This is a genomic window from Actinomadura miaoliensis (assembly GCF_039536785.1).
In the GTDB taxonomy this organism is placed as follows: Bacteria; Actinomycetota; Actinomycetes; order Streptosporangiales; family Streptosporangiaceae; genus Spirillospora; species Spirillospora miaoliensis.
Genome location: NZ_BAAAZG010000029.1, coordinates 75,027 through 127,699, shown reverse-complemented (window position 1 = coordinate 127,699; position 52,673 = coordinate 75,027). Strand labels below are relative to the sequence as shown.

The 52,673-nt window shown below is 68.2% G+C and carries 27 protein-coding genes and 1 pseudogene; 10 read left to right on the top strand and 18 right to left on the bottom strand.

Going from position 1 to position 52,673, the window contains the following annotated elements; translation table 11 throughout:
• Positions 1 to 707: 707 nt before the first annotated feature.
• The 4 genes from ABD811_RS22125 to ABD811_RS22110 all read right to left on the bottom strand — a co-directional run bounded on the left by ABD811_RS22125 (position 708) and on the right by ABD811_RS22110 (position 8,620).
• Positions 708 to 1,529 (bottom strand): hypothetical protein, encoded by an 822-nt coding sequence (locus ABD811_RS22125; RefSeq protein ID WP_344950820.1) that lies wholly within the window; start codon positions 1,527 to 1,529, stop codon positions 708 to 710.
• A gap of 1,993 nt (positions 1,530 to 3,522) precedes the next feature.
• The gene (locus ABD811_RS22120) at positions 3,523 to 3,633 is read right to left on the bottom strand and encodes a methionine/alanine import family NSS transporter small subunit (RefSeq protein ID WP_344950817.1); all 111 of its coding nucleotides are present in this window, start codon (positions 3,631 to 3,633) and stop codon (positions 3,523 to 3,525) included.
• Positions 3,633 to 5,171, bottom strand: coding sequence for a sodium-dependent transporter (locus ABD811_RS22115; protein ID WP_344950814.1), 1,539 nt, complete (start codon positions 5,169 to 5,171; stop codon positions 3,633 to 3,635). Before ABD811_RS22115 ends, ABD811_RS22120 begins: the two co-directional genes overlap by 1 nt.
• Before the next feature lie 425 nt (positions 5,172 to 5,596).
• Positions 5,597 to 8,620 carry an AAA domain-containing protein gene (locus tag ABD811_RS22110; protein WP_344950812.1) on the bottom strand — a complete coding sequence of 1,008 codons (3,024 nt, stop codon included), beginning with the start codon at positions 8,618 to 8,620 and terminating at the stop codon, positions 5,597 to 5,599.
• 240 nt (positions 8,621 to 8,860) lie between these two features.
• Between ABD811_RS22110 and ABD811_RS44145 the strand changes: the two are divergent.
• From ABD811_RS44145 to ABD811_RS22100, 3 genes and pseudogenes are all read left to right on the top strand, one after another.
• A pseudogene (locus ABD811_RS44145) lies at positions 8,861 to 9,043 on the top strand (hypothetical protein); the annotation flags it as partial.
• Complete coding sequence (locus ABD811_RS22105; protein WP_344950809.1) at positions 8,986 to 9,891, top strand: BREX system ATP-binding domain-containing protein; 906 nt, start codon at positions 8,986 to 8,988, stop codon at positions 9,889 to 9,891. The pseudogene ABD811_RS44145 and the gene ABD811_RS22105, both read left to right, overlap by 58 nt.
• Entirely contained in the window at positions 9,888 to 11,990 is a 2,103-nt protein-coding gene (locus ABD811_RS22100; protein ID WP_344950806.1) for a DEAD/DEAH box helicase, read from the top strand. The genes ABD811_RS22105 and ABD811_RS22100 overlap by 4 nt, the downstream gene beginning before the upstream one ends.
• Here ABD811_RS22100 and ABD811_RS22095 read toward each other — a convergent pair.
• From ABD811_RS22095 to ABD811_RS22070, 6 genes are all read right to left on the bottom strand, one after another.
• Positions 11,968 to 13,905, bottom strand: coding sequence for a DUF2075 domain-containing protein (locus ABD811_RS22095; RefSeq protein ID WP_344950803.1), 1,938 nt, complete (start codon positions 13,903 to 13,905; stop codon positions 11,968 to 11,970). The two genes, ABD811_RS22100 and ABD811_RS22095, sit on opposite strands and share 23 nt — an antisense overlap.
• 190 nt (positions 13,906 to 14,095) lie before the next feature.
• The gene (locus ABD811_RS22090) at positions 14,096 to 15,922 is read right to left on the bottom strand and encodes a DNA/RNA helicase domain-containing protein (protein WP_344950800.1); all 1,827 of its coding nucleotides are present in this window, start codon (positions 15,920 to 15,922) and stop codon (positions 14,096 to 14,098) included.
• 161 nt (positions 15,923 to 16,083) lie between these two features.
• Positions 16,084 to 16,446: a nucleotide pyrophosphohydrolase gene (locus ABD811_RS22085; RefSeq protein WP_344950797.1), complete on the bottom strand. Its 363-nt coding sequence runs from the start codon at positions 16,444 to 16,446 to the stop codon at positions 16,084 to 16,086.
• A gap of 155 nt (positions 16,447 to 16,601) precedes the next feature.
• Positions 16,602 to 19,922 carry a hypothetical protein gene (locus ABD811_RS22080; RefSeq protein WP_344950794.1) on the bottom strand — a complete coding sequence of 1,107 codons (3,321 nt, stop codon included), beginning with the start codon at positions 19,920 to 19,922 and terminating at the stop codon, positions 16,602 to 16,604.
• Positions 19,919 to 20,899 carry a CBS domain-containing protein gene (locus ABD811_RS22075; protein ID WP_344950791.1) on the bottom strand — a complete coding sequence of 327 codons (981 nt, stop codon included), beginning with the start codon at positions 20,897 to 20,899 and terminating at the stop codon, positions 19,919 to 19,921. Before ABD811_RS22075 ends, ABD811_RS22080 begins: the two co-directional genes overlap by 4 nt.
• Positions 20,896 to 22,764, bottom strand: a complete 1,869-nt coding sequence (locus tag ABD811_RS22070) for a GmrSD restriction endonuclease domain-containing protein (RefSeq protein WP_344950789.1) — start codon at positions 22,762 to 22,764, stop codon at positions 20,896 to 20,898. Before ABD811_RS22070 ends, ABD811_RS22075 begins: the two co-directional genes overlap by 4 nt.
• Before the next feature lie 200 nt (positions 22,765 to 22,964).
• On the opposite strand from ABD811_RS22070, the gene pglW reads away from it, so the two are divergent.
• A complete protein-coding gene (gene pglW / locus ABD811_RS22065) occupies positions 22,965 to 27,272 on the top strand; it encodes a BREX system serine/threonine kinase PglW (RefSeq protein WP_344950786.1) in 4,308 nt (1,435 codons plus the stop codon).
• A complete protein-coding gene (pglX, locus tag ABD811_RS22060; protein ID WP_344950783.1) occupies positions 27,269 to 30,883 on the top strand; it encodes a BREX-2 system adenine-specific DNA-methyltransferase PglX in 3,615 nt (1,204 codons plus the stop codon). The genes pglW and pglX (ABD811_RS22060) overlap by 4 nt, the downstream gene beginning before the upstream one ends.
• A 744-nt stretch (positions 30,884 to 31,627) precedes the next feature.
• On the opposite strand, the gene ABD811_RS22055 is transcribed toward pglX (ABD811_RS22060), so the two are convergent.
• The 5 genes from ABD811_RS22055 to ABD811_RS22035 all read right to left on the bottom strand — a co-directional run bounded on the left by ABD811_RS22055 (position 31,628) and on the right by ABD811_RS22035 (position 37,844).
• Positions 31,628 to 31,816: a DUF397 domain-containing protein gene (locus ABD811_RS22055; RefSeq protein ID WP_344950780.1), complete on the bottom strand. Its 189-nt coding sequence runs from the start codon at positions 31,814 to 31,816 to the stop codon at positions 31,628 to 31,630.
• Between the two features lie 15 nt (positions 31,817 to 31,831).
• On the bottom strand, positions 31,832 to 32,695 hold the full coding sequence (locus ABD811_RS22050; protein WP_344950777.1) for a helix-turn-helix domain-containing protein: 864 nt from the start codon (positions 32,693 to 32,695) through the stop codon (positions 31,832 to 31,834).
• Between the two features lie 195 nt (positions 32,696 to 32,890).
• Positions 32,891 to 34,753 (bottom strand): AAA family ATPase, encoded by a 1,863-nt coding sequence (locus tag ABD811_RS22045; RefSeq protein ID WP_344950774.1) that lies wholly within the window; start codon positions 34,751 to 34,753, stop codon positions 32,891 to 32,893.
• Between the two features lie 332 nt (positions 34,754 to 35,085).
• The gene (locus ABD811_RS22040; RefSeq protein WP_344950771.1) at positions 35,086 to 37,308 is read right to left on the bottom strand and encodes a M48 family metalloprotease; all 2,223 of its coding nucleotides are present in this window, start codon (positions 37,306 to 37,308) and stop codon (positions 35,086 to 35,088) included.
• Complete coding sequence (locus ABD811_RS22035; protein WP_344950769.1) at positions 37,305 to 37,844, bottom strand: hypothetical protein; 540 nt, start codon at positions 37,842 to 37,844, stop codon at positions 37,305 to 37,307. The genes ABD811_RS22040 and ABD811_RS22035 overlap by 4 nt, the downstream gene beginning before the upstream one ends.
• Positions 37,845 to 38,226: 382 nt before the next feature.
• Between ABD811_RS22035 and ABD811_RS22030 the strand changes: the two genes are divergently transcribed.
• A complete protein-coding gene (locus ABD811_RS22030; protein ID WP_344950767.1) occupies positions 38,227 to 38,667 on the top strand; it encodes an ATP-binding protein in 441 nt (146 codons plus the stop codon).
• Complete coding sequence (locus ABD811_RS22025) at positions 38,664 to 39,224, top strand: hypothetical protein (protein ID WP_344950764.1); 561 nt, start codon at positions 38,664 to 38,666, stop codon at positions 39,222 to 39,224. The genes ABD811_RS22030 and ABD811_RS22025 overlap by 4 nt, the downstream gene beginning before the upstream one ends.
• 1,106 nt (positions 39,225 to 40,330) lie before the next feature.
• Here ABD811_RS22025 and ABD811_RS22020 read toward each other — a convergent pair.
• The 3 genes from ABD811_RS22020 to ABD811_RS22010 all read right to left on the bottom strand — a co-directional run bounded on the left by ABD811_RS22020 (position 40,331) and on the right by ABD811_RS22010 (position 42,744).
• On the bottom strand, positions 40,331 to 40,681 hold the full coding sequence (locus ABD811_RS22020) for a hypothetical protein (protein ID WP_344950762.1): 351 nt from the start codon (positions 40,679 to 40,681) through the stop codon (positions 40,331 to 40,333).
• Positions 40,645 to 41,505 (bottom strand): hypothetical protein, encoded by an 861-nt coding sequence (locus ABD811_RS22015; RefSeq protein WP_344950759.1) that lies wholly within the window; start codon positions 41,503 to 41,505, stop codon positions 40,645 to 40,647. Before ABD811_RS22015 ends, ABD811_RS22020 begins: the two co-directional genes overlap by 37 nt.
• Before the next feature lie 426 nt (positions 41,506 to 41,931).
• Entirely contained in the window at positions 41,932 to 42,744 is an 813-nt protein-coding gene (locus tag ABD811_RS22010; RefSeq protein ID WP_344950756.1) for a hypothetical protein, read from the bottom strand.
• A 320-nt stretch (positions 42,745 to 43,064) separates the two neighbouring features.
• On the opposite strand from ABD811_RS22010, the gene pglX (ABD811_RS22005) reads away from it, so the two are divergent.
• The 3 genes from pglX (ABD811_RS22005) to pglZ all read left to right on the top strand — a co-directional run.
• Positions 43,065 to 46,676 carry a BREX-2 system adenine-specific DNA-methyltransferase PglX gene (pglX, locus tag ABD811_RS22005; RefSeq protein WP_344950753.1) on the top strand — a complete coding sequence of 1,204 codons (3,612 nt, stop codon included), beginning with the start codon at positions 43,065 to 43,067 and terminating at the stop codon, positions 46,674 to 46,676.
• A gap of 129 nt (positions 46,677 to 46,805) precedes the next feature.
• Positions 46,806 to 50,426, top strand: coding sequence for a BREX-2 system ATPase PglY family protein (locus tag ABD811_RS22000; protein ID WP_344950751.1), 3,621 nt, complete (start codon positions 46,806 to 46,808; stop codon positions 50,424 to 50,426).
• Positions 50,423 to 52,673: BREX-2 system phosphatase PglZ (gene pglZ / locus ABD811_RS21995; protein ID WP_344950748.1), on the top strand; the 2,251-nt coding region annotated here is incomplete at its 3' end. The genes ABD811_RS22000 and pglZ, both read left to right, overlap by 4 nt.

Sequence of the window (52,673 nt, the reverse complement as noted above, 5' to 3'; positions counted from 1 at the left end):
GTGGCTGGGGCATGGTCGCCTGGTGTGGCCTTGTGGGGGCGGCGGTGTGCCGCGCGTCGGTCCTGGCTGCGGCCGGGGCACCGTCGCCCAGCGGCTGGTGGCGGCCGGTACATGGCCTCCTGATCCGGCCTTGTGAAGATGCCCGTGTGCCGCCCGTCGACCCTGCCGTGGGGAAGCCAGGCACTGTCGTGCGGTGGCTTTGGGGGGCTTAAGGCATGGCCGCCTGGTCTGGCCTTGTGAGGGACGGCGGCGTGCCGTGCGTTGGTCCTAGCTGCGGCCGCGCACTGTCGTGCGGTGGCTTGGGCGGCTGGACAGGGCCGCCGGGCACCGCCTTGTGGGGGCGGCGGTGTGCCGCGCGTCGGCCCTGGCTCCCGGGGGCGGGTACCGTCGTGCGGCGGTTGGGGCGGCCGGCGCGGCCGCCGGGCCCTGCCTCGTGAAAATGGCGGCGTGCCCTGTCGACGCTCGCTGCGAGGAAGCCGGGCACCGTCGTGCGACGACTCGTGGCGGCTAGGAGATGGCCGCCTGATCCGGCTTTGTGAGGGCGGCGGCGTGTGGCCCGTCGGTCCTGGCTGCGGGGGGTGCGCACTGTCGTGCGCGGTGCAGCAGTCAATGACCAGGTGGCCTCGGGGCGGGCCGCCGACGGACTGGCCGCGATTCTGGACGACCAGGCGTAGTGCCCAAGGCGGGCTGAGTGTGCAGTCGTGTACTCAGGCGCGCTTCGGGGTTCGTGAGCCGCGTCGCCGCTTCTTGGGGGTGTCGTTCCGGACGACTGCGTACAGACGGTCGCGGGCCTCGGTACGGGACATGGCGGGAAGGCGTTCGGGGAGTGCGCCGACCACGCTGGACGGCGCGTCGATTCGCCCGTCGTCGTCCACCGTGACCCGCTCGCCGGGCCAGTCGCCCAGCAACACGGCGGACACGTCGCCGGGATGGCGCGCGAGGAGCTGGGAGATCCGGTCGGCCTCCTTCTCGCAGTCGGCCACCAGCAGGAGACGGCGCGCGTGCGGGGCGGTCGCCTCCCTGCGCATGGCCAGTTCCGTCTCCATGTAGGCGAGGGCGGCGTCGAGGTTTCCCGGGATGAACAGCCCGTCCGTGGAATCGTCGAGCAGGTCGTCCTCGGCCAGGCCGAACAACATCGTGGCGTCGGGGCGGGGGATCACCACCAGGGCGCTGTCCCGGTACTCCTCCAAGGCGGCCAGCGCCATGACCCGTGCGCTCGCGGCGGCGCCCTCGCCCGTCAGGCAGAGCAGCGGGAGCGTGAACGGATCGATGGCCGGCCGATAGGTGAAGGGCACGGCCGGCTCCTCCTCGGCAGGTGGGGAGCCCGCCAGCAGAGCCGAGGCGGCCGCCGCGAGAATGCGATGGCGCAGCGGGTACCCGATGGCCGCCACGGTGGGCAGGAGGAGGCCGATCAGCAGCAGCGGTTGCAGGGATCGAGCCCCGCCTTGCTCCTCGTCAACCTGGGCCCGAGGAGACGGCCGCACGGAGGCCGGCGCCGAGGTGGAGCTCGGCGCCGTGGTCTTGGACACCGAAGGTGAAGGACTGACGCGGGAAGGAGCCGGCTTGGGCGGACGAGGGGCCGCGGCCGTAGGACGAGGTTGCGTTTTAGGCGCCCGCTCCCGGCGCTCCTGGTTGGATCGCCGAGGGGGAGTCCGGCCTGGACGAGGCCTGTCCGTCCATGATCTTCGCTGCATCGCCTCCCACATGTCCTTGCAGAGCCGGGCGGTGTACCAGTCGGCGAAGTACGGGGCCTGGCGGCAGGGCACGGGCCGGACATGGCGCCGATCGGGGTCGGGTCTGGCTGTGGCGTGCGCCGCCCCGGGTGTGGCGAGGGAGAGGGCGCCCGCCATGGCCGCGCTGCCCAACAGCCCGCAGGCGCACCGCACGACCGCTTTCCGAACCCGGCCGACGCGTCTGGGATCTGGCAGAAGGTGCTTCATTCTCCGCCCCGGGGGGATCGCCGCGGACATCTCAGACTCACGATCGTAGTCAATTTGACTACACAGCGTTGACGATTGCTCACACTCGAGGTTTCGCCCACGATGAACGCCCGCCGCAAACGTCACCTACCAGGAGAAACTCGCCTCGCCACGCGTCAAAGTCCATGGCGTAGGACCCCGACACGCCACGACCACGAACAGCCCTGCCCGATGCCATCAACCCCCTACGCCGCCCCCACCAAGCGCCTGCTGAACCTCCCCGAGCGGCCGTGCCCTCGCCCGACGCACGGCGCCAACCCCCACGCTTCCCCGAGCCGCCACTTTCACCGACCCCCCGCCACGTGCGCCGCCCCCCGCCACGTGCGCCGCCCCCCGCCACGTGCGCCGACCCCGCCACGTGCGCTGAGGCTGTCACCTTGCCGACCTCGCCACGTGCGCCGACGCGGCACCCGCTCCGACGCCGCCATCTGTGCCGAGGCCGCCCACCTGCTCTGAGGCCGCCCACCTGCTCTGAGGCCGCTCACTTGCCCCGAGGCTGTTACTACCTTGCCGACCTCGCCACGTGCGCCGACGCGTCACTCGTGCCGACGCCGCCACCTGTGCCGAGCGCGCGCGGCGGCGGGAGCGCCGACGGCCGGAGCGAATACGTGCGCGGCATCGGCTGGACTACGTCTACACCGACATCGACGACCGTCTCGGCTGTCTACGCCCGAGTTCCACTCAGCGAAAGGCGCCACAGTCGTGGAAATCGTCAGATCGGTCTGCGGCATCGCGCCGTGGCCGAGCACTTCGGCGAGTCGATGATCGTGCTGCGCCCATCGCCTAAGGAGTGCGCGGGCCGCGGCTCGCGGCGCCGGCCCCCGGGACGGAGAACGCATGCCAGCGACCGCGGGCGCCGCGACGCGCAAGGCCTGGACTCCGAGATCTCCCGCTGGTCGCCGAGATGGTGTTGTCATGGCTCAGATGGACCGTGGATGTGCGCTGGGAGCACGGACGGCCCAACGCCCCATAACGCCAATACCTCCGACATCCCCTCCCGCCTGGTCATCGCCACCGAAAGGGCGGCGTCCCTCGGCGCGGCCGTCGTGCGCATGCTGCGCGAGCAGGACACCGGCCCGGTGCTGGAGCGGCTGGGGGTCGCCGGGATTGGGCGGATGAGCGTCTGTAAGCGACGGGGGCGAGCACAGGTGCGGCGGGCTGACCTGGATCTGCTGTGGGCGGAGGGCTGCCGGAGGTCCCGAAGAGAGCACGGTTCTTGGAGCCGCAGTGGTTGCGCAGGCGCCGAAGCTCCAGTCGGGTTGGGGCCTGTGGCGTGCTGCTACCTCGGCGACACGGCCGCCGAATCGGGGACTGGGGCAGCTGCAGGGTGACTGGGCCGCCGCGAGTCTTTCGCATTGGCGCGTGCCGACCGGGAGATGGTCACGGTCGACTTCCGGAGAGAGGCGTTCGCGGGGGCTCACTGGCCCGGCCGCTCTCCGGCGCCCGGCCGCCGGAGAGTGGCGGCCGGGCGGGACCGCGCCCGCCGTTCGGCCGCGGTGGCCAGGGTGACCACCGCGGCGGTCGGCGAGCCGGACCGTGAGGCTCAGGTGTCCGGGTGGTCGGTGTGGGCGCGCAGGCGAAAGAGGGCCGCGACGAGGCCGCCCCAGACGATGAGAATGGCGACGATCATCATGATGATGGCGTCGGCGGACATCAGCTCGCTCCCTTCTGGACGGCCTCGGGCGCGGACGCCGGCTCGGCCTCGGCAGTGGTGGCGCGGCGCCGGAGCAGCAGCGCCAGGACGACGCCGACGACGATCACGCCGCCCGCCACCCCCCAGCCGGCCGCGTTCAGGAACCAGGTCGGGTAGCCCTCGTAGTTCTCGGCGAACTCCCCGCGCAGGCTGTCCCACATCATCCAGCCCAGCATCAGCGGGGTGATCACGCCCAGGCAGACCCGCCACCACGTCCCGACTCGGACCGCCGAGGCCGTGTTGGCGTGCTCCTGCATGGCGGGCAGGCGGCGCAGGACCCAGCCGACCACGATCAGCACCACCAGGGCGGCCAGCACGATGCCGTACTGGTTGATGAAGTGGTCCACCACGTCCAGCAGGTACAGGCCCTGGTCGGTGGGGAACAGCGCGATCGACACGGCCGCCACCGCTCCGCCGACGCCAAGCACCGAGGTGCGGCGGCCCAGGCCGAAGCGGTCCTGCACGGCCGACACCACGACCTGCACGATGCTGATCAGGGAGGTCATCCCGGCGATCACCAGGGAGCCGAAGAACAGCACCCCGAACACGTCGCCGCCCGGCATGGAGGAAATGATCTTCGGGAAGGCGATGAAGGCGAGCCCGATCCCGGACGCGGCGACCTCGCCGACCGGCACGCCGCTCGCGGACGCCATGAAACCCAGCGCGGCGAACACGCCGATGCCCGCCAGCAGCTCGAACGAGCTGTTGGCGAATCCCGCCACCAGCGCCGACCCGCTCAGGTCGGACCGCCGGGGCAGATACGAGGCGTAAGTGATCATGATGCCGAAGCCGATGGACAGCGAGAAGAAGATCTGCCCGTAGGCCGCGACCCACACGCTCCCCTCGGTGATCTTCGACCAGTCGGGTGAGAACAGCGCGTCCAGGCCGGTGGCGGCGCCGTCCAGGAACAGGGCCCGCACCACCAGGATGCCGAACAGCACCACCAACAGCGGAATGAAGATCTTGTTGACCCGTTCGATGCCGCCCGCGATGCCGAGCGCCAGCACCCCCAGGGTCACCACCCACACCGCGACCAAGGGCCAGGCCACGCCCGCGACGTACGTGGAGATGCCGCCGGGCGCGTCCGCCGCCTGCAGGAACTTGGCGCTCAGGAACTTCTCGGGATCGTTCCCCCACTGCTCCCCGAAGGAGAAGCCGATGTAGCGCACGGCCCACGCCATGATGACGGCGTAGTACACCGCCACCACGAAGCAGATCGCGACCTGCCACCACCCGATCGCCTCGGTGGGCCGCGACAACCGCCGGAACGCCGCGGGCGGCGCCCCCCGGAACCGGTGCCCGATCGTGTACTCCAGGATGAGCAGCGGAATCCCCGCGGTGAGCAACGCCACCAGGTAGGGGATGAGGAACGCCCCGCCTCCGTTGTCGTACGCGACGTAGGGGAACCGCCAGATGTTCCCGAGCCCGATCGCCGATCCGATCGCCGCGAACAGGAAGCCTCCACGGCTGGTCCACTGCTCGCGTCGCTGGTCAGGCACTACCCGACCCTCCCATCTCTCGCTCGTCCCCGCTCCCGGCAGCACACCCGCCGAAGCAGCCCCCCATTATCGACCGTCCGATTAGGTGCTTTTGGGCCGCCGCCCAGAGTAACCCCTTCGTGACACAGCCAATACATCCGCCGGTCTTCGCCCCACCACGACCGGCGAAAACGCACGTTCCCTCTGCCCGCGCCACCCGTCGGCATGCCACCTGCCCTCCTCCTCCACGCCCCGCACCCCCCGCATGATCCGGATAGGTGTATGGCCTCTGAGGCGCGCTTCATACATGCCGCCTGCCCATGCGCTCCATGAGTGCGCCGCGGGTCCGGGCGTCTGTTTGTGGGCCTGCTAGACCTTTGCCGGTACGTGCCGTCCGGCGAGGGCCTCTGCGGGCAGGCACGTCACGGCCACAGCAGCCGGTGGTCTCACGCGCCGTCGGGCAGCCAGTGGCGGACGGCTTCCCTCGGCACGTTCGCGTCAACGTGCCAGAGCCTCAAGTCGCCGTCCCAGCGTGCCTTCACGAGACGTTTGGCCTCGTCCTTCTCCGCATAGGGCACCGCCAGATACAGGCGGCCGTTCACCACGTCCCCGGGGGAGACACCGTGCGAGGAGGCTGCGGCGGGGGGTCTACGGGCCGGGCGTTCCATGCGGGCCCGGTCCACGATCAACCGGACCCGTTCGCAGGCGGTGGGGTCGGTGACGCGCATCATCAGGTCGGTCGATCCGGTATGGGAGAGAAGGTTCAGCGACCCGTGCCAGAGGACGCTGTCATCGATGATCAGCACCTTCTCGTGCATGCGCTCGCGTGTCAGCACCTGGCAGCCGGCCTCCCTCAGCCGTTCCACCAGCGGGGCCTGGGGGGAATCGGCCGGATGGGGCCGGGTGTGGACGGTGACGCGGACCCCTGCGGCGATCCGCGGGGACAGCCGCCGCAGCCAGTGCCGCACCGGACCCGACGACAGGAAGGCGCAGAAGATGTCGATGCCGCTGCGGGCACGGGCGATGTCCCACTCGACGGCGCGCGCGACCTCGTCGGCGGGGAAGAAGGCGGGGCGGGCCAGTTCCTCCTCGTCCAGTTCGCCGAGGTCGGCGGCGGAGCGAACGGGGACCAGATCCTCCACGGGCAGCCGCTGCGCGTGCCGTTCCAGGTGGTCGAGCATCCGGGCTGCCTCGCTGCCCGCGCGCAGTTCCCGGCGCAGGAACGCCACGTTGGCGACGACGACGAGGTGGTCCTGCGCCCGGCTCAGGGCCACGTTGAGCAGGCGGCAGGTCCGTGACGACAGCCCGACCTCCTGGTAGAAGTAGCCGAGCTGGCGGCCCGCGCCGGCCACGGTGTCGATCACGACGAGGGGACGCTGGCTGCCCTGGAAGCGGTGGACGGTGTCCACCAGGCCCTCGTACGCCTCACCGAACCGGTGCTTCAGGCTGGCGTCGAGGATCCTCTTCTGGTTCTTGTACGGGGCGATGACCGCGAGCAGATCCGTCGGCCGTTTCCCCTCCGGCAGGTCGCGCCATCCGCGAGGCGGCAGGACCGCGTCGTACTGCAGCCCCCGGATCAGCTCGTGGATCACCGCCTCGTGCACGGGGTTGGACAGGTGCGCCTGGCTTCCCGTGCCCTCCAGAACACGGCTGGAGGTGTCGACGAGCACAAGCGGACTCTCGATCAGCGGCGAGGCGGGCAGCCTGCCGGCGTCCGGGCGGCCGGTGCGCAGCGGAGCGTCGGGGTAGGCGACCTCGTTGACCACGGCGCAGATCGCGGGGCGCATCCGATACTGCTCGTTCAGCGCCACCATCCGGGGATCGGACTGGACGGCACCGCCGCGCGCGTCGACCAGACCGGCGGCGTGGAAGGCGTCGCGGTCCATCCACAGCCGCGAATGCCCCCGGTCGGCTTCGGCGGCCCGGCGATCGGCGGAGCCCCGGGTCACCGCGGGTAGTTGCCGGAAGTCGCCCGCGACGACGACGCGCCGCGCCGCGAGGCCCGCGGCGCACCACACCGACGGCAGGTCCACCATGCCCGCCTCGTCGATGACGACGACGTCGACGGCGCTCATCAGCGCCCGGGACTGGACCGCCTTGGAGACCGTCGTGCCCATCACCCGGCAGCGATTCCGTACCGCCTCCTCGATCCGGCGGCGTTCCTTGTCCAGTTCGTTCAGCTGCTTGTCCAGCCTTTCGGCCTCCCGCCGCAGCCGTTCGACGGGAGCCAGGCCGCGCGCACGGGTGAGCAGCGGCGCGAGCGCGGCTTCGAGCGAGGTGAGGTCGCTGGCACACCGCCCGCGATCCGCCTGCGCGTCGTCGTGCCGACGCCGCGCGTTCTCGTACGCCTGCCGGTGGCGGGCCAGTTCATGGTGCAGCGCGTCGAGCTTGGCCTGCTTACGCTGGGCGAACAGGCCGGAGGGCATGCCGATCTCCACGATCCGGCGTTCGACGTCCCGTGCCCGTCCGGAGGTGGTCTGCATCCAGCGCCCGGCGTCTGCGATCACATCGTCGAGAGTCCGCAGCCGTCCCCGCAGCTCGTTCAGCTCCGCCGACAGCCGGGCCGCCTCCTCGTGGACGGCGATGGCGGCGCGGGTCTCCTCCAGCCGAGCCGTCACCTGCGTGATCTGTGTCTCCAGGGCCGTCGCCAGCCGGTCGGCGATGCGCTTCGGGTTGATCTGCTCCCCGTACCTGTCGGCCAGCGAGGGGACCGCGATGTCACCGGCCCGCTGGACCAGCCCCGAATCGAAGCCCTGCTCCCCGGACAGCAGGTCGCACATGCGTTCCAGCGCCTGGTCCACCGCGACATGCGTGGGCGCCAGGAACAGGGTGTGCAGTCCCTGCCGGTAGCAGCCCTCCACGATGCTTGCGACGACGTCGGTCTTGCCGGTGCCCGGCGGCCCCCACACGAACGTGACCTCACTGCCGAGCGCCTGTTCGACGGCGCGCCGCTGGCGTTCGTTGAGCCGCCGGTCCCGGTAGCGGCGGACGTACCGGTCCGGGTCGGTGCAGTACCCGACGCGAGGTGTGCCCTGCCCGAGCATCCATCCCGCCGTGGTCAGATTGACCGGACCCTTTCCATCCTCTACCTGCCGCAACCGTTCGGCCAGCGCCCGCAGCCCCGCCGTCTCGTCCTCCACCAGCTGCGCGCCCTCACAGCGGTCACCGAGATCGGCCTCGGTGACGACGCGGACCTTGCCGCCGGGCAGTCGCGACACCTCGGCGTGCGCCCACGGACGGCGCGGACGGGTCGGCCTCACCAGCAGATCCTTGACCCCGAACGCCTCGTTCCACCTGGTGCAGGAGAACAGGTACTCACGCTCGTCCCCCGAACGCCCGACCAGCCGCCCGTCCCGCAGCGACACCTTCTCCGACCCGCTCAGATCGTTGTGCAGGACGGCGGCGATCTCGGCGTCGACCGCCCGCAGGAACTCCTCGACCGGACCGGGCCCCGTGTGTCCGTCCGCCACCCCCGGATCCCTCCGCCCTCTCACCCCGCCGCAACGCCGAAGGAATTTACCTCCCGACTGACAACTCGTCAGGCGAATTCCCTGAAGGCAGCCGCTTTCGGTCACGCTTCCCGACAAAACGACTTCGGACGCCACGCCTTCCGGCGATAAGATCGGCGTCGCGCGAAGAGCCGCCCCGGTGAGTGCGGCGACCGCCACTGCGGGCGGCCACGCCCCGCGAGGCGGAGATGTTCGTCACCGCACCGCCTGCTCAACGTCGAGGACCATCCGGTTCTTGAACTGAGCGACTCAGGCCGTACGGTCGGACTCGACACGAAGTTGCCGGCCGAGCAGTTCGAGTTGACCAGTGCAGAGGTGACGCAGACATGTCCGGGGCAGCGGGGGGCACCGCCACTATCAGCGCCGCCCGCCGCAGAGAGGTGATCGACGCGCTGCGGCGCGGCACCGTGTCACAGGCTGGGCCGGGCCGGTTCACCACCGGGCCCGACCGCTTCATGGGGGAGTTGGACGACGAGCTCGCCGTGGTAGCCAGGGGCGGCGTCGCCGTCCGCGGCGAGAACGGCGCGGGCCGGACCTTCTCCGCGCGCTGGCTGGGGGAGCGCGCCAAACGGGCGGGCTCTGCGGTCGCCGAGATCCAGATCTCCGAGACCGATACTCCGCTGCACAGCCTGGAGACCCTCCACCGGCGGCCCACCGAACGCCACACCACCACCCACCCCGCCAGCGCGCTGCGGCCTGTCGTCGACCTGTGGTCCCACACACTGGCGGAGGAGGTCCTCGATGCTGGAAAGGCGGCCGAGGACGACCACGACGCCGTCGAAGGTGCCGTCGACGAGCTGATGGAGCAACGGCTGGCGGCCGTCGCCCGTACCACTCCTGCGTTTGCCGCCGCCTTGCGCATCTACCAGCAGGCCCCCGCCGCCGGGGACACCGCCACGACGGAGGCACTGATTGCCTGGCCCGACGGGCAGAAGCCGGCGCTGGCGCGCCGGGCCGCGGGCGTGGGGCTGAACGCGCTGCGGCAGCTTCTCGACGAGGTCGACGGCGGCCGGTTCCCCGGGCTTTTCCTGCTGATCATGGACACCCCGGCGTTCTCCGACGGGCAGGAGAGCGTCCAGCAACTGCTCCCGCTCGCCCAGCGGCCGGCCATCGACTTCACCACCGACCCGCGCCGCGACCGCGCCCTCACCATCGCCGCAGGCGAACTCAACGAGACCGAGCGCAACGCGGCCGCTGCGTCCGCCAGTGACGTCACCCTGGACATCCCGTGACGGGGTTGGAGCGGCTGTCGCCCATCCTGGTGCACCACATCGTCAACGCCCTGGGCTGGCGGTCGCTGCGTCCGCTGCAACGGGCGGCGGTCGGTCCCGTCATGGACGGTGCCGACGCGATACTGCTCGCCCCGACCGCGGGCGGCAAGACCGAAGCGGCCGCCTTCCCCCTGCTGTCGGCGATGGAGGCACACGGGTGGACGGGCCTGTCGGTGCTGTACGTGTGCCCGCTGAAGGCGCTGCTGAACAACCTTCTGCCGCGCCTGGAGACCTACGCCGCATGGGTGGGGCGCCGCGTCGCCCTCTGGCACGGTGATGTGAACCACTCTGCCCGGCAGCGCATCCTCCACGACCAGCCCGACCTGCTGCTCACCACACCCGAGTCGCTGGAGTCGATGCTGGTCAGCATCAAAGTCGACCACGCCCGTTTCTTCGCCGGGCTCCGGGCGATCGTCGTCGACGAGGTGCACGCCTTCGCAGGGGACGACCGCGGATGGCACCTGCTGGCCGTCCTGGAACGCCTGACCCGGCTGGCCGGGCGTCCGATCCAGCGGATCGGTCTGTCCGCCACCGTCGGCAATCCCGCCGAACTCCTGCACTGGCTGCAGGGCTCCAGCCGGGGACGGCGACCCGCGCAGGTGGTGGCACCGGACGTCGCGACAGCAACGGGACCTCCCGAAGGCGACATCGAACTGGACTACGTGGGGTCGGTCGCGAACGCCGCCACGGTGATAGCCGCGCTACACCGGGGAGAAAAACGCCTGGTGTTCTGCGACTCCAGGCAGCTCGTCGAGGAGTTGGGCACTGTACTGCGCGCCCGCGGCGTCACCACCTTCCTGTCCCATGCGTCCCTCTCCCTGGACGAACGGCGACGAGCCGAGGAGGCGTTCGCCCAAGCCCGCGACTGCGTCATCGTCTCCACCAGCACGCTGGAACTCGGCATCGACGTGGGCGACCTGGACCGGGTTATCCAGATCAACGCGCCGTCCACGGTGGCCGCGTTCCTGCAGCGGCTCGGCCGTACCGGCAGACGCGTCGGCACGACCCGCAACTGCCTCTTCCTGACCCTCGACCGCACCTCGCTGGTCACCGCCGCCGGGCTCCTGCTGCTGTGGGGACGCGGCTACGTGGAACCGGTGTCGCCGCCGCCCGAACCGCGCCACATCGTCGCGCAGCAGCTTCTCGCCCTCTGCCTCCAGCAGCACAAGATCGGCAGCCGGTTGTGGCCCGGTCAGTGGAACGGGCTTGCCCCATTCGACCGCGGCGCCGAACCCATCATGCGGCACCTGGTCGAACAGGGCTTCGTGGAACGGGACGGGGAGCTGCTGTTCATCGGGCCCGCCGCGGAGGCCAGATTCGGCCGCCGCCACTTCATGGACCTGACGGCGGTGTTCACGGCGCCGCCGGAGTTCACCGTGCTGTCGGGACGGCAGGAGATCGGCAAGACCGATCCCATGCTGCTGACCGAAGAGGTCCAGGGGCCCCGCCTGCTGCTGCTCGCCGGCCGCAGTTGGCGGGTGACCTGGATCGACTGGAAACGCCGCCGCTGCTTCGTCGAACCCGCCGACGGGGGCGGCAAGGCCCGCTGGACCGGCACCGCGCTCGCGGGCACGAGTTTCGCGCTGGCCCGCGCCTGCCGAGAGGTGCTCTTGGGCGCCGACCCCGACGTCAAGCTCACCGACCGCGCCGTGCGGTACCTGGCGGAGACCCGTGACCAGAACGTCGACACGGTGCACCCAGGCGGCACCGTCATCATGCGAACCGGCGACGACGTCCGCTGGTGGACCTGGGCGGGCCACCGCGCCAACGCCGTCCTGACCGCCACCCTCTCCAGCCTCACCGACGAGAAACAACGCTTCGATGACGCCCGGATACGCCTCCGCAGCGACCTCACCCGCGACATGTGGCGAGCGGGCACCGCCGACGCCGCCGACCGCCTCTGCCTCCCGGACGTCGACGAACGGGCACTGCGCGGCCTGAAGTTCAACGAGGCCCTTCCTGAACGCCTCGCCACCGCCACCCTCGCCGCCCGCCTCGCCGACCTCGACGGCGCCCTCACCACCCTCAACGACCCCGTCAGGTTTGTTTCGTCGAGTTGATGAGCTTGCCCAGGAACGCCTGGGTCTCGGCGTCGACGGCGTAGATGACCATGCCGCGAAGACCACGGGTCAACAGCACTTTGTAGACGTTGCGGACCAGCCGGTCGAATTCCACCTGAGGGACGCTCCGCGGCGAGCGCCTGCCCAGTTTGGGATCCTGGTTCGCTTCGCGGCAGGTGACGAGCCGGTCGTCCCGGGCTATGAGGTCCTCGCCGATGATGACGCCCGCCCAGTCGTACTCCAGACCCTGTGCGGTGTAGATGCAACCGACCTGGTCAAAACCGCCGTCCCTGGTCGCCCAGAGGTCGCTGGGCGGTGCCTCTCCCACGCGGGATTTACTTTTGGCGTTCCACGGTCGCTCCCATTCGCCGATGCGCACGTCCGGGACCAAGGACTTGTCGGGGAGCGGATCACTCCACGGCCAGCAGTATCCGGCGGTGATCCGCGCTGACCAGCTGTCTTCCAGCTTGCTTCGGAGAATGTCCTCCATCTCCTGAGGCGACTCGGCCAGGATGATGTCGAAACCGGGATCGCCCTCCCAAGGGATCGGGGGCTCATCGTGGTTCCATGCACCTTCCTCTTCGCCGAGGCCGAGCAGCATCCGTACCCAGTGGTCGTAGACGGCGCTGCCGCCGCAACGCCACTGCCCGGCCAGCGGCACGTGGTGGAACACTGCCGAGTGCTTCTGCGCATAGCTTTTGATCGTGGCGATGGTGCCGGTCTCTCCGGGCTTGACCGCCTGGTTCTCGTCGAGGAGGAAGACGGGCACGCGGGCCGCGTTGATCATGGTGTCGATCTGGTGCCGGTCACTTTGCTTGTCCGGGTGGAACCGAACGAACGACTTGGTCCGAGCGCGGTGGGCTTCGTCGGCGATGAGGACGTCGATTTCGTTCTTCGGAGTCTGGGCATAGTCGGCGAAGTAGTGGAACAGCTTCTTGGTGTCACCGTCACGGGCGACATGGCGGCGAAGAGTCTCGGTGAAGGCCCTCGATCCGGTCGCGTGCTGGACCTTCCGCCCCTGCCTGGCCAGGTCCGCCAGCAGTGACAAGGCGATGGCGCTCTTGCCGCTGCCCGGGCCGCCGGAGATGATGACGACCTGTTTGGAGTCGGAACGGTACGCCTCGTCCACGGCGTGCAGGACGGTGCGATATGCCTCGATCTGGCGGTCCAGAAGGACGAACCGATCGCGTCCTTTGAGCGTCTCCCATGCCTGTTCGAGCAGGTCACGCCGCAGCCGGACACCGCCGGAAAGTAGCCGGTCAGCTGCCGCTGCCCCTGGTTCGGCGGCGAACTGGCCCTGCAGAAAGCGAATCAGGTCCCCACGTTCGGACTGACCGAACAAGGAAACGTTCTTCTCCAAGGCGAGACCGGTCAGTTTGCTGATCTGATGTCTCGGCATGTTGTGCAGGTAGACCAGCCCGCGGACCGATTCGGGGTGGTTCTCCACGGCGCCGCAGAACTTGGCGATCTGATCGCGATAGCCTTCGACCTGAAGGGCGGGATGCGGCTTCGGGCCATGGCGAGGATCCCAGATCACCTGGGTGTCGTCGCTCTCGTAATACTCCACCCGCTCGTGTTGCTTGAGCTCCACCACGACGAAGACGTCTCCGCCCGTGTAGGCGTCGACACCGGCCAGAACGACGTCTGCCTGGCTGCTCTTCAGATGCGGCATCGGAAACTCGACGAGCGCCTCAACCTGCCCCAGGCCGGCGTCCACGAGCGTTCCGGCCAGCGCGGTCAGACTGTTGCGCCATGCCCGCTTCTGCGCGGCGGTGGCTGTTCGGCCGCTCACTTTCTTCAAGTTGCGGGCAAGCCTTTCGACGATCGCCTTCTCCGCGGCGGACTCCTGAGACATCAGGGCCTCGTAGAGTACCGCGGCAGAAGAACGATGAGCGGGCTCGAGCACTTCCGACACAGGTGTACTCCCACATGCACGACAACTCGTGCGGGTGGGGGCATTTCCGCGATGGCGGAAGCCCGTCGGGCCGCAGCTCACAACAAAAGTGAATTTTATCGACTATGGCCGCTGAGTTAGACGCCTTAGTCGTTGATCTGGGCGCTGGACAGAGGACCTTCCAGCGGGCCGAGTTATGGGTTCAACCGACTCACCCCATGAGGCGGGCAAGGAAGTCCTGGGTCTCCTTGTCGACCGAGTAGAGGACGGTGCCGACCATTCCTCTGGTGAGCAGCACCTTGTAGGTGTTGCGGATCAGCTTGTCGGCCTGCTCGTCGGTCACGTCACGCTTCTTCAGGGCGGGGTCCCGGCTCGCCGCTCGCACGGTGACCAGCCGGCCGTCGCGGTAGAGCAGATCCGGGCCGAAGATGACGCCGTTCCAGTCGTACTCGAATCCCTGGGCGGTGTACACGCAACCCACCTGCTCGAATCCGCCGTCCTGCGTCGCCCACAGCGCGCTCGGCGGAGCCGAGCCGACCGCGCGGTCGCCTCTGACGTTCCACGGCCGGGCCCAGTCGCCGATGACCACGTCCGGCACGAGCCTTCCGTTGCGAGGGTCGCTCCAGGGCCAGCAGAAGCCGGCGGTCATCCGAGCCGACCGGCCGCTCTCCAGGTGGCCGCGCAGCATGGCCTCCATCTCATGCGGTGAGTCGGCCATGGTAACGGTGAAGTTGTCGTCTCCGTCCCAGCGTTCCGGCGTGCCGCCGTCGAGGCCGAGCAGCTTCAGCACCCACTCCTCGTACTTGCGGCTGCCGCCGCAGCGGAACTGCTCGTCGAGGGAGATGTGCTGAACGGCGAGCCCCTTGCGCTCGGCGTGCTCACGGATCTGCCGGAGGGTGCCCATCTCGCCCGGGCGCACATTCTGGTGCTCGTCGAGCAGGAACACCGGCACCCGGGCGGCGTCGATCAGCTCGTCCACCTGCGGACGGCCGGTACGTTGGCTGGCCGGCGTGAACCGGGTGGCGGAGACCTCCCGGATCCGATGGGCCTCATCGCAGATGAGGACGTCCAGAGCGTTCTTCTCCGCCGTGATGAAGTTGTTGAAGTACTTGAACATTCCCTGCATGCGCGACGAGCCCTTGGCGACATGGCGACGCATCGTCTGCGTGAACGAGCGCGATCCCGTGGCATGCAGGACCTCGTGACCACGATGCGCGAGTTCCCCCAGAAGCGCTACCGCGATGACGCTCTTGCCGCTGCCCGGGCCGCCGGTGATGACCACGACGGTCTTGGAGTCACCCTTGCGGGCCTTGTCGACCTTGTGCAGCACCATCTCGTACGCCAGGCGCTGCTCGGCGAGCAGGACGTACGCCTTCTGATGCTTGATCTCCGCGGCGGCGTGTTCGAGCAGCTGCTTGGACGGAGCCACCCGCTTGGACAGCAGCCGGTCGGCCGCTGCCGCACCCGGCTTCGGCGCGAAACGATCGCGCAGGTAGTCGACGAACGCGCCGCGCGTCGTCTGCGTGAACAGCCGCGTGCGGTTGTCGTGCACCATGTCGTACAGGTCGAGGACGTCGTCGCGCGCCGCGTTGTGAAGGTAGGCGACCGCATGAACGGCGTCGGACCGGTCGGCCAAGGCAGGCAGGAAGTCGAGAAGGTAGTCGGAGTAGCCCCTCGCCTGCAGTGAAGGATGCAATTGGGGGTCGCCCGGCTTGTACTCCACCAGCACCTTGCTCTCGTCGTTGCCCCACACCCGCGCGTGGCTCCACTGCTTGAGCTCGACGATGACGTACGCGTCGTCGCCGGTCCGCCGGTCGACCCCGGCGAGCACCACGTCGGCCCGCTTGCTGGTCAGGGGAAGCTGGTACTCGATGAGCATCTCGACCTCGTCCAGACCGGCTTCCACCAGGTCGTGGGCGAGGACGGGGAGACTGCGGTCCCAGGAGCGCCTTTCCGAAGCGGAGGCGGAGATGGCAGCGCTCATCCGCAGGTGCTCGTCGAGAATCTCGCTCAGCTTGCCCTCGACCGGAGACAGCAACGCTTTGGCGGTACGACGGAAAGCCGTCAACGGACTTACCCCCAGGCAGCACGAAGACCTCGTGCGGTATGGGGGCATGTCCGGGACCGGCGGAGCCGGTCGGCGGAAGCCCGTCGGGCCGCAACTTCTTAGGGCAGAAGGCTAGCGGCGATCACCGACACTCAAGACCCGTCGAGCGGCGGAGCCTTACGGGCCGATCCCCGATAGGTTGCCGGGTCATAGCGGCGCTCGCTCTCGTCCAGCTTGGCGTGCGCCGCCGCCACCAGGTCGACGCCGAGCACGTCGGCCAGCCGCGTCAGATAGATGAACACGTCGCCCAACTCGGCCCGCACCCGAGCCGCCGCCTCGGCGTCGCCCATGATCGCCCGGGACTCCTCCGGCGTCAGCCACTGGAACTCGGCGACCAGTTCACCGACCTCCCCCGACAGCGCCATCGCCAGGTTCTTCGGCGTGTGGAACTGCTCCCACTCACGCTCGGCCGCGAACCCACGCAACCGTCCAGCCAGGTCGGCGATCTCTCTCACATCCCCAGGCTAGTGGGCAGGCGGTGCCGGAACGCCCTCCGCAGGACAGTGCCACTTCGATTCATCCTCGCGGCCGCCGGGCCAACCGGCAGTCGCTCCCCGCCGGGGCTCCGCGGTCACCGCTGAGGGCATGGAGTACCAGGTCGGCGATGCGCTCAGGGCAGGCCGCTAGGGGGCTCCTCGAGTTGAGTGGCGTAGGGGCGCCAGTCGTGTTCGGTCGACAACAGCAGCAGTTCGGCGACGACGAGGTCCGAAGCGACCAGGTCGGGGGAGAGCGTGGCCAAGGTGTGCCAGTCGCCGCGCAGGGCGGTCTCGCAGGTGGTGGCGTCGGGCTCGCCGCGGGCGGCCAGACGGGCCGTCAGGGCGAGGGCGACCGAGACGGCCGGAAGGGACTGCCAGCCGGCGCCCGCCTCGCCGGACGTCCGTGCTCGCAGTTGCGCGAGCAACTCGGGACGGCCGGATGCCTCCACGGCCCTGCGGGTGCGCGCCAGCACGTCATGCGCGTACCGGGAGAGGGACCTTGCAACGGGCGTTGTGCGGGCATCGAACAACCTGCGTGCGGCAGTCAGACGGGTGTCCGCGTCCAGAAGTGCGCGCGGCACGATGTCGGCGGAGCGCCACACACTCTCCAGCTGTTCGGATGTCATATGGGCGAGCCGCGCGGCCTCCGGGCCGAACCGTCCGACGGAGGCGTGCGGGTCGCGGCCCTCGGCCAGGATCGTGGTCAGCGCGGGGCCGCACTCGGTGGTCGCCGCCTCCCACCACTCCGTGTCGCCGGGATGGGCGAACAACACGGCCGCCGCCGGTGCCACCGACCACAGCTGCCGGACGTCGTCCCCCAGCGTCCCCCGCATCGGCGCCGCCGCGATACCCAGCGCGATCAACAACGGAAGGATCTTCGCGGGAGGCAAGCCGGCGGCGAGCAACGCTCGTACGGCTTCTTGGGGCTCGGCGCCAAGACGTCCCGCGCACGGGCCGCTGACGTAAGGCGCCGCTCCGGCGCGTTCGAGTTGCGGGGCCCACTCCAGGACCGTCCACAGTCGTTCCAGCCGTTCCACGCGACGCGGGAAGGCCGCCTCTCCGACCAGGAAGCCGGCCAGCGCGGTCTCCTCCTCGTCACCGGCGGCGAACCATCCGGGACGATCGCAGTCCAAGCCTTTGGGATGCGGCCACCGCGGCCACTCGGTGAAGGTCCACGGGTCCTCGATCTGCAGCAGCACGCGCACCGGCCCGCTGCCGCGCAGCTCAACGGGCAGCTCGACGCGGCCGTGCTCCACCGGCAGCACCCACGGCGGCCGCCAAGGTGCCGTTACGAGGTACACCCCGGCCGTCAGCCCCTCGACGTCGGCCGCGTCCTCCAGCAGAAGATGATCGCCGCGGTCGTACACGGCGCGGGCCAGGCGGCGCGGTCGCACGAACGCCAGCGGCGTCTCGTCCAGAACCAGGTCGGCGCTGCGGAACTCGCCGATGGTGTCGCGGATCCGGGCCAGCTCGTACCGCGCCATGCCGCCGCGTGTCCGGCCGCCGGGCGGCAGCGAGTGCACCGTGCCCCGGCTCGTCACGACGTGCAACGGCGGCAGCTCGGCGGCACCGGGAAGCCGGACGAGCAGCGCACCCGGGTCGTCGAAGTCCTCGGTGGCCAGCCGCAATGGCCGGGCGCTCCAGGCCGACCCCTCGCTGGTCCGCTCGTGCAGCACCTCCAGATGCGGGGGAGTGACGATCAACGGATCGCTCGCCCCGGGCGCCTCGTAGGTGACGACGTGCGCCAACTCGTCCGAGCCGAAGGGCACCAGCTCGGGCACGACCCGGCAGCCCGGCGCGGCCGTGCAGCGCGCCTCGGCTTCGGCGAGCCCCCTGGTGGCGAAGAGCCGCGCCGCGGGACGGAAGGCGACGCGGAGCCCTTCGGCGACGACCACCGACCGCCGCGTCCCGCGACCGAGAGGACCGCGGACCATTACGTCGAAGCCGCCCACCAGGGGACGAGCCAGCCCGTCCCACAGATCGTTCACGGTCGTGGGCTCGGACGTGGTGAGCCTCCGGGACAGGACCGTCTCCCCGCTCCCGCTGCGCCGAATCTCCACAAGCCAGGTGGTCTCGGTACCGTCGGTGCCGGGCAGCCACACGTCCGGCGGCGCGGCGAACACCGGGGAGCCGTAAGGTGTCGTGACCCCAGGGACCGGCTCCCCGACGACCACCCGCGGCCGGGCGAAACCCCGGACGGTCCGCGTCCGGCCGAGGCCGATTGAGGTGACCTGGTCCAGGGCCAGCATCCGCAGCCGCCAGCCCGCCCAGCCGAGCGGCAGCGCCCCCTCGGCCCGTTCGTCCAGTGGCCCGTCCACGCGCAACTCGGCGTCTTCGGGATGCAGCACCCACACCGGCTCCGACGGCAGCGGCACCCCGGCGGGCACCATACGGCCGTCCTCCGTGAACACCAGCAGAGGATCGTCGGGGTCGACGACCTGCAGCTCGGATTCCAGCGCCGACCCGCCGAGCGCCACCAGGACGGTGCGCACCGGACCCGGCAGCGCGAAGGAGGTGGCCGGGGCATCCTCGGCGGCACCGACCCACAACGGTCGGCTGCGCACCGTGGTCCGCACTCCGTCGGCGGTGATCTGCCAGGTCGCCACCCCGTCCGGTGTGTCGCCGATGGCGGGCAGCCGGATCTCCACGCCGCGTCCGAACGGATCGAGGACGACCTGCGGACGTTCCCGCACCGTCTCGCCGCGAGCCGTCCCGAGCGGCGCGTCGAGCCGCAGTTCTCCCCGCTCGGCCAGCTCGCGGGCGTGCCGGACGAACCGTTCGGGCAGCCCCACCCCGCCCAGACCGTCGAGTTCGCGAGCCTGGAGCCGGTCGAGCAGGTCGAGGGAGCGTTCGACGACGTCCAGCGCGAAGTCGCCGCCGTAACGCAGGAAGTGCCGGGCGGGAACGTCGATCTCGTCCAGCCTCAGCTCACGCCCTGGCGCGGTCGCCCAGGCCATGAACGCCTCGCCGGTGAGGCCGGGTGTGGTGCGCCGCCGCTGCGCCAGCAGCTGGAAGAAGTCGCCGAGGCAGTAGGTGGGGATGCCGGAGTGCATGAGGATGGGGCCGACGAACGGCAACGGCAACTTCTCGAACACCGGCAGGCCCAGGTCGGCGAGCGCGTACAGGAAGCCGCGCCCCCATACCCGCTGGGCGTCGTCGTTGCCGTGGTAGCCGATGGCCTCCCACAGATAGGGCCAGAACGTCCCCTTCCGGTACCGCTCGGCGGCCACCCATGTCGTCGCCACCGCCACGCACGCGGGCCATCGCTGGAACAGCGCTTCGGGCGGCCGTCCGGCGTCGATCCGCTTCTGGTAGATCGCGCCGAGCACCCGGGCCACCTGCTCCGCCTGCCCGGGCTTGACCTCCGCCTCGGCGACCAGCGACACGCCCCGCAGCCGCGGCCCCCAGGCGCGTTCGCGTATGTCGAGCAGCTCGCGGGGCGTGACCTGCCTCATGGCTGGAAATCTCGCAGCATTCCCGCGAACTTCTCCAGCCTTTCGAGCTGTTCCCGGGTCAGCGGGCTGGGCCGGAAATGCGCGACCTCATTGCGGATCTTCCGGACGGCGTCGAGTTCCTCGTAGAAATAATCGTGGTGGATGCTCCACCCGAGTTTCGCCCAGCGGTCCGGTTTCTTGAAAACCTGCTGGATCTGGCCGAGCATCAGGTGTTCAGGACCGTCCGCCTTGTTGTTGCCGGAGGCTGTGCGCAACTGCTCGACGGTCGGGCACATCCGCTCGACGCAGCGGCGCAGGCGTCGCTCGATCTCGCCGAGCCGCAGGTACGGTCCGGTGAGCGCGCCGAACGCCAGGCTCATGTCGGCGGCGGTCACGAGGCCGCAGATCTTCTCGTCCTCGTCCCGGACGAACACGCACCCGTAATCCTGCAAGGCGGGCAGCACTGTCAGCAGGTCGTCGCCTACCCGGACCACCTCGGCCGTTTCGGTGGCGTCGGCCAGCGTTGTGCATTTGCCCCGCGCGTGCGCCAGCGCGATGCTCTTCCAGCTCACCACACCCTTCAGCACAGTCGCACCCGACAGTACCGGCAGCTGCGAGAAACGGTTGTGCGACATCAACCAGCGCGCGTAGTCCAGGTCGTGGCCTGGTTTCAGGCTGACCAGCTGGTCGCCCAGCCGCGCCGACGGCACGTCCGCGACGCGAATCGCGGCGGGCGTGGGCATGTCCTCGCCGCCAGTCTCTTCCTCGGCGGCCTCCGGCTCCGGCACGCCGCCGGTGGGCCCGACGGTCACCGGCGAGTCGAGTTGTCCCTGACGCAGCGGAGGTTCGCAGGCCAGGCCCGCCCCTGTCAGGATGCTCTCGATTCGCCCGACCACCTCGAAGTCGCGGCTGCGTTCGCCGAACAACCCCAGAAGCTTTCGCACAGTCAGGGCGACCGGCCGCGAGGCCGCGTTCTGCAACTCCGGGGGAAGGCTCATGATGCCTTCTCAACGTCGGGCTCGTAGTCCTCGGCCGACTCGGGAGCCTCGACCGCCGGGATGGCGCGCTTGCCCATGGCCTCCTCGATGAGTTCCCGCAGCCGGACGGCCCGGTCGGCGTAGAACCGTTCGAAGTCCTCCTGGCGCAGCAGCGCCGGGTCGATGACGTGGGTGGCGATGATGTCGTCGAGCCAGTTGCCGGGCAGGCCGGTGTCGGTTTCGAGCTTCTTCAGGTACGACGCCGGGCCTGCCGTGCCCATGAGTTGCCCGGTGCGATGGGTGAGCGGCGTCTTGTTGATGATGCTGTCGTAGCGCTCCGCAGGGATCCCCTGCTTGACGCACCATGCCCTCGGGAAGACGCGGCAGATGTCGACCTTCTGGTTCACATAGACGGACTCGTCGATCGGGCCGCGGTTGAACGTCCAGTCTTTGCAGCCCTGGCGCATGAGCAGCGCGTAAAGCCCTGTGTAGGCGGCGCTGTTGCGGCTGCGCATCGTGCCCAGGCGAGCCTCCTGGAAGATGGCCTCGCCGACCGACGCCGGTTCCTGCCCACCCCGTACCCAGGCCGCCACCTGCTCCAGATCCCGGGGCAGCCGGGTTTCGGGGGAACCGCCATACTGCTCGCCGAACACCCCGCACCAGAACCAGCGGGCGATCTTCTCGTACGCCTCGTCGGTGTCGGCCTCTTCACCGAGGACGGTGCGGATCGCCGCCAGGGCGACGAGTTGCGTGGTGTACGGGACGTCGGCCACCCGGTAGACGCACTGGCGCCGCAAGAACTCGGCGGTCCAGTGCCACGCCTCCACCACGCGCGGAGACCAGTCCAGGTACTCGGTGAGCGGGAGTTCGAGAATGTCCTTGCGCTTACAGGCGGCGGCGGGCTGAGTGAAGGGATCAGCGCCTGTGCGCCCCCGCCGACGGAAGTGAGTCGACACCAGGGTCACCGCCTGCAGCAGATCGGTGTTCTGCAGGCCGTTGTAGGCCGAACGTTTCGCGTCCCACTCGACGAGCATGCCGTGCTTGGACAGCTCGTCGGCGATCCGCTCCCAGTCCTCGTGCAACTGGAAGTCTGTGCTGTGCTCCTCGTAGTAGTCAGGATCACCGGCGTACGACGCGGTCACCAGTTCGAAGATCGTCAAGGTCACGCCACCGGTGTTGACCTTTTCAAAGACCGTGCACACCGCCTCCTTGGGGGTGTCCTTGGTCAGCTTGATGACGGGCACTTGGAAGGCGGTCACGTTATCCAGGACACCCTTGCGGAACTCCCTCCAGGTGTCCTTGCGTGCCGTGTCCTTGCAGTACTCGAACATCCAGTCCTGGGTGGCGTCCCCGTCGAAGATCAGGCTCAGTGGGTACAGGCCCGCCTCGGCTTCCTTCTCCATCGAGGTCAGGTCGTAGGAGACACCGCGGCCGAAGGTCTGTCGGAGAATCCGGTCCTCTGGGACCGACAGGATCGCGTCTTCGCGGTCCGCGTTCTCGTCGGCCGCCTTGGCGATGTCGATGTAGTACCAGCGGCGCAGCTTCTTCTTGCGGGCGTCCATAGTGCTGACTGGGGCGCCGGACTTGAGCGCCTGGTACAGGGACGTGAGCCGCTGCTGCCCGTCCATGAGCAGCATCCCCGGCTTGGTATCAGGCTTGACCTTGGCGCCATCGAGTGGCCGGGGCTTGAACCTTGTCTTCTCGCCGCCGTGTTCCAGTGCCATCATGACCCCGATCGGGTACCCCTGCGTCACCGTGGCGAGCAGTGACATGATCCGCTCGTCGTCCCACTTCCAGGGGCGCTGGAAGTCGGGGAGCTGGATCCGCCCGTCGTGTACTTGGTCGAGCAGATCGCGCAGCATGAGGGGTGGGGTTTCGAAATGCACACGGGCTCCTCGGAGGCCGGGGCGAGCGATGATCAGGTTTGGGACGCAGAATAGTCCTGTAAGAGTCTTCCTGACTGGGCAACCGAGCGTTACGTGTCGTCTGCAGTCATGGGGGCCGGCGTGGCGCGATGCGGGTGCGGACTGTCGGTGGCGTCTCCTATCCTGGCCAGGCGCGAGGTGACGGGGAGACGAACGGGTCGATGACGACGGGTGGAAACCGCTGGTGGGGGGCGAGGTCCGACTTCCCCTGGGAGCGGGACGCGCTGGAGTTCGTCCGGCGCCGGATGCGCGACGAGGAGCCGTTCCGGGCCTGGTCGGCGTTCACCTTCACGGCCCAAACCGGCCATGTCCGCGAGGTTGACCTCTTCATCGTCACCCCGGCCGGGCTGTTCCTGGTGGAGATCAAGAGCCATCCGGGGCGGCTGGTCAACAGCGGCGGCAGCTGGATGTTCGAGGACCAGGGCCGGGTCCGCACCATCGACAACCCGCTGCACCTGGCCGACCGCAAGGCCAAGGAGCTCAAGGGACGCCTGGAGTGGGCCGTGCGCAAGCTCGGCATCCGCGGCCTGCGCATCCCCTACATCCAGGCCGTGGTGTTCCTGTCGGCGCCCGGCCTGCGGTCGGAGCTGGACGAGGTGCAGCGCCTCGGCGTCTACGCACGCGAGCAGTCCAGCGGCCTGCCGCGGATCTGGGAGGACCTGCTCGACGCCTCCCCTCGACGCCTGCCCACACCCGGCGAGCAGAACTTCTCCCGGCAGCTGCCCAGGCTGATGGACCAGATCGGCGTTCAGCTCGGCCGCCGGCACCGCACGGTCGGCACCTGGAAGCTCCAGGCCAAGGCGCTGGACGCCGGGCCGACCTGGGAGGACTACCTCGCCGAGAACGCCGCCCTCGAGGGTGACCACCGCCGCGTCCGGATCTACCTGTCCGAGCTGGGCGCGGGCCGGGAGGCCCGCGAGTCCACCCGGCGGGCCGCGCGCCGCGAGTACCTGGTGCTGCAGGGCATCGACCACCCCGGGATCATCAAGGCCGAGCAGTTCAGCGACGACCACGAGGCCGGCCCGGCGATCGTGTTCCCTCACCAGCCCGAGTGGCTGCGGCTCGACCACTACATGGCCCAGTACGGCGACGGCCTGGACGTCGAGACCCGCCTCGACATGATCCGCCAGCTCGCCGAGGCACTGGCGCACGCGCACCGGCGGCACCTATACCACCGGGCCCTGGCGGCGCGCAGCGTGTACGTGGCGTTCCACGGCGCCGGCTACGACCCCAAGCTGAAGATCATCGACTGGCAGGCCGCAGCCCGGCCCGGGGGCGGCTCGTCCGGCGACGCGCAGCCGCAGGGCCGCACGTCGACCCTGGCCGCGGGCGTCCCGTCGCTGGTCGGGCACATCGAACGTTCCGCCGAGGCGTATCTGGCGCCGGAGTTCAACCGGCCCGACGCCGAGAGCGTGCCGCTGGACGTGTTCGGCCTCGGCGCCCTCGCCTACCTGGTCGTGACGGGGCGGCCGCCCGCCGACAGCCGCAGCGAGCTTGGCCGGCGGCTGGCCGAGGAGCAGGCGCTGAGCCCGTCGGCGGTCGAACCGACCGTCACCCCGCGGATGGACGAGCTGGTTCGCCGGGCGACGCGGCGCGAGGTGTACGACCGCACGCCCTCCGTGCGGGAGTTCCTGGAGGGCCTGGACGAGATCGAGGCGGCCCTGACCGCGCCCGCACCGCAGGCCGACGCCGATCCCCTGGAGGCGGTGCGCGGCACGGTCGTCGCGGGCTGGACGGTGCAGCGCAACCTCGGCAAGGGCTCCACGTCCCGCGCGTTCCTCGTCGAACGCCAGACCGACCAGGGCCGCCAACGCGGGGTACTCAAGGTCGCGCTCACCGAGGCCGCCGCGACGCGCCTGCAGGTCGAGGCCGACCTGCTGGGTCGCCTGCACGACTCGCACATCGTCCAGCTCATCGACCCGCCGTGCGAGGTCGGCGACCGGACCGTCCTGGTGCTGGAGGAGGCCGGCCAGGTCACCCTTGCCGAGTACATCCGGCGCGACGGCCGGATGTCCATCGACGAGCTGGAGCTGTTCGGCGACCAGCTGTTCGCCGCCGCCCGCTACCTGGAGGAGGAGGGGGTCCGGCACCGCGACATCAAGCCGGACAACCTGGCGATCCGCCGCCTGGCCAACAACTCTCGGCGGCTGGTGTTGTTCGACTTCTCCCACGCGCAGGTCCCCGACACCGTGCTGAAGGCGGGCACGCCCGACTACCTCGACCCGTTCCTGGGCACCGGGCAGCGGTCCCGCTACGACGACCACGCCGAGCGGTACGCCATCGCCGTCACCCTCCACGAGATGGCCAGCGCCGAGCTGCCGTCGTGGGGCGACGGAATGTACGAGCCGGAGTTCATCGACCGCGCCGAGGACACGCCCCAGCTCGCCGAGGACAGGTTCGACGCCGGCCTGCGCGACGGCCTGGTGGCGTTCTTCGACCGGGCCCTGCACCGCGACGTCGCCCGGCGGTTCGGGTCGCTCAAGCAGATGCGGGACGCCTGGCGCGACATGTTCCGCGAGCTCGACCAGGCGCCGCCGCCCACCAGCCCCAGCAGCACCGAGGACGACTCCGACGACGTCGTCATGGCCCGCGAGAACGCCGCGAAGGCCGCGACGCCGGAGACGATGCTGGCCGAGGCGGGGCTGTCGCAGCGGGCGCTGTCGGCAGCCGTGGACGAGCTCGGCGTGGCCACGGTCGGGGAGCTGATGGTGCTGCCCGCCACCCGCATCCACCGGCTGCGCACCGTCGGCGTCGGGTCCGGGCCGCGTAACGAGCTGGCCCGGCTGGCCCGCGACTGGCGGGAACGCTTCAAGACCGAGGAGTCCGCGGCCAAGGCCGCCGACGAGGCCCGCGAGGCCGCACGCGACGTGCCGGTCGCCGGGTCCGCCGACGCCAAGGAGCGGCTGAAGCGGCTCAGCCTCGACGAGATCGCCGGGCGCTTGGTGCCCAAGGAGACCGGCGTCGCCGCCGACATCGTGTCGCTGGCCCTCGCCCTGCCCGGCCGGGACAACAAGAAGGCGCCGCTGGACCCGTGGGCGCCCCAGCGCGACATCGCCGACCACCTGCAGGTCGGCCCGGCCGAGGTCGCCGAGGCGCTCAAGGACGCGCGCAGGCGCTGGACGTCCGACAGCGCGATCAAACCGCTGCGCGACGACGTCGTGGACATTCTTACCGAGCAGGGCCGCATCCTGGAGGCCGAGCAGCTCGCCGCCGAGCTGCTGGCCCGGCGGGGGAGCAGCCTGACCGATCCGGATGCCCGCGCCGCCGTCGCCGGTGCCGCCGTCCGCGTCGCGCTGGAGACCGAGGAGCGGCTGGACGAGCCTCGGCTGGCCAAGCGCCGCACCGGCCCGGGCGGACGCCGGGTGCTCGTCGCCCTGCGCGCATCCGACGACGCCGACGTCCCCAGCCACATCGACCTGTTCGACTACGCCGAGCAGCTCGGCGAGCGCGCCGACGAGCTGGCGACTCGCGACCCCCTGCCCAGCGCGGTGACGGTCAAGGGGGTGCTGCGCGAGGTCGTCACCCCGCCCGGGATGGCGCTGCTGCCGGACACCCGGCTGGTCGCCCTGGCCGCCGCCGCGTCCACCAAGGCCGCCGTCACGGCCCGCCTGGAGCTGTACCCGGTGGACCTCGCGCCCGCCCGCGCGGTCGAACTCGCCCAGATCACCGGCCATCTCGGCGGCACCGGGATCACGGCGGAGGGGCTGCGCCGCCGCGTGCTGGCCCGCTTCCCCCGGCTGACCACGCTGCCCACCGAGCCGGACGCCTGGCGCAAGATCCTCAACGAGGCGAACTACCAGGTCGAGTGGGCCGCGGACGGCAGGAACCTCATCGACCGCCGGTTCGCCGAAAGCTCCCGGACCTTCAGCATCAGCCGGACCTCGGGCTTGGCCGCCACCCCCGGACGGCGGACGGCCGACCGGGTCACCCGCCGCCTGGAGACCGGCATCGCCGAGGGCGGTTTTCTCGCCCTCAAGACGAGGATCAAGTACGCCGTCCCCTTGGGCGCGGCGGTCGCCGGCCTGCCGGGCGTGACCCCGATCGACGTGACGACGGAGTTCGTCACCGCCCTCCGCGAGATCGTCACCGACCGGGGCAGGCCCACCTGGGAGACGATGCTGGAGGCCGACCCCGACACCGCCCCGCCGGTCTTCCACCTCCTGATCGACCAGGCGCTGCGCCGCGTCGAGACGAAGGCCCGCCAGGCCGACGGCATCGCGTTGCTGCTCGACGCCACGCCCCTGGCGCGCTACAAAGGCGGAGCCGACATGCTCGCGCGGCTCATGGACGCGGCCCGCGACCCGGGCGAGAAGCCGCACGGGCTGTGGCTGCTGTGCCCGATGGAAGACCCTCACGAGCTGCCGCTGCTCGACCGGGAGACCGTCCCGGTCATCACCGACAACGAACACCTCACTCTGCCCCCCTCGTTCGGGCAGGCCGACGAACCGCCCACCAGGAGAGCCTCATGATCGACCGCAAGGCGCTGCTCGCCGACCTGAAGAAGCAGGTCACCGCCCTTGAGGGACATCTGCGCGAGCGCGCCGCGGAGGACGAGGCGATCCACGCGCGCCTGCACGGCGAGTGGCAGAAGGCGCGTGAGGCGAGCCGTACCGCCGCGACGTATGAGAGCTGGCGGGACGAGCGGGTGACGCAGGCGGCAGTGGCCTGGGTGCTGGGGACGGTGTTCCTACGGTTCTGCGAGGACAACGGTCTGATCGAGCAGCCGTTCCTGGCCGGCCCGGGGGACAGGCTCACCCTGGCCGTGGAGCGACAGGCGGACCACATTCGCCGGAACCCGCACGACACCGACCGGCACTGGATCCTTGAGGGCTTCAAGGAGATGTCGCGTTCCCCGGTCGCGGCGGGGCTGTTCGACCGGGCCCACAACCCGATGTGGCAGATCGAGATCCCGCACCACGCGGCCAAGGATCTGCTGGGCTTCTGGAGGCAGCGCGACGAGCAGGGCGAGCTCGTCCACGACTTCACCGACCCCGAGTGGGACACCCGCTTCCTCGGCGACCTGTACCAGGACCTGTCCGAGCACGCGAAGAAGACCTACGCCCTCCTGCAGACCCCCGAATTCGTCGAAGAATTCATCCTCGACTACACGCTCGAACCCGCCATCGAGGATTTCGGCCTCCACGGCCTGCGCCTGATCGACCCCACCTGCGGCTCCGGCCACTTCCTCCTGGGCGCCTTCCACCGCATCCTCAACAAGTGGCGCGACGCCGAACCCGGCACCGCCGCCACCGACATCTGGACCCTCATCCGCCGAACGATCCTGTCCGTTCACGGCGTCGACAAGAATCCCTTTGCCGTCAACATCGCCAAGTTCCGCCTGCTGGTGGCGTCCATGAAGCAAGGGCACATCAAATTCCTGGCTCATGTGCCTGATTTCCCGATTATTGTAGCTACAGGTGATTCTCTGCTGCACGGGCGTGGTGCTCTAGGTGTCCAATTGGCATTGGAGGACGAAGCTATTGGGCAACTCAAGGCGCACACGTATCAAACCGAAGATATTTATGAGTTTATTGCCCTAGAAGATGATCCAGAACCTGGTGCGATAGATCTCCTTGGCGCTGGAAGCTATCACGTTGTGGTAGGAAATCCGCCGTATATTACGGTAAAGGACAAGCTGGAAAGTATCACCTACCGGAGTGGTTATAAGAGTTGCGTAGGAGCGTACGCGCTTTCGGTTCCGTTTGTAGAGCGATTCTTTCAGCTGGCTCGACTGGGTGACCGTCAGACAAAACGTGGCGGTCTTGTAGGGCAAATAACTGCCAACTCGTTCATGAAGCGCGAATTCGGCAAGAAGCTCATTGAAGAGTATCTTCCGAAGGTTGATCTCACTCGTATCATCGACTCTTCTGGTGCCTATATCCCAGGCCACGGTACGCCCACCGTGATATTGATTGGACGCCGGCAATGGGCGAGAGAGGAGGTTCCTGTACGAGTAGTAATGAGTACTGCTGGCGAACCATCGCCCCCTAAAGATCCAGCTAAGGGGCATGTGTGGCGCGCGATTGTTGACCAGATCGAACGTCCTGGCAGTGACAGTCGGTGGGTCAGCGTCGTAGATATTCCTCGGGAGCGCCTCCGTGCCCATCCCTGGAGCCTTACTGGAGGGGGCGCTGCACAACTTAAGGAAACTATTGAGTCGCGGTCGGCAGAGAAGTTGGGTTCCATTGCCGAAATCGGTGCGAGTGCCGTAACGAGGGAAAACGAAGCCTTCATTGTAGGTGAAGGGCCGCTACGGCGTCATGGTGTAGAAGAAGTTTTCCGACGGCCACTGCTCGATGGCGAGTATCTCCGCGATTGGTCATTTAACGAAGATGTCGTCGCACTGTGGCCTTATAATAGTGGAACCCTTGAGCCAGTAAACCATAAAACGATTGACAAATTTCTTTGGCCGTGGCGCACGCAGCTCAAAATACGGGTGGCTTTTGGAAAAAGCCAACTTGAACGTGGATTGCCCTGGACTGCATACTCGATGTTCTTTGCGAATCGTTTCGGTGGCTTTAGCATCGCCTTCTCTTTCGTGCAGACCCATAACCAATTCGTCCTCGATCGTCAGGACAGGGTTTTCAATCGTACGGCGCCGGTGATCAAGCTGCCGAACGGTACGGAAGATGATTATTTGGGCTTGTTGGGTGTCCTAAATAGTTCCATTGGCTGCTTCTGGCTGAAGCAAGTTTGTCACGATAAAGGTTCCCAAGGAATTAATGAGGGATTTAAGTCTCAGTCATGGGAGCGATTTTATGAGTTCACGGCAACCAAACTGCAAGAGTTTCCGCTTCCCCGGCAACTTCCCCTAAGTCGCGGGCAGGATCTCGAGGTTATGGCCAGGCAGCTTAGCGACGTTGAGGTAACCAATGCATTGATGCTTGTTAAGCCCACGGCTGACTTCCTCCTGCAGTTGCAGAAGCGCTGGCTGTCGACCCGGGGGCGGATGATTGCGGAGCAGGAGGAGTTGGACTGGGAAGTCTACTCACTGTATGGGTTGCTCGATGAGGGGCTAACTGCACCTTCTGAGGCCGTGCCTGAGTTGAAGCTGGGGGAGCGGGCGTTCGAGATCGTGCTCGCGCGCAAGATGGAGCGCGGTGAGGTTCAGACCGAGTGGTTCAACCGGCATGGTTCGACGCCGATCACGGAGATCCCGGAGCACTGGCCTGAGGAGTACAAGCGGGTCGTTGAGAAGCGGATCGAGGTCATCGAGAATCGGCGGGATATCGCGCTGATCGAGCGGCCGGAATGCAAGCGGCGGTGGGCTACCGAGCCGTGGGAGAAGAAGGAAAAGGCTGCTCTTCGGAACTGGTTGCTGGATCGGTGTGAGGATCGGCGGCTGTGGTTCGAGGACGATGAGAACGGCGTCGAGCAGCCGCGTGTGATGACGGTCAACGAGTTGGCCGACAGGCTGCGGCGGGACGAGGACTTCGTGTCTGTCGCTCGGCTGTATGCCGATGACGATGATGTCGAGTTGGACAAGGTGATCGAGGAGATCACCAAGGACGAGCAGGTACCGCACCTGGCTGCGCTGCGATACAAGGAGTCTGGGCTCCGGAAGCGGGCCCAGTGGGAAGACGTATGGGAGCAGCAGCGCGAAGAAGACCGGACGGGGAAGCGGCTCGATATTCCGGTGCCGCCCAAGTACACGTCGGCTGACTTCCTGCGGCCGTCTTACTGGCGTAACCGGGGCAAGCTCGATGTGCCGAAGGAGCGTTTCGTCTCGTACCCGGAGAGCAGCACGGATGCTGACCCGTCCTTGCTTCTCGGGTGGGCCGGCTGGGATCACCGCGAGCAGGCTCAGGCTTTGGTGCGCCTGATTGAGGAGCGGGCGACCAAGGACGGGTGGGACGCGGCGCGGCTTACGCCGTTGCTGGCGGGCCTAGCCGAGGTGCTTCCGTGGGTGAAGCAGTGGCACGGGGACGTCGACCCGGCCTTCGGGCAGAGCCCGGCCGACGCCTTCACTGCGTACCTAGAGGCCAAGCAGATCGACTACGGAATATCGGACGACGATCTGAAGAAGTGGCGTCCGGCCAAGAAGGCCAGGCGTGGCGGTCGTCCCAAGAGGGAATCCTAGGGCTGTCGGGCTTTGGGTAACCCTGCCTGAGTTTCCCATGCAAAGTTCGTAGTATTTCTCTAGGGCGTTGGCGGCCTGCGTGTAGCGAGTGACTGTGCTCAGCCTTCCGGCTGCTCGTCCTCCTGTGGAAGCCTGCTGCGCCTTGGCTTACGTGCTGGGGCCGTTATCTGGCGTTCCCGGACCCGGAATCCAAGGAGGAGAAGCAGATGGTCCCGCTTGTAAACGTGATGAGAAGGCTCGTTGCAAGCCCTGATGCGTCCATAGGCTCGCTGCCTGCACGGGTGCTTTCTGCTCGTTTCCACACCGCAGAGCACCGGCGCGAAGAACAGTTCGTAGCAGAGCCAGATGAGAATCGGGAGCCCCCAAAGTTCTGCACGACCGACGTCCCACGCGGCGGCGCTAAACACGGCAGGCAGACCCCAACCGGCCAGGATTCGATACCGCTCCTTCTTACGCCGCGTGAGCTTGCTCGCCATGATCGAACTCCGCTCCCTTGGTTGCTGGAGGCAACCTAGGACGCTAGGGCAGCACTCGTAAATGTACTTCGACACATTCCTAGCGTGAGAGATAGGTGCAGGTTGCTCAAGCGATCGAGAAGCGAATCAAGTCCAGTGAAAGGCGTGCCTTTTGGGGCGCTTGTGATTGGTCTTCTCCAGGGGTGGCTCTCGAATAGCTGCGGTGGTTCGATTAAACAACCTCGTCGATCTCGCCTCTCGGCGGAGCGGCGAGATCGACGAGGGAAGGTCACTGGCTGCGGATCGCGGTGAGGAAGGTGGCCCACTCGGCTCGGGTGAACTCTAGGATCGGTCCACACCCTTTGGCCTTGGAGTCGCGGACGCCGATCATGCCCGTTTCGCCTCGGCCTACTTCAACGCAGGTTCCGTTGGGATCACTGTGGCGGGACTTGCGCCAGTGGCTGTACTGCCTGGTCATGTAGGGGAATCCTGTCTAGCTGGTCGTTCTCTTGGCCACTTCAGTTAAGAGGGCAACGGTGTCGTCCGGCGACAGAGCAGCCCGGCTGAGATGCTCATAGCTCCGTTCATACCGTTCAACCTCGCCTGGTTTGGTGTGAACGATATCGGTGTTGATCGTGTCCACTACAGCCATTGGTGGATCGTCGGGGTCGGGGAACATGTAGAGAGTGAACGTCGTCCTCGGCAACGTCCTGCCGCCGATACGGGCGTCGACTGGCAAGACACGCACGGTCAGCCGTGGTTGAGTAGACAGCACCTCCACGATATGCCGCAGTTGGGCGGCCATCACTTCGGCAGGGACGGTGAGACGGCGGATGACCGTCTCGTCCAGAATGACCTCGTAGGTGGGGCCGCTCGAGCGGAAGATCGCGCGCTGCCGATGCAGCCGAGCCTCTGTCATCTTCTCGGGCACGAAGTCCAGTGCGCCCTCCGCCTCGGTGAGATCGACCAAGGCCGTAATGAACTGAGTGGTCTGCAGGATGCCAGGCATCACGGTCTGGTTGTACTCGCGGATGGTCTTGGCGCCCGACTCGATGTCGGCGTAGAGGCGCTGGCGGCTGCCCATGGCGTCGCCGTAGTTGTCCCACCAGCCGCGTTCGGCGGCGTCGCAGGCGATGCGCACGATCTCCTTCCACTTGTCGTCGGTGACATCCAGCACGTCCAGGATCTTGATGACCTCGGCGACCTCTGGGCGGACCTTGGCGTTCTCCAGGCGGCTGATCTTCATCCGGGAGTGGTGGATGAGGTCGGCGAGGCGGCCGGCGGTCAGGCCGCGGGCTTCGCGGAGGGTTCTAAGTTCCGTCGCCAGTCGCCGGCGGCGGACGAAAGGGCTGGTCATCGATGACCTCCCGGGAACGTCGCATTCTCGTCACTACGCTGTGTACACGATCAGAACGCTCCGCGACGGGAAAACCGCTCAGCCGGGTGTCCGTATCCGGCCATCGAACGTACGAGCGAGAACGGGCAGCCCGCGTCCAGTGTGACGCCTCCGTCAGGACGAGCGCGTCACACCGGACGCAAGGGCCGGGATTCCTCAGGTCTCCAAGGCCAGCGCCATGGCCGTCTTCACCAGGTCGGCGAGGAAGGACGGCGGGTCGCTCTCCGCCTCGACGGCGGCCTGCCTGTAGGTGTCCTCGTGCTTCCTCTCGAAGCCCTGGCCGCTGGCGACGAGCCTGGCATGGGCCTTGCCCCAGTCGCGCCACTCCAGCCGGAGATAGGCCTCCAGGTCATCGTGGAACACCGCGAACCCGAACCCCACCTGGGTCTGCGGGAAGTCCTCGACCGGTGCGCCGAAGTAGCCGAGCAGCTTGCGGTTAAGTTCGATCGTGTCCGTGCGCCTCTTCTCCTTGGTGTTCTGGGTGAGATCGCCGTGGCGGGCGTCGCCGTCGAACACCGCGAGGGTCGGGATGCCGAGGCCGGTGAGGATCGCGTGCGCCAAGGGGATCCTGGATTTTGCGCCGACGTCCACCACGGCGATGCCGTGCTTGTTCAGGGGGTCGATGCGTTCCGCGCAGCCCTCGAGAGCGCCCTTGTCCGACTCGCCCTCCACCAGGACCACCGCCTGAGCGAACAACGCCTCGGGAAGGTCCCGCAGACAGACCCTCATGATTTGTAGCTGGACCTTCTCGCCTGTGAGGACCTTGCTGAGCCGCGCAGAGATCTGCTCCCGCGTGGTCGAGTGGATGCGGACCGCTGGCGCGTCGTTGTTCACGGTGCGGACGAGACGCCGGATCTGGTGGAAGCCCTCCGTTTCCAGGAAGTATGGGCTGTGCGTGGCGTACGCAACCTGTATTCCGCGCTCAGACTGTCCGGCCAGGGTGCGCAGCACCGAGGCGAACACACGGGCCTGCACTGGATGCTGGAATAGCTCTGGTTCCTCGATGGCCAAGCACGCAGTTCGATTTTTCGGAGATGGATGGTTCTCAACCAGCATCCGCAAAACGATGATCAGTAGCGCTCGCTGGAAACCGTGTCCCTGCTGATCTATCCGAGTGCTGGCGTTGCGATCCTGGATCGCGACCTTGACCTGTGGCAGCGGGAGCGGCATCGCGGGAAGATGCGAAGTGAACTGCACTCTCCGCCCTGTCGTGAGCTGTTCGATCTCCCGTGTCAACCTCTGCGACAGCATTGTGAGCTGGGGCTGGTAGTGCGTGTTGTGGATCCTCTCGCGATTTTTGTTGAGGAAATCATGTAGTTCGAGCAACTCCTGGTGCCACTGTGCACTGTCAAAAGCCTGGCGGACTATGCGGTCGAGGATTGAACCTTCAGCACTGGGGTCCTGCTCGATTGCCCGCATGTCCACGCTGACAAATATGTAGTCGAACAGGCCGGACATCTTCGCTTGGCCCGCAAATCCGAAGAAGTAGGTATCTGACGCCGCCTGTGTGGCGACCAGTCGCTCCGGGTGAGCCTTTTCCCAGGAGTCCATCTCCTTCTCGGCTTCTCGCCAGCTCCGCGCGGCTGGCAGGCCAAGGGCGGGGAGCTCCTTCCGCAGCGTCCTGTACCGTGCGACACGAGCGACAGCCTTGTCTAGGCTGCGGATCCCTTCAAACGGCGGGAAGCACATCGCGCGGCCAGAGAGTTTCTCGTTACCGTCCTCCCAGCGCTTGCACAGTCGGACAGACTCAGCGCCGCCAGCCGCATACTTGCCCAGGGCGGCGCGGTCGAGATCGGTGAGGTTGTCGAACTCCACCTCGACGATCACCTGCCGCTTCTCGGCCCCGGCCCACACGTCGTCGTCGGTGAGCTCGCCCCCGTTGAAGAACCAGTCCAGGGCGCGCAGCACCGCCGACTTGCCGACCCCGTTGGGACCGATGAGCGTCGTGACGTCATCGAAGTCGATCTCGACGTCGTGCAGGCAGCGGTAGCCCCGGATCCTGGCTTTTCTCATCCTCATGCCCAAATCACACCGGTCACAGAAGCACCATGGCAACCTATTTCCTCAGATACTCGCCGGTATTCTTGATCGTTAGAGGTCTGGAAAGTCAAATGTGCAGCAATGGCGTGATTTGTGACGTCTGCGCTTCGGGGACTCCCGGCGTCGGCGGGAGTGGTCGGCGTCCGCTCATCCCGTCCTCGAGATCGGCTGCTGACCGTGATGCTCGCCGGTGCGTCGCGGTGCGTCCACGAGTGCATGCGGACGCGGATCGCTCGGCGTTCATCCCCGTGGTCGGGGCGCCGGCGAACCGGCACGGGGACGGTCCGGCGGGTGGGCGCGCTGGTGGCTCGTCAACGGCGCACGTCGTCGGCGTGGTGACCCTGACCGGCAGGGCGCCGCTTCCCTTGTCTGGCGGCGCGGTGTCCGGCCCAGAACACGATGATCGGGACGGCGGCGAGCAGTCCCCAGTACTGCCCGTACAGGGCGATGTGCCAGGTGGTCGCCGACGGCACGAGCTCGCAGAACTCGGGGTTGTCGTATCCCCAGTGGATGCAGGCGAACTGGTCCCGGCTGAGCATCACCGCCATGGGTGCCACGGCACCGGCCGTCGCCGCGGCGAGCATTCCGTGCAGCGCCCGTAGCTCGCTCGCCCGGTGCAGCGCGACGACACCGGCGACCGTCTGCACCAGTCCGGCGAGCGCGAGCCCTACCGGAATCGTGGTCCATCCCACCAGTCCCGGCAGCAGAAGCGCGGACTGCACGTGAATGCGGAGGATCGCCAGGCCGGCGACGCCGGAGACGGCCAGGCCGCAGCGGATCGCGAAAGCCGGTCCGGAGCGCCCCCGCGGGCGTCCCGTCATCCGGCGGGACACCGTCAGGCCGCACAGCGGGACGAGCGCCGTGACCCACAGGAGCACCGGGTTGAAGAACTCGGTGCCGGCGACGGGAAAAACAATGGCTCTGTCGATCATTCCGACGAAGAATCGGATCTCGGGCGGCAAGCCGGGATGGAGCCGGCCGAGGACCTCCTCCCACATGGCCAAGTGCAGCAGATAGCTCAGCCAGACGCTCAGCAGCGGTATCCCGGTGGCGAGCGTCAGCGCGACCGGGAGCCAGGGGCGCCGGCCGTGCCGGACGACGGGTGCCCAGGCATGCGCGGTCCTGACCATCCACAGCATGGCGAGGCGACCGCCGAGCACCAGCGTGATCCACCACAGCACCAGCACGGCGAATGGAATCTGCAGCGCCGACCCCAGCGACACGCTGTACGACTGGGATCCGATGGTGCCCAGCGCCAGTCCGTACCCCAGTCCCCTCCCCGCTCGCCCGGCGTCCTCCCAGGAACGGCCGAGACCCCGGCCCGCCAGTTCGGCCCGCCACACGCCCAGGCACAGGCTTCCCCCGAGAACGGCCGCCACCGGCAGGAGCGCGACCGGGCCGTACCGGCTGACCCCGGCCACCTCGCCGACCAGGTCGGTGATCGGCTCGTAGGCCAGCGTGCAGGCCACCCCCAGTCCGAACGCCACCCCGGGACCGAAGGCCGACAGCTCCGCCGGATCGGACAACGCCCGCAGACGACGGCCGGCCGACGGATGCGACGACAGGATGTCCGGCGGCGGATCCCGCCTTTTGGGCGCCGCCCTGCGCGCCTCCTCCTCCGCCTCGTGCTGCCGTTCCAGGATGGCGGTGAGCCCCCGCGCCGCCCCGGCCTGCACCGCGCGGGCGTCGGCGTGCAGTTCACGGCTGTGCAGAACGGCGTTGCGCGCCAGCGGCACCAGCACACCCATGATGACGAGCTGCAACGCCGACAGCAGATGGAACGGCACCGGCCCCGACAGCGACGGGGTGACGAAGGGCGCGAGCGGGAATCCGATGACACCAGGCAGAAGCACCCCGCGCAGGAACAGGCGCCATGCCGTGTCAGTGATGAACGTGATGTCGATGTCGCGATTGCGGACGTGCGCGAGCTCGTGAAGGACCACCGCCCGGTACGTCTGTCGGTCGGTGTCGTACAGCTGCAGCAGGCCGCGGCTGAGCATCACGTGACGGCGCCCGCGCCGCCCGAAGGCCAGCCCCGTCACCCTCGGGTTCAGCAGGTCGACGAGGAACGTAACCCGGTCACCGACACCCATCGCCTTCGCCAGTGCCGTCAGTTCGCGGGCCTGTTCGGGCCGGCGGTCGGCGGGGAACGGACGCAGGTGCCGTCGCCTGACCCGCAGCGCCGGTCGCAGCCAGTACAGCACCAGGACGACCGCCCAGAAGACCGCTAGCACGCCTACCTGCGCCATGAGTATCTGGGCAGGGGAGGGTAGGCCGCACCGGGCAACAGCCTCCTCCAACGAAGGCGAACTGCCCCCGTCCCACGACTTCGTCACCTCGAGGACGCACCGCCGGAGTCCACCGGGGGTGATCCCGTCGAGGGCGCCCGAGGCGAACAGCAGCGGACCGGTCCAGAACATGCCCTCGGTCACCACCGCCGCCGACATCGCGATGACCAGCAGGACGAACCGCAGCGTGGTCCCGGACGGTATCGCGGAAGGGGTGGACCACGGCGCGCGGGGCGATCGGTTCATTCCCGGGCGGGCGCCGTCGGTTCTCCTCCGGGCGCGGTGCCGGGCTCGGGATCGGGTGCGCCGGACACGGCGAGCCCCCCGATGATCGCATCGGCGAGCAGCTCGGCCTGGTCGTCGGAGAGGCCCAGCGCCTTGGCGCGCTCCACCGCGATCTCCCGGAGATCCGCCAGGCGTTCCGGGGGGAGCGGGGCCGGCAGGGGGAGCGACTCGTCCTGGCGCACCCGGTCGCGCTTGGAACGTCGCAGCAGGCGTCCCAGCCGCGACTTGACCCGGCCGCCCGCCGCGTCGAGCGCGCGCGTCGACAACTGGGTCACCACATCGACCGCCACACCCAACGCCACCGCACTGACGATCGCCTCGGCGACCTCGAGGCCCATGCCCAGCGGCTCTTTGCTCGGCGCGGTCCTCGCCTTGGGAGGCAGTGCGAAGAATGCCGCGCTTGTCTCGTCAAAGAGATCAAGTTCCTGCGGGGCCACTGCGGCGACGCCCCGCCGCGCCAGGCTCGCCGCCCATTCCCGCTGCCGGTCGTCCTCCATGCGACAGAGAGTTACAGACGGAGTGAAAAGGGTCAACACCATTCGGCGGAGCCTCGCCCACTGGGCACTGTGACCTGCGGGAACCACCTTTTGACCAGGCCGAAACACGTACAGGCCGGCATCGCTTTCCGATCTGAGGTAATGGCGGGCCCAACCCGGTTATCGGCTCCGTGCACAGTTCACTCTCTTTCATGTTCACGAGCTGAACGTTCATCCGGCGCGAGCACACCGGCGGAACGCTGGGCGCCTGAGCGTGCAAATTGGCGCCGCTGCCGTCCCGGGCCGCGAATCCGCGTGCCGGGGCCACCACGCCCTGTGACTATGAGCAGGTGAGACCACCGCCGTGCACTGCACGGCACCGGTGAATCCCCGAGAGGTGCCCATGTCCCTGGCGACGTTCTTCGCGGCCCACCCCGCCACCGCGCAGCGCTGGCGGCGGTCCTTCCCGGGAGAGGCCGAACAGGCCGCCCACGTCCGGCGTCTGGTCGCGACGCTGCTTCCCGACTGCCCCTACCTCGACGAGGTGCTGCTCGCCACCGACGAGCTGGTGGTCAATGCATTGCGGCACACCAAGTCCGGCCAGCCCGGCGGCGCATTCATCGTCGAGATCGGCCACTGCGACGACGCGGTGACCGTCGCCGTCACCGACCAGGGCGGCCCCACCGAACCCGCCGTCGCCGACCTCGACGAGTACGCCGAATCCGGTCGCGGCCTGCGCACTGTGGCAGCCACCGCCACCGGTTGGGGCTGGTTCGGCAACGACCGGGCCCGCGTCGTCACCGCCGTCTTTGCCCCCGGCCACTCCCTCTGGGAGATCGCATGAACCCGCAACTGCTCCGCGACCAGGTCGCCGGCCGCGTCCACGCCGCCATGCTCACCGCCATGCGCGCCGACCCGCTCGTCCTCGCGCAGACCGCCGAAGCCATACGCGCCCCTGGCGACCGGGCCCTCGTGAGCCAGGCCCGGAACCTGCTGCTCGCCACAACCGCCGCGCTCACCACCGTCGTCCACATACACCGGTATGCCCCCGACCCCCACGACCGGGATATGTGCCGCGCCTGCGGTACCCCTGACTGCCGCACGCTACGCGGCATCGCCGAGGTCCTGCACGCCTACGGCACCCCGACCGCCCACGTCGACCGCGCCGAGGCATGGCGCCGCGCCGACGCCTGGTTCACCCACACCAGCAACGGCCCCGTCCTGGTGTCGGTCAAGGAGTTCGCCGCCGGCTTCATCGCCCGCGGCATCGCCCCCAACCTGACCGTCCCCGCCGGAATCCTCATCATCGACCGCCACACCGGCGCCCTCACCCAGTGGCCCGACCTCCCCGACGAGCGCCTCACCAGGGAATACACCCACTACCTCAACCGCCCCCTATGAGGCTGCCATCCACCATGCCGCTCCGCGGGCGGTCATCTGATACCTGGCTCTGAAATGGCCCGCCATTCCATGTATCCCAGGTATCCCAGGTATCCCAGGTATCCCCTGTATTCCCGAGTACGCGAGGAGTTAGAAGAGTCTTCGCTGGCGCCAGTGACGTCCACTGGGCCTGCCGCCACCCTGGTGTGGCGGGTAAGCAGGGGTGCCACCACGACGCCCAACGCCACGCCGTCCGCCGTCTCTTGCGGGGCCGTAACCCGATCACCCCCTCTGGCCGTCCACGACCAGACGGGCACGTGGCGGCGCTGGACGACCGCGCCGCCAAGCCAGACATCGTTGAAGTGTCCGAACGGTGGGGGCGGGGGCTGGCCGAGCATCCCTCCCCGATCGCGCTGATGTGGCTCCGGTTCAAGTGGCGCCACATGAAGCAGCACGGCGTCCGCGCCTGCTAAGAGGTGACCGCCCGCTACGTCGATGGCCTCCTCGACAACACCCGACGCTGGGCCGACGTCTGGACAGCCGAGGTCACGACCGGTGTCATCGACCGCAATGCGACCTCGCCTCGAAAGAGGCCCCATGCGCTGCGATATCTGCAAGGAGACAATTACAGCGCTCCGCTACCTGAAGGACTAGCGGTGTAGACATCCGACCTGCTCCAGGTGCCGGCGGTCCTTCGGCGCGCGTCGCAGCCTGCGTCTTCACGCAGACGGCCAGGTGGTTCGTTAGCGCGTCAGCACTCGAGCTGTCCATCGACTCACTGGCGCGGGGACGCCAGGCACCGGCACTCCTCCGCCACCGACTAGGCAAAGCCCCTCGTCAGCCGCCTACGCAACCTCGTCGGCTGCGGCGACGTGGGAGAGCGCGCCCTGATCGGCAACCAAGTGATTCCGCATCCCATGCGGCCAGAGCGGCCGGACAGCGCAGCACGGTCGGCCGTGCCCAAGGGGCGTCCGCCCGGACCCGGCGCCATGCGGGGCCCGGACAGAGTGAGGGGTGTCAGCTTCCTACGCCCGCCTCGCCAATCGGCTCGGCCAGGCCCAGCTTTTCCAGCCTCATCAGGATGGCCCTGGCGTGGCGGCCCAGATGTTCGGAGAGCTCGTCGGTGTTCATGCCTTCCCGCCGGAGCCTGATGAGCAACGCGTCGTCCTCCTCCGTCCACCGTCGTCCGTGGTCGGGGTGGCGGGGCGCGTCTTGGCCATGCGCTGCTCGAACTTTTCACGCTGTTCGGCGGCGAGCCGCCGTTCCAGCTCGGTGAGGTCGATCTCCTTGAGGATCTCGGGGGCGACGGTGTACGTGGTCGTCCCCGCCTGCCGGGCGACGACCATGCCTTCCTCGAAAGTGATGCGATCGGCGTCGACGATGAGTTCGGTGACCTGGGCCTGTCCGAGATGCTGAGGCGAGTCGAAGACGAACCTGGCCTTCAGCTCTGGGAGAGGTCTGCTGTGAGGGGGAGCCATTCACGCTTGAGATTCCCCAGAAGCCGATCCCGCACTTCCGTCCGTACCTCCGCCCTGGCGGACGCGCAGATCGGATCCAGGCAGTAGCGGCATACCGCCTCGTGCTTGGACGGATCCTTGCACATCACGATGGCGAGAACGCGAATGGGCCAGATGAGCTCGAGGAGGTCGTCGCTTCCGAGTGCCATTCGGGCGGCCAGGGGAACGTTCTCGAACAGGGATCGGGTGGCGAGCCCGATCACCGTCTGTACGTCGTCGCGGCCGAGGCCGGGCGGCCACCCCAGATGGTCTTCCACCACCCGCAGCATCATGCGCTCCGCAGTCTGGCCGGCTCGGGCCAGGAGCATCTCGACCGCCCGCAAGCCACCCTCGTACATCTGCCGGAGCTCGTCGAGCACGTGCGCTGCCCGGGCGAGCAACTCGCACCAGAAGTGGTTGGCCACGGCCCAGCTCTGGAACCTCTTGGTCTTGTCCGGGCCCAGCCGATTCTCGATCTCACTCAGGAGACGTCCCCGTTCGGGATCGTCTCCGCCGCGGTCGAACGGCCCCGTCACCTCTCGCGTACCTGCCAGAAGTGGTGCCTCCCGGCGCAGCCACAGCACGATGTCGGCGACCGCGCAGCCGATCGCTGCCTGCGCCCGGGTCAGGCCATTGCGCTTATTCAGCCAGTCCCTTTCCCGGTCGTCGGCGAATTGCCTCGCCCGCTGACCGGTCGGCTCCGAGGCGATGATGAACGTTCCCTGCCAGCCGTGTTGTGCCCCTCCACACCCGGTACACCTGCACCCCGGACGGGTCGCCTCACCACAGCGGCTGTTGTGCCCCATGCGTGCCTCCGATAGAGCGAGCGGAGAACGCATTATCTGTAACGGGGGAGCGTGCGTGAATATATGGTCTCGATAGGTTATGGTCGGCTGTCCGCAGAGGAACATGGTTTCCGCTGAAACGACACGCTGCCGCGCTGCTTTTCGGGTGCATTGACGCAGGGGCAGGTGCCGTCCGCATTTTTCGCGTAGGCTCCATCAGCAGGCGGCCGCCGAGAAACCGGTCGCGCCTCGCTGAAACTTCTTCACGACACGGCCGTTTTCGGTCATGGACGTTCCAGCTGAGATGCTCCGCGGAGCGATGCTGCCGTGTCCCTTCGTCGCGGATCGAGGGCGAAGGTGCTTCTGGCCCCAGAGAGCCGGTGTCCGGAATCCCGAACGCTCCGGACACCGGCTCCTGTCGTGTGCTCCTGGAGGACTTGCTGTGCGTCAGTTGGTGTCGCCGAGACGGCGGCGGTCGGCGGCGGGGACGTACAAGGTGGGGTACCCGTCGATAGCGATCAGCCCGTCCAGGACGGACAGGTCCAGGTCCCACTCGGTCGTCCTGCGAAAGAGGCACTCGAACTCGGCCCGCTCGATGTCCCGCTTCGCGCGTTCGGCAGACCAGTGGTTCACCGCCGTGAGCGTGTGCACCACCAGGTCGAGCTCGCCGGCGTCCCTGGCCCGGTGCACGTGCTGCGTCCGGCGGCAGTCGATGCAGAGCGCCACGACCCGCTCCAGCCGCTGGACACGGGGCGCGTTGCCCCACTGAAACGACCACACCTCATGGACCTGGAGCCGCGATGCCCCGGCCCGCCTCCCGCAGACCTCACAACAATCACCGGCCCGGCCGAGCACCAACGCCTGCAGCCTGACCCAGTCCTTCGGGTGGACAACCTTGCGAAGCTCCGACCCCCACCACTCATCGGGCGAGCAGTGTGCAGACAGCCATCCCCGCCCGAGGCCGATCACCACGGCGAGCGGCTCTCGCTGGGGCGGGGTCGTCACACCCACCTCAAGGCCCAGCGCCAGCTGGCAGTCCCAATCCACATCAAGCTCGTGCCTGATGACGAAGGCCGCCAGCATGGCGCGCACGTTCTCTGCCGCACCCAGCAGGGCGGCGAACGGCATCACGAACCCATGACGCTCGTGGTCCCAGCGCACCCGCCAGCCCGATGCGGCGTGCAGCTCCTTGTTCGCGGCCTTGCTGTAGGGGAAGCGAAAGATCACCTGGTCGCCTTCACGACGCATGGTTCCGACCACGAGTTTCCTCCTGCTAACACGTGTTTTAGAGATGGCCAGGCCGACAGGGCGCGGAGTGACGGGAGATCAGGTCCAGTCGGTCAGGGGGCGGACTGTTGGGACGGGCGGGGCTTCGTTGTCGCTCGGTGTGGGAACCACTGTACACGGCTCGCTGCTAACACGTGTCATGAATTTTTGGAGCGGGTCTGCCGCGGCGCGTCTGGGAAGAACCGGCGGGACGGCGCCACAGCAGCCCGCGGCGGTGGACGGCATAGAGTTGGTGGGCCGCTGGGCCGACATCGCAGGAGGCCACGGGGACGAGTCCGGTGAGAGGGAGCTGAGTGATCGACCGCAAGGCGCTGCTCGCTGACCTGAGGAAGCAGGTCACCTTCCTGGAGCAAGACCTGTGCGCCCGTGTCCGTGAGGACGAGGCGATCCACGCGCGCCTGTATGGCGAGTGGCAGAAGGCTCGCGAGGCCGGCCGTACGGCCGCGACCTTCGAGAGTCGGCGGGACGAGTGGGTGACGCAGGCGGCGCTGGCCTGGGTGCTCGGCACGGTCTTTCTGCGGTTTTGTGAGGACAATGGCCTGATCCAGCAGCCGTACCTCGCCGGTCCGGGGGACAGGCTCGCCCTTGCTCTGGAACGGCAGGCGGACTACTTCGGCGCCAACCCGGATGGCACCGACCGAGACTGGATCTTGGCGGGCTTCGCGGAGATGGCGCGCACGCCAGCCGCGGCGGCGCTGTTCGACAAGGCCCACAACCCGCTGTGGTGGCTCGAGATCTCGCACGACGCAGCCGCGGCACTCGTGGCGTTCTGGCGGCACTGCGATGACCAGGGCGAAGTCGTCCACGACTTCACCGACCCCGACTGGGACACGCACTTTCTCGGTGACCTGTACCAGGACCTGTCCGCGAACGCCAGGCAGAGGTACGCGTTCCTAAAGACTCCCGAGTTCGTGGAGGAGTGCATCCTCGACCTCACCCTCGAGCCTGCCGTCCAGGAGTTCGGGCTCGAGCGGCTGCGGCTCATCGATCCCGTCTGCGGGTCCGGATCTTTCCTGCTCGGGGCGTTCCGTCGATTGTTGCGAAAATGGCGATCCGCCGAGCCTGACACCGACACCTGGGAACTGATACGGCGTTCACTGGCCTCCGTGCACGGCGCCGACAGGAGCCCCTTCGCCGTCGCCATGGCGCGGTTCCGGCTTCTGATCGCGGTGATGCGCGAGGGAGGGATCCGAGAGCTTCACGGCCTGCCGGACCTGCCGATCCGTGTGGCGACGGCCGACTCCCTGCTTGACGAACGCGGTGCGGACCAGCAACAGATGACGCTGCTCGGCATCCCTGAAGACCCTCCAGAAATCCCTGAAGACCCTCTAGAAGACGAGCTGCTGAGGGCCGGAAGCTACCACGTCGTCGTGGGCAACCCGCCCTATGGGACGCCCAAGGACAAGGCCGAGGCGGCGCGATATCAGAAGTTGTATCCCGTCGCCGCCGGAGCCTTCTCCCTGACAGTGCCTTTCACCGTGCGCTTCTTCGAGCTCGCCCGTCCGGCGAGCGACGACGGCCGGGCGGCCGGCTACGTCGGGGTCCTGATGGCCAACGCGTTCATGAAACGTGAGTTCGGGCGAAAGCTGATCGAAGATTTCTTCCCCACGGTCGATCTGACGCATGTGATCGATACATCGGGTGCCTACATCCCAGGTCACGGATCTCCGACGGTGATCCTTGCTGGCCGCCGTAGACGGCCCGGACTGACGACGTTCGTCGTCTTCGGAAAACGCGGGGAGCCTCAGATACCGAGGTCGCCGGCACGCGGTCTCGTCTGGCAGTCGATCATCCAGAGACTCAGGGGCAGCACTGAGGCTGATCCCTGGACGGCCTCCGGTGAGTTGCCCGCATCTGCCTTCCACGGGTCCCCCTGGAGGCTTGGACCTCCTGACGTCACAAAGCTGCTCGACGCTATGGACACTGGGCGATCCTTGCGTGAACGGGTTGTCCGCATTGGATATGTGGGGAACACGGGAGCCGATGACTTGTTCACCGCGCCTCAGGCGTCGTGGTGGCGTGCCCAAGTCGAGCAGCAGCCGCTCGTCGACGTGCTCACTGGGTCCGAAGTGCGGGACTGGCAGGCGGTGGCCGAACGCCAGGGATTCCTGCCGTTGTCCTCGATCGATGACGAGCGAAAGTGGGTGCCGATCTCTGAATTTCCACGTCACCTGCGCAGGCTCTGGTCGTTCCGGACGTCGCTTCGTGAGCGCAGGAACTTCACGGGCGGTAGTTATCGTGAGGGCGGCCGAGACTGGTACGAGTGGCACCACGTCACCCGTAGATCCCGGACGCACCCATGGCTGATAGTTTTTTCTTGGGTGGCGACTCATATGCATTTCGTCCTGCTGCGCGACCACTCAGTGGTCCCGTTGAACTCGGCTCCTGTCATTGAACTGCCGCAGGAGGCGACGGAACTCGATCTCATACAGCTCACCGCGGTGCTCAACAGTTCGGCGGTCTGTTTCTGGTTGAAGCAGCACAGCCAGAGCAAGGGCCAGCCGAGAGTGGGGCAGACTGGCACGGGCGAGCCGTGGACGGAGTTCTACGAGTTCACATCCACGCGTTTGGGAGACCTGCCGCTGCCGCCCGACAGATGGTCCGGTGACCGGTGGTCCGTCCATGCTCGACGCCTTGATGAATTGGCTCAGGAGATGAAGGCCAACGCGCCTGCCTCCGTCATCGAGGCTGAAGGGCTGCCGGAAGCGACGAGACTTGAGCAGGCCCGAGAACAATGGTCCACAGCTCGCGAACTGCTAATCGCGTTCCAAGAGGAACTCGACTGGGAAATTTACGTTCGGTACGGACTCATCGCGGAGGAGGACGCGGTCCTGGCCTCACCTGACTGCGTGCCGCCGGTGCGCGGGGGAGAGCGCGCCTTCGAGATCGTTCTTGCCCGCCGGCTCGCGCGAGGCGAAATCGAGACCACCTGGTTCCAACGGCATGGGTTCACCCCTATCACCGAAATTCCCGCACACTGGCCTGAGGGGTATCAGAAAGTAGTTCGACAACGGATTGAGGCAATCGAGAACGACGCGTTCATTCGCCTTATTGAGCAGCCCGAGTACAAGCGGCGGTGGGGGACCCCAGGCTGGGAAAAACTCCAAACGAAGGCCATTAGAGAGTGGCTACTCGAGCAATGCGAGGATCCTTCTCTCTGGTATGAGGAGAACGGTGAGCAGCGAACTCCACTCCCACGAACAGCGGAAGAGTTGCTGGATCTGCTGCGTGCACGAGATGGCGTGGAGAAAGCGCTGGAGTTGTACGCGTCAGGGCGAGAGCCGATCGCCGCTCTAGCTGATCTCCTGGGTGACGAGCACGTTCCTTACCTATCCAAGCTCTGCTTTAGGGACAGCGGACTCAAAAAGCTGGCCGACTGGGACAACGTTTGGGAACTGCAGCGGCGTGAGGATGTGCAGAAGGTGCAGAAGGAGCAACTGGACATTCCTGTGCCGCCGAGATTCACCTCGTCCGACTTCCTGCGAGTCGGTTACTGGCGGCAGCGTGGCAAATACAACGTCCCGAACGAGCGGTTCATCTCCTACCCGGGTGCCTCGCCTTCTGGAGACCTGCTCTTCGGCTGGGCGGGGTGGGACCACCAAGAGCGCGCCCTGGTCTTGATCAATCTCATCGAGGAGCGGACCAGCAGGGACGGGTGGGGGGCCGAACGGGTCATTCCGCTGTTGGCCGGCCTGGCGGAGTTGCTGCCGTGGGTGAGGCAGTGGCATGGCGAGGTTGATCCGGCCTTCGGGATGAGCCCCGCAGACGCGTTCACGGCCTATCTGGAGGCGAAGCAGATCGACCACGGGATCGTCGATGACGATCTGCGGAGCTGGCGGCCTGAGCCGCCCAAGCGGGGCAGGCCGCGTAAACGGCCTGACGTGGTCGGCCGTCAGTCACGGTAGGAGCTGAAAGAAGAAAGAAGTCGGACCGTGCCCGGTGGGGCCAGTGCGGGCAGCCGAGTGAGTCGGGCGACGCTGTCGGTGGCAGGCGGGATACTGGGTGGGGTCCCAACCCTCCGAGCTGAGAGAGCCATGACGACGCTGCTGCGCGACCTGATCGACATTCCGGAGCGGGTGCACTCCGGCGACATGGTGCTGAAGCTGTCCGGCGGCATCGCCGACCGGCAGACGGTGGCCCAGTATGTGGTCACGCCCCAGCTGGCCGACTCGTTCGACCGCGCGCTCGGCATCGTCCAGTCGGCGGTGGAGACCGGCACGTCGCACGCCGCCTACATCGACGGGTCGTTCGGCTCCGGCAAGAGCCACTTCATGGCGATGCTGTACGCGCTGATCCGCAAGGATCCCGACGCGCGCAGCAAGAAACACCTCAGGGAGATCGCCGACAAGCATGACCACTGGCTGGACGGCCGCAAGATCCTCATGGTGCCGTTCCTGTTCGGAGGAACGGCGCCGCTCCCGTCTCAGCTGCTCGGGCAGTACGTCAAGCACGTCACCAAGCTGCGGCCCGACGTCTCGCCGCCGCCCGTCTACCGGGACGCGCTGCTGATCGAGAACGCGCGCGAGCTGCGCGAGGCGATGGGGGACGAGGCGTTCCTGGCGGGCCTGCCCAGCGACCCCAAGTGGGGGAGCACCACCTGGACCCCGCAGGCGCTCGACGAGGCGATGGCCGCGCCGCCCGGCGACACCCAACGCCAGATGCTGGTGTCCGATCTGCTGGCCTCGCACCTTAAGGCGTACCGAACAGCCGTCGGCGGGGACACCGACGCGTTCGTGTCGCTGGACGAGGGGTTGTCGCTGATCAGCCGGCACGCCAAAGAGAAGCTCGGCTACGACGCGATCATCCTGCTGCTGGACGAGCTGGTGCTGTGGCTCAACACCCATCTGGCCAAGCCCGCCTTCCTCGCCGAGCAGGCCAGCATGGTGTCCCGGCTGGTCGAGTCGCCCGAGGGGGAGCGGCCCGCCCCGATCGTCAGCTTCGTGCCGCGCCAACGCGACCTGCGCGACCTGGTCAGCCGGGACGTGGCGGGCGCCCAGCAGACCTCGCTGTTCGACACCCTCAAGCACTGGGACGGCCGGTTCGACTTCATCCGGCTTGCCGATGCCAACCTGCCGGAGATCGTCAAGGAACGGCTGCTCAAGCCGAAGGACGACGCCGCCAGCGCGGAGATCGAGGCCGCGTTCGACCGCATCACCCGCATGCAGGGGCAGGCGTGGGAGATGCTGCTGGACGCCCAGGGAGGCCCGGCCGACGTGAAGGGCTTCCGTGCCACCTATCCGTTCAGCCCGGCGTTCCTGCACGCCATGGTCGACATCTCCAGCGCGCTGCAGCGCGAGCGCACCGCGCTCAAACTCATGTTGCAGCTCCTGGTCGACCATCGGGACACCCTGCCGTCCGGCAAGCTGGTACCGCTGGGGGCCATCTTCGACGTGCTGCTCAGCGGCGGCGTCGACCCGTTCAGCGACAAGCTGCGCGCGGAGTTCGACAAGGCCAGGAACTTCTATCTGGAGAAGCTGCGGCCGTGGCTGCTGGCCCGCCACAAGCTAGACGAAGAGAGCGCCGCCGAGCCTCCTGCCGCCTTCCGGGGGGACGACTTGGTCGTCAAGACGCTGATGCTCAAGGCGCTGGTGCCGAACGTCCCGGCGCTGCAGACGCTCACCCCCAACAGGCTTGCCGCACTCAACCATGGCTGGATCCCCTCAATGCTGCCGGGCCGTCAGGGCGAGGTCGTGCACAAGACGCTGCGCGACCTGGCCAGCGAGTTCGGTCAGATCCGCCTGCACGGCCAAGCCAATCCCACTGTGGATGTCGCACTTATCGGCATCGATACCAAAAGCATCCTCGACCAGGCACGCAATGTTGATGACCTTGCCGCCCGGAGGCGACTGCTCAAGCGGATGCTTTGGGAACAGCTGAAGGTGGGGGACGACGAGGCGTTCGTCAGCCGTCGCACCATCGTCTGGCGAGGTACCAGCCGTGTGGTCGAATTGGTCTTCGCCAACGTCGCCGATCCGAAGACCCACGCCGACGTGTTCGCGCCCGACGAGTCGGGTGCTCTGCGCGTCGTTATCGACTACCCGTTCGATGACATATACGGTCCCGCCGAGGACAGGCGTCGAGTCGAGGAGTTGCAGTCCGACCCACGCCGGTCCACCAACACTAAAACGCTGTTCTGGCTGCCGTCGTTCCTGTCACAGGACCGGCTGGTGGACCTCGGCGACTTGGTCGTCATCAACTACGTGCTAGAGCGAGATCGCCTGCGTGATTTGACGTCACTGCTGAGCGACCACGACCGCCAGCGGGCCTGGGAAGAGCTGAACAACCGGCAGAAAGCCTTGAGTTCCCGCCTTGAAGAGGCGCTGCGCAAGGCGTACGGGCTGGCCAGCCACGACGACATCGACATCGGCAAGCAGATCGACCAGCACATAATGGGGCTGGATTCGGCGATTGACATCCGACCGCCCGCCGCGCTCGGCTTCGACGCCGCGCTGGAGCACATCTGCGGCAAGCTCCTTGAACACGTCTACCCGAAGCACCCCAACTTCGCCGCGCCCGGCAAGCCCACGCCCTACCGGCTCAAGGATCTGCAGGTCGCGCTGTCGGCCATCGAGAAGGCCGTGGAGAACGCCCCCCCACGCTATGAGCCGCCGCGTTTCGACATCCCCACGCTCAAGCGCATCATCAACCCCCTCGGCCTGGGCGTCATGGGGGAGGCCGCCGTCGTTCTCAACGACAACTGGCCGATGGCACTCGACCGCCTCGCCGCGCAGAAGGGGCTCCACGGCGACATCTCGGTCGCCCAGCTCCGTGCCATGGTCGATGAGGAACAGCCGGGGCTGCCGCCTGACGTCGTCAACCTGGTCATCTCCGCCTACGCGCTGATGCGCGCGCGAGCCTGGGTGCGTCGGGACCAGATCATCCCGCAGCCCGACCTGAAGAACATCCCCGGCGACATCGTGCTGCGTCCCCAGGCGCTGCCGTCCCCGGAGGAGTTCGAGATCGCCGACCACCGTGCGGCCGAGATCTTCCAGTTCTCCCGGCAGCAGGTCCGCAGCCCCCGCTCGGTGCACGCGCTCGCCGACCAGCTGCGCCGCAAGGCCGGTCTGCTGCTGCCCCACACCGGCACCCTGGTGACCGAGCTGGAAGGCCACGCCGACCTGCTCGGGCTCGACGGCGGCGAGCAGGAGCGGTTGTCCACGGCGCGGGTGGCGCACGAGCTGATCGAGGCGCTGGTGGGCAAGGAGGACACTGAGCTGCTGGAGTCGCTGGCTCGCTTCGACCTGCGCGGCGTCGAACCCGTGGTCTACCGGGTGGCGCTGCGCGAGGCGCAGGCGGTCGCCGACACGCTGGCCGCCGCCGACTGGACGCTGCTGGGCCGTCTGCCGAAACTCGCCGAGTCCGGCGGGGATAAGGCCGAGCGCGCCCGGCTGGCCCTGGACCGGCTGCGCTCGGTCGCCCGCCGTGACGAGCAGGCGGCCCGCCTGGCCGGCGCGCTCACCGAGGCCAAGAACGCCGTCGTCGCGATCCTCACCCGCGATGACGATCCCAAGCCCCCGCCGCCTCCGCCCGTCAAGGTGAGGGGAGAGGCACGCGTGCTGGCCGACGGCCTCGACCAGGTCGTCGAACGCATCCGCAAGGACATGAGCGACCACCCCGACATGGAGTTCGAGATCACCTGGCGGAGCGCCGAATGACCGGCACCGCCACCAGACGGCCCGCGCCCGTCGCCACCCGTGGCATCGTCGAGGCGGAGGTGCGCCGCGGGCGCCGCCGCGCCCCCGACGGGGGGACGCTGCTGCTGCGCGCCGCACCCGAATGGCGCAGCGCCTTCCGCTTCCAGGTGGACGGCGCCTCGGTCCAGGTGGCGCCGTGCGAGTCGCTGCTGGCGGTGCTCGACGCGCTCAGCTCGAAGGACGCGGACTATCTGGTGCTCCTCACCCCCGCCGAGCAGGAGGAACTCGGCGCCGGCCTGCTCGCCCGAGTCATCGGGCACAAGCAGATCTCCGTCAACCGCCTGGACCTGGTCCGGCAGGCGTTCGGCGCCAAGTGGCTCGACCCCCGGTTCCGCTCACCCGAATGGGCGTGGCTTCCGGAGGCGCTGCTGGAGTCGCAGCCCGAGGGCGGCTGGCCCAAGGTAAAGGGCGCGTTCCTGGACCTGGACACGGCGCTGGCCGCGGTCACCGCCGCCCGGCTCGGCATGCGCGGCGCACCGGACACCGCCAGCCTGCTGGAATGGTCGCAGGATCTGCCCTCGGTAGCCCGTTTCACCGCCCTGCCCGACCAGGAGCAGTGCGGCATCGCCGACTGGCTCGGCCGGACCAGCGGACCCGCCGCCGACGTGCTGTTCCGGCTGGTGCGCGCCGGCAACGCCGTCGACGCCCTGGCCATCGGCCTGATCATCGGCCTGCTTCCGGCGCGGAACCGGCGCCAGACCGTCATCGCGGCGCGGGTACGCGCCGAGCGGCTGTTCGGCGGCGCGCTGCCGGGCGAGGCGTCGCTGACCGCCTTCGCGGAGGCGTCCGAGTCGCTGCTGCTGCGGTGGTTGCAGGGGGCCAGGCCCCGGGCCGAGGCGGTGCTCGAACGGGCCCAGCGGCTGCTGGACGACCTGCAGGCCGGTGAGCTGGCCAAGGACAGCCGAATCCTGGAGATGGGATACGAGGCGCGGCTGGCGGAGTTCGCCGAGACCGTGGCCCGGGCCGTCCCCGATCCGCTGCCCGTCGAGGTCGCGGAGGTGGACGATGCCCTGGCGAAACTGTGCGGCCACCAGCTGCAGGACGTGCGGCCCGAGACCGAGGCCGCGCGGATGGCGGCCCGGCTGGTTCGCCGTCTCGCCGCCGACGCCGACCTTCCGGCGACCGTGCTGCAGCACGTGGACCGGTACGTGCGCGACGGCGCCTGGATGGACCGTGCGGTCGCCCGCATCCGCGACCTGGACTCCGGCCGTTACGCGTCCCTGCTGGGCGCGGTTCGGGCACTGCGCGACGCCCTGGACGAAGCGTTCGCCGCCAAGCTCGCGGCATGGAGCGCCGGATCCAATAAGGGCGAGCGGCTGCTGCCGGTCGAGGACATCCTCGACCGCATCGCACGCCCGCTCGCCGGGCGGGAGGCCGCGCCGCTCATCATCGTCGTGGACGGCATGAGTGTCGCGATCGCCGCCGAGCTGGCCGAGCGGATCGTCGGCCGCTGGACCGAGATCGGCCGCAGCGCCGAGGGACGCGAGGGCGCCCTTGCCGCCCTGCCGTCCATCACCCGGTTCTCCCGCGCGTCCCTGCTCAGCGGGGAGCTGACACGGGGGCAGCAGGCCGAGGAGGAGCGGGGTTTCCGCGGTTTCTGGAATGGCAGGACGGCCGAGCTGTTCCACAAGTCCGACATCCGTGACGGCGTGAGCGCCGAGGTGCAGGCGGCCATCGCCAAGAAACGCGTCATTGTCGGCGTCGTGCTCAACGCGGTCGACGACAGCCTCGACAAGGGGCGCCCCGACGGCCGGGCCGGATGGCGTCCGGCCGACATCCGCGGGCTTCCCGAGCTGCTGGACGCCGCGTGGCGCGCCGGCCGTCCTGTCCTCATCACCTCCGACCACGGCCATGTCCTCGACCGGGGTGACGCGGTCATGACCGAGCGGGCCGAAGCGGCCAGGTACCGCGTCGGCGAACCCGGCGACGGCGAGGTCCGCGTGTCCGGGCGGCGTGTGCTCACTCCCGACGGCACCGTGACCGTGCCGTGGAACGAGCGCATTCGCTACACCCAGCGCAAGGAGGGCTACCACGGCGGCGCGTCGCTCGCCGAGATGGTCGTGCCCGTCCTGGTGCTCGTCCCTTCCCCGCGACTGGTGCCGGACGGCTGGGAGACCTACGAACCCGCGGTGCACGAGCCGACGTGGTGGGAGCCCGCCGCCCCGGGCGGCACCGGGAAGCCGTCCGAAGAGAGCCGGGCCGCCGCAG

What these genes read in the sequence shown, in the direction of transcription:
- ABD811_RS22120 (WP_344950817.1), bottom strand. Translation starts at nt 3,633, where the DNA reads ATGTCCGCCGACGCCATCATCATGATGATCGTCGCCATTCTCATCGTC.
- ABD811_RS22105 (WP_344950809.1), top strand. Translation starts at nt 8,986, where the DNA reads ATGTCCGGGGCAGCGGGGGGCACCGCCACTATCAGCGCCGCCCGCCGC.
- ABD811_RS22080 (WP_344950794.1), bottom strand. Translation starts at nt 19,922, where the DNA reads ATGAGGCAGGTCACGCCCCGCGAGCTGCTCGACATACGCGAACGCGCC.
- ABD811_RS22075 (WP_344950791.1), bottom strand. Translation starts at nt 20,899, where the DNA reads ATGAGCCTTCCCCCGGAGTTGCAGAACGCGGCCTCGCGGCCGGTCGCC.
- pglW (WP_344950786.1), top strand. Translation starts at nt 22,965, where the DNA reads ATGACGACGGGTGGAAACCGCTGGTGGGGGGCGAGGTCCGACTTCCCC.
- pglX (WP_344950783.1), top strand. Translation starts at nt 27,269, where the DNA reads ATGATCGACCGCAAGGCGCTGCTCGCCGACCTGAAGAAGCAGGTCACC.
- ABD811_RS22055 (WP_344950780.1), bottom strand. Translation starts at nt 31,816, where the DNA reads ATGACCAGGCAGTACAGCCACTGGCGCAAGTCCCGCCACAGTGATCCC.
- ABD811_RS22050 (WP_344950777.1), bottom strand. Translation starts at nt 32,695, where the DNA reads ATGACCAGCCCTTTCGTCCGCCGCCGGCGACTGGCGACGGAACTTAGA.
- ABD811_RS22045 (WP_344950774.1), bottom strand. Translation starts at nt 34,753, where the DNA reads ATGAGGATGAGAAAAGCCAGGATCCGGGGCTACCGCTGCCTGCACGAC.
- ABD811_RS22040 (WP_344950771.1), bottom strand. Translation starts at nt 37,308, where the DNA reads ATGAACCGATCGCCCCGCGCGCCGTGGTCCACCCCTTCCGCGATACCG.
- ABD811_RS22035 (WP_344950769.1), bottom strand. Translation starts at nt 37,844, where the DNA reads ATGGAGGACGACCGGCAGCGGGAATGGGCGGCGAGCCTGGCGCGGCGG.
- ABD811_RS22030 (WP_344950767.1), top strand. Translation starts at nt 38,227, where the DNA reads ATGTCCCTGGCGACGTTCTTCGCGGCCCACCCCGCCACCGCGCAGCGC.
- ABD811_RS22025 (WP_344950764.1), top strand. Translation starts at nt 38,664, where the DNA reads ATGAACCCGCAACTGCTCCGCGACCAGGTCGCCGGCCGCGTCCACGCC.
- ABD811_RS22020 (WP_344950762.1), bottom strand. Translation starts at nt 40,681, where the DNA reads ATGGCTCCCCCTCACAGCAGACCTCTCCCAGAGCTGAAGGCCAGGTTC.
- ABD811_RS22015 (WP_344950759.1), bottom strand. Translation starts at nt 41,505, where the DNA reads ATGGGGCACAACAGCCGCTGTGGTGAGGCGACCCGTCCGGGGTGCAGG.
- ABD811_RS22000 (WP_344950751.1), top strand. Translation starts at nt 46,806, where the DNA reads ATGACGACGCTGCTGCGCGACCTGATCGACATTCCGGAGCGGGTGCAC.